Source organism: Neptunomonas qingdaonensis (assembly GCF_900113275.1).
In the GTDB taxonomy this organism is placed as follows: Bacteria; Pseudomonadota; Gammaproteobacteria; order Pseudomonadales; family Balneatricaceae; genus Neptunomonas; species Neptunomonas qingdaonensis.
In genome coordinates this window covers 57,672-115,342 of record NZ_FOOU01000008.1, presented here as the reverse complement: position 1 = coordinate 115,342, position 57,671 = coordinate 57,672, and the positions used below count along the sequence as shown (strand labels likewise).

The 57,671-nt window shown below is 47.2% G+C and carries 47 protein-coding genes and 1 pseudogene (2 of these 48 cut by a window edge); 16 read left to right on the top strand and 32 right to left on the bottom strand.

Annotated features, from left to right (window positions below):
* The 4 genes in view from recD to BM099_RS12645 are tightly spaced (at most 28 nt apart) and all read right to left on the bottom strand, a layout consistent with a single transcriptional unit that may run on beyond the window.
* Positions 1 to 1,853 carry the 5' portion of an exodeoxyribonuclease V subunit alpha gene (recD, locus tag BM099_RS12660; RefSeq protein ID WP_090728489.1) on the bottom strand. The gene continues 64 nt to the left of window position 1, outside the view, so only the first 1,853 of its 1,917 coding nucleotides appear in the window; its start codon is at positions 1,851 to 1,853; the stop codon falls past the left edge of the window.
* Entirely contained in the window at positions 1,850 to 5,413 is a 3,564-nt protein-coding gene (recB, locus tag BM099_RS12655; RefSeq protein ID WP_090728488.1) for an exodeoxyribonuclease V subunit beta, read from the bottom strand. The genes recD and recB overlap by 4 nt, the downstream gene beginning before the upstream one ends.
* On the bottom strand, positions 5,403 to 8,705 hold the full coding sequence (recC, locus tag BM099_RS12650; protein WP_090728487.1) for an exodeoxyribonuclease V subunit gamma: 3,303 nt from the start codon (positions 8,703 to 8,705) through the stop codon (positions 5,403 to 5,405). The genes recB and recC overlap by 11 nt, the downstream gene beginning before the upstream one ends.
* 28 nt (positions 8,706 to 8,733) lie before the next feature.
* Positions 8,734 to 8,967, bottom strand: a complete 234-nt coding sequence (locus BM099_RS12645; protein WP_090728486.1) for a hypothetical protein — start codon at positions 8,965 to 8,967, stop codon at positions 8,734 to 8,736.
* Positions 8,968 to 9,170: 203 nt separating this feature from the next.
* Here BM099_RS12645 and ptsP point away from each other — a divergent pair, with 203 nt between their 5' ends.
* The gene (gene ptsP / locus BM099_RS12640) at positions 9,171 to 11,420 is read left to right on the top strand and encodes a phosphoenolpyruvate--protein phosphotransferase (RefSeq protein WP_090728485.1); all 2,250 of its coding nucleotides are present in this window, start codon (positions 9,171 to 9,173) and stop codon (positions 11,418 to 11,420) included.
* A 156-nt stretch (positions 11,421 to 11,576) separates the two neighbouring features.
* Positions 11,577 to 11,984, top strand: coding sequence for a hypothetical protein (locus tag BM099_RS12635; RefSeq protein WP_090728484.1), 408 nt, complete (start codon positions 11,577 to 11,579; stop codon positions 11,982 to 11,984).
* 64 nt (positions 11,985 to 12,048) lie between these two features.
* Here the strand turns inward: BM099_RS12635 and BM099_RS12630 are convergent, their stop codons facing one another.
* Positions 12,049 to 13,221, bottom strand: coding sequence for an MFS transporter (locus BM099_RS12630; protein WP_090728483.1), 1,173 nt, complete (start codon positions 13,219 to 13,221; stop codon positions 12,049 to 12,051).
* Between the two features lie 302 nt (positions 13,222 to 13,523).
* Here BM099_RS12630 and BM099_RS12625 point away from each other — a divergent pair, with 302 nt between their 5' ends.
* A complete protein-coding gene (locus BM099_RS12625) occupies positions 13,524 to 14,330 on the top strand; it encodes a response regulator (protein ID WP_090728482.1) in 807 nt (268 codons plus the stop codon).
* Positions 14,331 to 14,428: 98 nt separating this feature from the next.
* On the opposite strand, the gene BM099_RS12620 is transcribed toward BM099_RS12625, so the two are convergent.
* The 8 genes from BM099_RS12620 to bamJ form a co-directional block, all read right to left on the bottom strand.
* A complete protein-coding gene (locus tag BM099_RS12620; RefSeq protein WP_090728481.1) occupies positions 14,429 to 16,222 on the bottom strand; it encodes a methyl-accepting chemotaxis protein in 1,794 nt (597 codons plus the stop codon).
* A gap of 190 nt (positions 16,223 to 16,412) precedes the next feature.
* Entirely contained in the window at positions 16,413 to 17,147 is a 735-nt protein-coding gene (locus BM099_RS12615; RefSeq protein ID WP_090728480.1) for a M48 family metallopeptidase, read from the bottom strand.
* A gap of 28 nt (positions 17,148 to 17,175) precedes the next feature.
* A complete protein-coding gene (locus BM099_RS12610; RefSeq protein ID WP_090728479.1) occupies positions 17,176 to 19,254 on the bottom strand; it encodes a transglutaminase TgpA family protein in 2,079 nt (692 codons plus the stop codon).
* Positions 19,238 to 20,209: a DUF58 domain-containing protein gene (locus tag BM099_RS12605; RefSeq protein WP_090728478.1), complete on the bottom strand. Its 972-nt coding sequence runs from the start codon at positions 20,207 to 20,209 to the stop codon at positions 19,238 to 19,240. The genes BM099_RS12610 and BM099_RS12605 overlap by 17 nt, the downstream gene beginning before the upstream one ends.
* A gap of 2 nt (positions 20,210 to 20,211) precedes the next feature.
* Positions 20,212 to 21,126, bottom strand: coding sequence for an AAA family ATPase (locus BM099_RS12600; protein ID WP_090728477.1), 915 nt, complete (start codon positions 21,124 to 21,126; stop codon positions 20,212 to 20,214).
* Between the two features lie 133 nt (positions 21,127 to 21,259).
* Positions 21,260 to 21,742: an FKBP-type peptidyl-prolyl cis-trans isomerase gene (locus tag BM099_RS12595; RefSeq protein WP_090728476.1), complete on the bottom strand. Its 483-nt coding sequence runs from the start codon at positions 21,740 to 21,742 to the stop codon at positions 21,260 to 21,262.
* 568 nt (positions 21,743 to 22,310) lie between these two features.
* Complete coding sequence (locus BM099_RS12590; protein ID WP_090728475.1) at positions 22,311 to 23,600, bottom strand: M18 family aminopeptidase; 1,290 nt, start codon at positions 23,598 to 23,600, stop codon at positions 22,311 to 22,313.
* On the bottom strand, positions 23,593 to 24,120 hold the full coding sequence (gene bamJ / locus BM099_RS12585; protein ID WP_090728545.1) for a BamJ family beta-barrel-assembly machinery protein: 528 nt from the start codon (positions 24,118 to 24,120) through the stop codon (positions 23,593 to 23,595). Before bamJ ends, BM099_RS12590 begins: the two co-directional genes overlap by 8 nt.
* A gap of 230 nt (positions 24,121 to 24,350) precedes the next feature.
* On the opposite strand from bamJ, the gene BM099_RS12580 reads away from it, so the two are divergent.
* The 3 genes from BM099_RS12580 (at position 24,351) to rpsA (ending at position 29,136) form a co-directional block, all read left to right on the top strand.
* Positions 24,351 to 26,471: a carboxy terminal-processing peptidase gene (locus BM099_RS12580; protein WP_232349018.1), complete on the top strand. Its 2,121-nt coding sequence runs from the start codon at positions 24,351 to 24,353 to the stop codon at positions 26,469 to 26,471.
* 17 nt (positions 26,472 to 26,488) lie between these two features.
* The gene (locus BM099_RS12575) at positions 26,489 to 27,274 is read left to right on the top strand and encodes a hypothetical protein (protein ID WP_090728474.1); all 786 of its coding nucleotides are present in this window, start codon (positions 26,489 to 26,491) and stop codon (positions 27,272 to 27,274) included.
* A gap of 179 nt (positions 27,275 to 27,453) precedes the next feature.
* On the top strand, positions 27,454 to 29,136 hold the full coding sequence (gene rpsA / locus BM099_RS12570; RefSeq protein WP_090728473.1) for a 30S ribosomal protein S1: 1,683 nt from the start codon (positions 27,454 to 27,456) through the stop codon (positions 29,134 to 29,136).
* Positions 29,137 to 29,274: 138 nt separating this feature from the next.
* Here rpsA and BM099_RS12565 read toward each other — a convergent pair whose 3' ends face one another.
* From BM099_RS12565 to BM099_RS12505, 13 genes and pseudogenes are all read right to left on the bottom strand, one after another.
* Positions 29,275 to 29,718 carry a YcgN family cysteine cluster protein gene (locus BM099_RS12565; protein ID WP_090728472.1) on the bottom strand — a complete coding sequence of 148 codons (444 nt, stop codon included), beginning with the start codon at positions 29,716 to 29,718 and terminating at the stop codon, positions 29,275 to 29,277.
* A complete protein-coding gene (locus BM099_RS12560; protein ID WP_090728471.1) occupies positions 29,718 to 30,005 on the bottom strand; it encodes a YcgL domain-containing protein in 288 nt (95 codons plus the stop codon). The genes BM099_RS12565 and BM099_RS12560 overlap by 1 nt, the downstream gene beginning before the upstream one ends.
* Positions 30,006 to 30,011: 6 nt before the next feature.
* Positions 30,012 to 31,190, bottom strand: a complete 1,179-nt coding sequence (rnd, locus tag BM099_RS12555; protein ID WP_090728470.1) for a ribonuclease D — start codon at positions 31,188 to 31,190, stop codon at positions 30,012 to 30,014.
* A gap of 9 nt (positions 31,191 to 31,199) precedes the next feature.
* Positions 31,200 to 31,796, bottom strand: a complete 597-nt coding sequence (recR, locus tag BM099_RS12550) for a recombination mediator RecR (protein WP_090728469.1) — start codon at positions 31,794 to 31,796, stop codon at positions 31,200 to 31,202.
* Positions 31,797 to 31,799: 3 nt separating this feature from the next.
* Positions 31,800 to 32,126 carry a YbaB/EbfC family nucleoid-associated protein gene (locus tag BM099_RS12545; RefSeq protein ID WP_090728468.1) on the bottom strand — a complete coding sequence of 109 codons (327 nt, stop codon included), beginning with the start codon at positions 32,124 to 32,126 and terminating at the stop codon, positions 31,800 to 31,802.
* Between the two features lie 14 nt (positions 32,127 to 32,140).
* The gene (gene dnaX, locus BM099_RS12540) at positions 32,141 to 34,216 is read right to left on the bottom strand and encodes a DNA polymerase III subunit gamma/tau (RefSeq protein ID WP_090728467.1); all 2,076 of its coding nucleotides are present in this window, start codon (positions 34,214 to 34,216) and stop codon (positions 32,141 to 32,143) included.
* A 306-nt stretch (positions 34,217 to 34,522) separates the two neighbouring features.
* Positions 34,523 to 34,803, bottom strand: a pseudogene (locus BM099_RS20695) (transposase); the annotation flags it as partial.
* Between the two features lie 155 nt (positions 34,804 to 34,958).
* Positions 34,959 to 37,043 (bottom strand): elongation factor G, encoded by a 2,085-nt coding sequence (gene fusA, locus BM099_RS12530; RefSeq protein WP_090728466.1) that lies wholly within the window; start codon positions 37,041 to 37,043, stop codon positions 34,959 to 34,961.
* A gap of 271 nt (positions 37,044 to 37,314) precedes the next feature.
* Positions 37,315 to 37,728: a c-type cytochrome gene (locus tag BM099_RS12525; protein ID WP_090728465.1), complete on the bottom strand. Its 414-nt coding sequence runs from the start codon at positions 37,726 to 37,728 to the stop codon at positions 37,315 to 37,317.
* Positions 37,729 to 37,785: 57 nt separating this feature from the next.
* Entirely contained in the window at positions 37,786 to 38,361 is a 576-nt protein-coding gene (locus BM099_RS12520; RefSeq protein ID WP_232349017.1) for a c-type cytochrome, read from the bottom strand.
* A gap of 149 nt (positions 38,362 to 38,510) precedes the next feature.
* Positions 38,511 to 38,822, bottom strand: coding sequence for a hypothetical protein (locus BM099_RS20450; RefSeq protein WP_177201172.1), 312 nt, complete (start codon positions 38,820 to 38,822; stop codon positions 38,511 to 38,513).
* A 53-nt stretch (positions 38,823 to 38,875) separates the two neighbouring features.
* Positions 38,876 to 39,685, bottom strand: a complete 810-nt coding sequence (locus BM099_RS12510; protein WP_090728464.1) for a copper resistance protein B — start codon at positions 39,683 to 39,685, stop codon at positions 38,876 to 38,878.
* Complete coding sequence (locus BM099_RS12505; RefSeq protein WP_425319910.1) at positions 39,682 to 41,520, bottom strand: copper resistance system multicopper oxidase; 1,839 nt, start codon at positions 41,518 to 41,520, stop codon at positions 39,682 to 39,684. Before BM099_RS12505 ends, BM099_RS12510 begins: the two co-directional genes overlap by 4 nt.
* Positions 41,521 to 41,673: 153 nt before the next feature.
* Here BM099_RS12505 and BM099_RS12500 point away from each other — a divergent pair, with 153 nt between their 5' ends.
* From BM099_RS12500 to BM099_RS12490, 3 genes are read left to right on the top strand one after another with little or no spacing between them, the layout of a single operon-like run.
* The gene (locus tag BM099_RS12500) at positions 41,674 to 42,366 is read left to right on the top strand and encodes a heavy metal response regulator transcription factor (RefSeq protein WP_090728462.1); all 693 of its coding nucleotides are present in this window, start codon (positions 41,674 to 41,676) and stop codon (positions 42,364 to 42,366) included.
* Positions 42,347 to 42,598, top strand: a complete 252-nt coding sequence (locus tag BM099_RS20690) for a hypothetical protein (protein ID WP_090728461.1) — start codon at positions 42,347 to 42,349, stop codon at positions 42,596 to 42,598. Before BM099_RS12500 ends, BM099_RS20690 begins: the two co-directional genes overlap by 20 nt.
* Positions 42,579 to 43,421: an ATP-binding protein gene (locus tag BM099_RS12490; protein ID WP_090728460.1), complete on the top strand. Its 843-nt coding sequence runs from the start codon at positions 42,579 to 42,581 to the stop codon at positions 43,419 to 43,421. Before BM099_RS20690 ends, BM099_RS12490 begins: the two co-directional genes overlap by 20 nt.
* Before the next feature lie 67 nt (positions 43,422 to 43,488).
* Here BM099_RS12490 and BM099_RS12485 read toward each other — a convergent pair whose 3' ends face one another.
* Positions 43,489 to 44,493: a TRAP transporter substrate-binding protein gene (locus BM099_RS12485; RefSeq protein ID WP_232349016.1), complete on the bottom strand. Its 1,005-nt coding sequence runs from the start codon at positions 44,491 to 44,493 to the stop codon at positions 43,489 to 43,491.
* 308 nt (positions 44,494 to 44,801) lie between these two features.
* On the opposite strand from BM099_RS12485, the gene BM099_RS12480 reads away from it, so the two are divergent.
* From BM099_RS12480 to BM099_RS12450, 7 genes are all read left to right on the top strand, one after another.
* Positions 44,802 to 46,745, top strand: a complete 1,944-nt coding sequence (locus BM099_RS12480; protein WP_090728459.1) for an ATP-binding protein — start codon at positions 44,802 to 44,804, stop codon at positions 46,743 to 46,745.
* Between the two features lie 103 nt (positions 46,746 to 46,848).
* Positions 46,849 to 48,216 (top strand): sigma-54-dependent transcriptional regulator, encoded by a 1,368-nt coding sequence (locus tag BM099_RS12475; protein ID WP_090728458.1) that lies wholly within the window; start codon positions 46,849 to 46,851, stop codon positions 48,214 to 48,216.
* Positions 48,217 to 48,464: 248 nt separating this feature from the next.
* The gene (locus BM099_RS12470) at positions 48,465 to 49,445 is read left to right on the top strand and encodes a TRAP transporter substrate-binding protein (protein WP_090728457.1); all 981 of its coding nucleotides are present in this window, start codon (positions 48,465 to 48,467) and stop codon (positions 49,443 to 49,445) included.
* A 57-nt stretch (positions 49,446 to 49,502) separates the two neighbouring features.
* Positions 49,503 to 50,021 (top strand): TRAP transporter small permease, encoded by a 519-nt coding sequence (locus BM099_RS12465; protein WP_090728456.1) that lies wholly within the window; start codon positions 49,503 to 49,505, stop codon positions 50,019 to 50,021.
* Entirely contained in the window at positions 50,021 to 51,328 is a 1,308-nt protein-coding gene (locus tag BM099_RS12460; protein WP_090728455.1) for a TRAP transporter large permease, read from the top strand. The genes BM099_RS12465 and BM099_RS12460 overlap by 1 nt, the downstream gene beginning before the upstream one ends.
* Positions 51,329 to 51,443: 115 nt before the next feature.
* Positions 51,444 to 51,977 carry a hypothetical protein gene (locus BM099_RS12455; RefSeq protein WP_090728454.1) on the top strand — a complete coding sequence of 178 codons (534 nt, stop codon included), beginning with the start codon at positions 51,444 to 51,446 and terminating at the stop codon, positions 51,975 to 51,977.
* A 24-nt stretch (positions 51,978 to 52,001) separates the two neighbouring features.
* Positions 52,002 to 52,679 (top strand): SDR family oxidoreductase, encoded by a 678-nt coding sequence (locus tag BM099_RS12450; RefSeq protein ID WP_090728453.1) that lies wholly within the window; start codon positions 52,002 to 52,004, stop codon positions 52,677 to 52,679.
* A gap of 109 nt (positions 52,680 to 52,788) precedes the next feature.
* Here BM099_RS12450 and BM099_RS12445 read toward each other — a convergent pair whose 3' ends face one another.
* From BM099_RS12445 to BM099_RS12425, 5 genes are all read right to left on the bottom strand, one after another.
* Positions 52,789 to 54,366: an aldehyde dehydrogenase (NADP(+)) gene (locus BM099_RS12445; protein WP_090728452.1), complete on the bottom strand. Its 1,578-nt coding sequence runs from the start codon at positions 54,364 to 54,366 to the stop codon at positions 52,789 to 52,791.
* Positions 54,367 to 54,471: 105 nt separating this feature from the next.
* Positions 54,472 to 56,013, bottom strand: a complete 1,542-nt coding sequence (locus tag BM099_RS12440; protein WP_090728451.1) for a tripartite tricarboxylate transporter permease — start codon at positions 56,011 to 56,013, stop codon at positions 54,472 to 54,474.
* Positions 56,014 to 56,016: 3 nt separating this feature from the next.
* Positions 56,017 to 56,481 (bottom strand): tripartite tricarboxylate transporter TctB family protein, encoded by a 465-nt coding sequence (locus BM099_RS12435; RefSeq protein WP_177201171.1) that lies wholly within the window; start codon positions 56,479 to 56,481, stop codon positions 56,017 to 56,019.
* 56 nt (positions 56,482 to 56,537) lie between these two features.
* Positions 56,538 to 57,503: a Bug family tripartite tricarboxylate transporter substrate binding protein gene (locus BM099_RS12430; RefSeq protein ID WP_090728449.1), complete on the bottom strand. Its 966-nt coding sequence runs from the start codon at positions 57,501 to 57,503 to the stop codon at positions 56,538 to 56,540.
* 142 nt (positions 57,504 to 57,645) lie between these two features.
* Positions 57,646 to 57,671: the end of a ribonuclease activity regulator RraA gene (locus tag BM099_RS12425; protein WP_198064153.1), read on the bottom strand. 697 nt of this gene lie beyond the right edge of the window; only the last 26 of its 723 coding nucleotides appear in the window; its start codon lies off the right edge, out of view — the gene reads right to left on this strand; its stop codon occupies positions 57,646 to 57,648.

Below are 57,671 nucleotides of genomic sequence, written 5' to 3'. Positions count from 1 at the left end.
GCTACGATTGTTTTAAATGATCCATAAAGCGAGCAGTGTTTTTTAGCACGGGTTATTCCGGTATAGACTAACTCCCGGCTAATCACCTTAGCATCCTCCGCCAACACCAATGTCACCTCGTTAAACTCCGATCCCTGACTTTTATGCACGGTCATCGCAAATACTGTTTCATGCTGTGGTAAACGGCTAGTGGAGTATGAAACCAACTCTCCTCCCTGATCAAACCATACTTTCAACTGCTGTGTTTGTGCATCTATCAATGCGATTCCCACATCACCGTTATACAGGCGTAAAGAACGATCATTGCGCGTAATCATAACAGGCCTGCCGGGATACCAACGGCCATTCATTTTTATCAAATGGCGGCTTTCGGCCTCCTTTTCAAAGGCTTCATTAAGCGCTTCCACACCAAAAATTCCTTTGCGTAACCCACATAAAACACGAAAGTCCGAGAACTGTTTTAAAATATCCGCAGGAGGAGCATGCATACTCACCGTATCCAGATAGCTTCTATACTTAACTAACATATGCTGAATCAATTGAGTATTATCTGAAGCATTCACGGCCAACTGCTGCACGTCACTATAGCCCGACTGCAATACTGTTTTTACTTGCTCGGCACTGCCGTTATTAACAGCGCGCGCCAAGGCACCAATACCGCTGTCCCTTGAAAACCGATAGCTATGCGTGAGAAAAGCGACAGAGTCAGCAAACGGCAGGGAATTAAAGGCTAACGGTTCAACCAGGCCACATGTTTCTTGCAAGAATGCAGTCATTTTCTCACTACGCCTGGCCTGCTTGGGTAATGCACAAAGGTCTCCCATGACGCTACCCGCTTCAACAGAGGCCAACTGCTCTTTATCACCCACGAGAATTAATCGGGCCTGTGGCGGCAATGCCGACAACAAGCTAGCCATCAGAGGTAAATCAATCATCGATGCTTCATCGACCACCAGCAAATCAAGATGTAGCGGATTATCCGCATTATATTTGAAGCCTGACTGGCCCGGGCGGGCACCTAAGAGACGATGCAGTGTGGTACCTTCATCAGGTATCTGCTCTTTAATTTCGTCACTGACATCTAATGAATCACGCGCCGCACTGATTGATTCGGATAAACGTGCTGCCGCTTTACCCGTAGGGGCTGCCAAGCGTATGACTGGATGTTTAGCCGGATACTGATGATGCTGCATCTGCAGGTAGATCGCGAGCATTCGCGTTATCGTCGTTGTTTTGCCGGTCCCGGGCCCTCCACTGATAATAGCTAAAGACTGCATAACAGCCGTCGCCGCTGCAATGCGTTGACCATCCGGTTCTGTCGCACTTGAAGGAAATGCCCTTGTAGGAAAAAGCACATTCAGTTTTTCTTTAAGCAATGGCAATGAAAAATCAGCGGGAGTGGCGCGCGCCAACAAATCAACCGCGACCTGACACTCATATTGCCAATACCGATAAAGATACAAGCGCCCTTTATCCAATATCAGTGGTGTCACAACCCCTCTTTTATCAACAGCCGCAACTGGCGCTTCATCAAGAGCCACAACCGATCCTTTATCAAGAGCCGCTGCCTGCCCGTCTCCAAGGATGAGATGGTCGACTAACTGAGCTACAGATTGCTTTCTTCTGAGGCGCCCCGCCTCTTCACGCAATGACGTTGGCCAATCAGCCCACAGCAGGTCAAGCTGTTGCAGATCGATACAGACATGCCCTTCGCCAAGCTGCTGGCTGGTCAGCGCCGCCAGCAATACCAGAAAATCAGGCATGTTCGGTTGTTGCGTTGTCAACCAGTTTGCAAAGTGCAAATCCAGCGGCCGCAAACAACCTTGCGTATGAAGCTCCTCCAATAGTTTCATATCCCCTCCTGGAATAACGTATCCAAGGCATCGATCAACGCAAAATCAGGCTTGGTATAGAAAATCCCCTGCTGCCCCTGATCTTTATGCATGCCGCGTATAAACAGATAATAGACACCGCCTACATGCGTTTCGTAGTGATAGTCCGGCAAACGGTTTTTCAATAAACGATGCAAGGCTAATGTATACAACACATACTGCAGATCGTAGCGGTGCTCTATCATGGCTTGCTCCATCGCCTCCTGACTATAATCCTGCGGGGTGTACCCCAAATGATTGGACTTATAATCCACCACATAATAGCGGCCTTCATAACGCATCGTCAGATCGATATAACCTTTCAGCATCCCTTGAATTTGATCAAACTGCAGCTCCCCTGCGCGCTGAGCTAACGGGTCGTGCTGACGTAATAGCTGATTGAGATGGGATGCTTCTATCGAGGCAAAGGGCAACACAAACTCCATCTCTACCAAGCGGTTCTGATCACTGATATCCATTAAGCGACAACCTGCCTGTGGCAGTAAAACCTGCAAGGTTTGCTGTACAAACTCAGCTAACACCGGCTGCCACTCAGGTTCAAAACCACTCAGCAACAGATGTTTCTCCAGCACCTCATCCAGCTGTAGCGGCGTGACCGTCGCAAAATCGATCTCTTCAAAAAGCGTATGCAAAAATGTACCGGCCGTCGCCCCCCGATGGAAGGTAAAGATATTAAAAACACCCTCCATGTTATCCTCTGTTGAGTCCTGCTCTGCCAACACTTCAAGATCCAGAATAACTTCAGTGATCGCTTCGCGCGTATGAAAACGACTTAAGGCTGAGTAGCTGGTTACACGCCAATCCCGCTGAATAACCCCGGAAAATATTTTGACATGTGGTTCACAAGGCACGGATCCTGTTTCAGCTTCAGTCTCAGATCCGCAAACAAGGTCAGTAAAGAGATCAGCAGTGCTGTGATCCTGCGCAGTTTCAGGCACCAGCTGAACATGTAACGCGGCATACACGGCAGCAAAATTATTCACCGCTTCAACAAGATCAGGCTCCTGCCTCATCAATAGATAGCCCAATGCACTACTGGCCGTTTTCCCCTGCTTACTGTTACGGTATCGAACATCACACACGCCCAGATAACAGGCATGCACTGCACGGGTTACGGCCACATAAAGCAGGCGAAGGTCTTCCGCTAAACGCTCTTTTTCTACCCGCGCTTTAATCTCATCATCCGGCGCTAAACTGAGTACTGAGCGGCCTTCGTCATCATGAAAAAATGAAGAGCTACTATCCCGGTAACGACAGATAAACGGTAAATAGACTATCTCATACTCCAGCCCCTTGGATTTGTGGATAGTAATAATAGTCACACGGGAACGATCACTTTCTAAGTGGAGCTGTTGCTCATCGGCATTCTGATTAGGGCTGGCCAGATGTTCGGCTAACCAACGCAATGCCCCCATCAACCCTTCCACTTCCTGGCTGGCTTGTTGTAATAACTCACCCAGGTGTAACAAGTCAGTGAGACGGCGCTCGCCATCTTCGCTGGCCAGAATCCGTCCTGACAAGCCACGCGTCGCCAGTAAATTATGTAACATAGGTAACACGCCTAAACGCTGCCAATGTTCGCGATACTGCTGAAACTCAACCACCAGAGCTTCCCATTCCAGCTCACTTTGGCAGAGTGTATCCAGCTCAGACATATCCAGATGAAACACCCCGGTTGCCAAGGCTGTTCGCATCAGGCGCTCATCGGTCGGTTCCGCAATCGCCTGCAGAATATAAAGTAGCTCACGCGCCTCAAGGGTGGTAAAAACACTCTCGCGGCTGGAAAGAAACACCGAATCAATCCGTTGGCCACGTAACGACTGCTGAACCTCCTTAGCTTCTTTACGGTCACGTACCAGTATGGCGATATCAGCGGGCAGGATGCGGCGCTCGCCAATATAATACTCTCCGGAATTTAACAGCGAATCGATATGCCGGGCGCATCCAGCGGCATAACGCTGCAGATAATCGCTGACGCTCAGTGATTCTCCGGCCATCCAGAAGTTGAGCGCTGGTTGAATCTTACCCTGGCAATTGAACGCTGTTTTGTCGGCCTTAGCCGATGCTTTGGCCGGATAAAACGGAATATCCTGATCATAAATAAAAGCAGAAGGAATATAACCGAAAAGCGCATTAGCAGCGCTGACCATGGCTGTTGATGAACGCCAATTGGTATCCAGAGTGTAGTGAGCTGATACCTGTTTACGCGCTTGCATATAAGTAAAAATATCCGCGCCACGAAAAGCATAGATAGACTGCTTCGGATCACCAATCATCAACAAAGCAGACGGAGCCGCCGGATAGATCTGATTAAAAATCGCATACTGTAACGGGTCGGTATCCTGAAACTCATCAATCATCGCAACCGGATATTGTTTACGAATCGCCGCCGCTAGCCGCTCACCGCCCTCTCTTTGCAAAGCAAACGCCAATTGAGATAACAGATCATCAAAAGCCAGTAACTGATGACGCGCTTTTTCTGCCTGTAAGCGCTTTTTCACCTCGCCTAACGCCTGCGAAATGATGACCTCTTTAATCGGGACACGTCGCTCAAAAATCTGGTCAATCTGGCTAAAAACCGGATGACACGGTGGCGAGCCTTTGGGGCAATCTGCTTCGATAACGGACTGTCGAAAATAATTCAGTTTATCCCAGGGAACCTGAGCCGTATCACCTCGGGCATAAAGCGTTACCGCCTCCAACCAGCCGGGCAAATTACGTTTACTGTAACGGCGCTTATTAATCCCGGAGGCCTCAATTAATGGAGCCAGATCTCCAACCGAAGCCAGCCACAGCGGTTTAAATTGCTGTAATGCTTCTTTTTCCGCCCGCCAGCCCTGCTGCAAATCAAACTGGCTATAATCCGGTTCCTGGATCAGCTCGTGGATACTTAAAAAACTACGGATTGCCGGCAATAACAGATCAGGGGTTCTGAACTGCTGTAACATTTCACCCGCCAACTCATAGGGTGCCTGGTAAAATGCATCACGCCAATAATCCAATAGAGCCTGACGAATCAGTGGAGCATCATCCGTAGTCAGTTCCTGGTTAAATAGCGCACCACTTTCAAACGCATGCTGCTTGAGCATACGTTGACAAAAACCATGGATAGTAAAGATCGCCGCCTGATCCATTTCAGCTGCCGCCAGTTCAAGCAAGCGAGCTTTATCCTGATGAGCTGATGTGTGTTCAAGCAAGCGAGCCAGTAATGGATCATCACTTTCCCCCGCCAGAAAGGCTTTTCGCGCTTCCCGGATTCGTTGCCGAATCCTATCTCGCAACTCCTGCGTAGCCGCTTCGGTAAAGGTCACCACCAGAATCTGCTCAACACCCAGCGGCATCAGATTGCTTGCATTCTCAGGGCTGTTTTTAGAGCCATGCTCAGGGCTGTTACCTAAACCCAGCAATAAACGTAGATACAAGGCCGCCAGTGTGTAAGTTTTACCGGTACCGGCACTGGCTTCAATCAAGCACTGGCCATGAATCGGCAGCGTCAGTGGATCAAGCAGCTTAATGGTCATCGTTATCCACTTCCAGATAGTTCATCATTACACTAAACAGCTGTTCGGAATAAGCGAAAACACCCGGCTCAATCATGCGCCATTCAGGATAAACTCTGCGTACGTAGGGGTTGCTGGCATCGCCCCCCCGATCACTGTCAAAGCGACTTTGTGCTTCTTTACGCGCTTTTTCTTCATCTTTACCACGTAGACTTAACCATTTCCACGCGGGCTCGGGTATCCAGTTCAGCGGGAAACGCTGCCCCTCAAGGTAGGTTTTGACGAGCTTGCTTAACTCAGCATGCGCCAATTCAGCAGGCATGGGTGTAAAGCTAAACTGCTCGCTCAAGCCTCGATACGTGGTGCGCTCACTGTAGCCGGCAGCGCAGGTGGCCAGATGTTGCACCCAGGTCATAAAGCGATGCCTTCCTGATACTTTGGAAACATCATATTTCAACACCCCGGTGTCGTAGACATCATTCACCCAGCCTTGTAGTTCCAGCGAATCCGGCAGAGTAAAGCGTAAATTAATCTCGCGCCGACGTGGCTCACCCACCATCAAGGGCTGCATTTTTTCGTACAGCTCAGCAATATCATGGGTTCGCTTAGACAATTCCACATCGCCTGCCTTACCCACGGGCAAAATACCCGACTGGCGTATAAAGTGAGCGGTTGCCTGCAAACCATCGCCACCTAGTGCCGATTGCAATAGTTTCTTGCGTAACTGGTAATCAATTAACGGCGCTAAACTAAAAGGCTCTTCATCAGATAACACCAATTCATCATCACGAAAGAAGATCTGCATGCGCTTCTGGAAGAAATACTGAATCGGGTGTCGATAAAAAGCGATCAAATCATCCAGTTCTACCAGGGGATTCTCGATCGGCTGTAATTTACCCTTAATAAAAGAGGCTGACGTCAGCGTCGATAGATTCGATGAAATCATCCAGCGATTGTTATAACTAAACAGCCGCGGCGATGTTTGATCGAAGTAGCCGGGGCTATAAGCGGTTAACGGGTGTTCCAGTAAAAGGTGCTCTTGTACTGTCTTAGCTGTCACAAACTTACGCGTCGATTCAGGCGTGTCCTGTTCAATCCGATACGCCTGATCACAGTACTCCAATACTTCGCTGACCAGCACCGAGGGAACACGCTTTGCATTATCAGCAATCGATCGTCCGACATAACTGATATACAAGGTATCACGCGCTGAGAGCAACGCTTCTAGAAACAGGTAGCGATCATCATCACGCCGGGACCTGTCGCCTTTGCGCGGATGATCCACCATCAGATCAAACCCCATTGGCGGGATAGAACGAGGATAGTCACTATCATTCATGCCCAGCAGACAGACCACACCAAAGGGAATAGCCCGCATCGGCATGAGTGTGCAAAAGTTGATCTGTCCCGACAAGAAGCGCTGTGAAGAGCGCTGGCTGGATAACTGCTCTTGCAAATAATCCTGCACGATAGCGACATCAATATCTTTCTCAAAAGCCACTTCCTGAAAGGTTTCACGCAATGACTCCAACGCCCGATAGATAAGCTCAAGCGCTTCATGATCACGTTCATCCGGCAGATACATCGCCTCTAACATCTGCTGAATCAATGCTATCCAGCCGGTCAACGGCTGAGCACCGGAAAACTGTGTGCGTAACTGCTGCAACTGCTGCAAAAAAGCGGATAACTGGCCTAATGCCGCCGATGCCAGACCACCGACACCATCATAAGGCGAGATATCATTCCAGACGGCATCTGTCGCGCCAATAGCATAACCGCTAAACAACCTGTCCATCCCAAAGCGCCAGCTATTTTGCTCAAAACCTACACTGCCGCTATCCTCGCGCGACATCTGATCCAGACCCCAATGAATACCCGTTTCGTTGATCCACTGGCGGATATTTTCAAACGCTTCCTGCTCCAGTTCAAAGCGCTTTAAGGTCGCAGGTAGCTCCAGTAACTCAATCACTTGTGAAACACTGAAACGACTTTTACTTAACGATATTAACTGCAAGAAACTGCTTAACAGCGGTATTTCCTGCTCGGCTGATCTGTCAGAAATAGAATAAGGCAGATAATGCGCGGCGGCGGCATTGCCAAATACCGCATCAATATACGGCGCATAATGGGCCACATCCGGCATCATGACAATGATATCTCTCGGCTTTAAACGAGCATTATCGCTGAACATTGCCAATAGCTGGTCCTGCAGGATCTCTACTTCACGTAACGCACTATGTGCTGAGTGCAACTGAATGCTCTGATCGGTATCCGCGAAGGTGATCACTGGGTCGCTTAAGCCGCTATTGCTGTTTTGGTCGTTTCCACGGTTAACCAACTCCAGCATGTCGGACTGCAAGGCACTTAGTAGTGTGTCATAGCGGGCATCATTAAAAAGTGCGACTTCCGGTAGCTCCATCTGCTGGATCAGGTGCAGATAATCCCGTCCCAACTTACCCATTGATGCCAATAAAGGATGGCCGGTTTGATAAGTTTCATCAGCATCTTGCCCCTTAGAAAGCCAGATCCGATTCAGACGCGCCAGATAACCCGGATCGACGATATCGCCCCAATAATGCCGACAGGGATTCGCCAACATCAGATGCACATCTACTTTTTGCCCTAATGCACCCAGTGCTTCGATATAGTTCTGCGGTAATGCGGAAATACCAAATACAAAGATACGCCGGGGAACACCTGCTAAAGCAGTTTGGCTATTTGAAAGAGCTTTAATGAAGGTGTCATACATATTGGCACGATGCCAATGCGGAAGCCCTCTGCTGTGCGTGTCTTCAACGATCGCCCGCCATAATGCCGGCTGCCAACGCTGATCAGCTTCTAAGGCAGGCTGATCATCACCCTGCTCCCAGGCAGCAATCCAGTCGGGCCGATAAACAAGATACTGATCAAACAGATCGGCGACCCGCTCACACAGATGGTAGAGCCGCAGAGGGTCTTCATCTTCCTGAAGATAGTGTCGCAGCACACTAAACAGGTCACTGTCGAGGTACTGTGGAAGAACCCGCATCAACACCCAGGTCATTGAGGCTTTATTATAGGCGGAACGTTCTGGCACATCATCCAGCGCCGCAACAAAGACTTTCCACAAAAAACTGGCGGGTAAAGGAAATTCTATATTAGCAGCGATACCCAAACGTTCTGCAAGCTCCAATTTCAGCCACTGAGCCATACCCGGGCTCTGCACTAAAATCTGCTCTGCAACAAAAGGATCAGATTGCGGGTCCTGCCTGATCATCTCCACCAATACATCGCGCAACGTATCCAGCGCGTTAGAATGATAAACCCTTAGCATGAACCGATCCTTTGATGCCTGATACTAGTTAGTCTGTCTGGGCGGCCTGGACTGGCGGTAAGCTGTCTGTTTCAGACGGGCTTACCGGTTTATCTACAAACACAAACCCGTCCTCGATACTCCAGACATCTTTCCCCTGCTCAACCCTGATAACGCCGCTAAAGCGTTTACCCAAATAGGTGACCGCCTCTTCCAGTGTATCGATGTCGCACAACATCACACCGCCTCGTTCATCTTCCGTAGAAAACAGAAAACTCTTCATGTTATCCCCTGATTTTTAGCATGACGGCGCCTTTCATATAAGCGCTATCACTATTATTTAGCAGGTATTAAGCACGTGACTTCACATGCATAAATTTATTCATGCATCTTACTGGAACTCAATTACAGCAGCCATTGATAAATAATTGTTTTATGTGAGAATATGGCTTTTTAAAGCAGTCAGAACTGACGCAGGACGCCCTTATGCAACACTCACTGGCCACACTCACAACACTTGTTCAAGAGATTTCGGGTGCTGAAAATGCCATGAGTGCGATGCAAACTATTGTGGCACGTCTTAGCCAGCTAATGGATGTGCCGGTCTGCAGTCTGTACCTCAAGTCCCCGACACGCTCCAAGTTAATTCTGGCAGCAACGCAGGGGTTGTCTGAATCGTCTGTAGGCAAGATAAAATTAAATCTCAATGAAGGGCTTGTCGGCGTTATTGCATCAACGAAACACCCATTAAACCTTGCTGATGCTCAGACACATGATAAGTTTGTCTTTTTCCCTCAAGCGCAAGAAGCCCCCTACCGTAAATTTATGGGTGTTCCACTAATCCATTTACGCCAGTTGATTGGGGTAATTGTCGTGCAGGGAACGACAAAGGACCCGTTTTCACAAGAAGCAGAAGCCTTCCTCGTCACCATTGCATCGCAACTGGCAGCCACACTCTATAATATTCAAAGATCAGGCGAGTGGATCCCCACCCGCCGTCCCGCTAAGCTGTATAAACGCTTCAACGGCATCGTTAGCTCATCCGGCATTGGCATTGGTGACCTCACCCATATCAACACACATATTGACCTGCTCCAGGTTCCTGAAAAGTTAAGCGGATCACCCAAGGATGAACAGAACCTTTTTGAAACAGCCTTGCAAAAAGTCAGTGACGATCTGGAGCATGGCGCAAACCGTATAAAAAAAGACCTGCCTGAAGATATCGTTTCTCTCTTTTCAGTCTATCGAATGATGCTACAGAGCCCGGAACTTCGCGATGGTACACTGCAAGAAATCCAGCTCGGCAACAGCGCGATGTGGTCGGTACGCAAAACAGCACTTGAGCTCGCTACTGTTTTCGAGATGGCTGATGACCCCTATATGAAAGCGCGCGGAGAAGATGTTCGAAATATCGCGATTAAGCTAATGATGCAGATGGCCAAACGTGAGCGCTCGGCCTCACCTGACAGCCTTACACCAATTATTTTAGCCGGTGATCTGATCAGTATTGCTGATCTGTCTGAGTACAGCTCAACTCAAATTAAAGGTATTATCTGCAGCTCTGGTTCAGCCTTATCGCATACGTCTATCGTTGCCAATGCACTCGGGTTGCCCGCCGTGATGGGCGTCGCTGATCTCGATATTAAACGCTACGCCGGTCAACTCGTAGTCATCGACGGAAACCGTGGCGAAGTGGTCATTTCTCCTCCCAAAGAGATGATTAAAGAGTACCGCCAACTCGAGAAAAATGATCAGCAATTCAACCAGAAGCTGGCCAAATACAGAGACCTGCCTGCCGTCACCCTGGATGGTTTCCATGTAACGCTGCATACCAATACCGGCCTGCTGGCCGATGTATCCCCCGGTTTACGTAACGGTGCAGAAGGCATAGGTTTATACCGCTCTGAAATTCCTTTTATGGTGCATGACAGTTTCCCCACTGAAGAGGAACAATACTTAACGTATAAAGAAGTTATTGATGCTTATAGCCCTCGCCCTGTTTCCATGAGAACACTGGATATTGGCGGAGACAAACAACTCCCCTATTTCGAATTCAAGGAAGAAAACCCCTACCTGGGCTGGAGAGGCATTCGTTTTACACTGGATAATACGGCGCTTCAGGTTACGCAGATTCGTGCGATGTTACGTGCAGCTCATGGGCGCGACAATTTACAGATTTTGATCCCCATGGTCAGTCGTATCGACGAAGTCAAAGCCATCAAAGACCTGATCCAGCAATCTCTGGTAGAACTTAACAAGGAAGGTAAACAAGTCATCAAACCTAAATTAGGTATTATGATAGAAGTACCTTCTGCCATGCTTCTGTTAGACAAAATCGCACCCTATATTGATTTTGTCTCAATCGGTTCAAACGATCTGACCCAATACCTATTAGCAGTAGATCGTAACAACCCCAAAGTTTCACGTTTATTTGATAACTTAAATCCAGCTGTTTTAGTTGCTCTGCAAATGATTAAAAGCAAATGTACTGAGTTAAACTTATCGGTGTCCTTATGCGGAGAAATGGCAGCAGACCCTGCCTCAGTACTTTTATTAATAGCAATGGGATTTGATCGCCTCAGTCTCAGTGCACATAAAATTCCTAAAATTAAATGGATCATTCGCCAATTGAAAAGAGAAGATCTGTTAAAACTTCTTGCCAAAGCGAATGCGGCTGAAGATGAAGCAGAGGTTCGAAAAGTGCTTTCAAAGAAAATTAAAGAACTTGGCCTATAGGGCAAGATAATCTCTGAAAAATATGACTGCTAGACTATATTTTAAAATTTTCCAGTAAAATAAAAAATAAATTCACGCTAACGCCATCTATTCCTAGAAGGGGTTACTTTTTTTCTTTAAGATGTTTTACAAATCAAACGGCAACCAGGTAGTACCGTGCAGCCAAAAACATCTATACCCACTGATAATATCTATAAATTCTATGCTTTATCGGGACTTCTTTCGAGTATCGTTTTAGTCGTTCTTTTTTTTCAGTTAAACGAAGAATATAACCGCAGAGTTTTCGATCGCTACCTGCAAACATCAGCGCTTCAGGGAATTATAACACCGACTTTGGAGCAAAAAGTGACACTCCATGTGTTAGAGCGCCAGTCTGATTTAGATGCTTCCAACAAACAGTTTTATTCTATCTCGCTTGGCGTATTCATTAGCTGGAGTTTATTAGCCATGATAACCGGATTCTGGCAGTGGCATACCAAAATCCAGCCTATACATACTGAAATTTGCCGTCATCAACTGATAAAGCTAAAGCATGAAATTGTTCGCTTAAAAAGAAACCTGTAACTCCAGCAAACTGTCGGACTTAACACTGATCTACTGCGGCCAAGCCCGACAGCCTGCCAGCAAATCATTTAATTGCTTGCTGCATTTTTTTTGAAAACACAGCAATAACCAGCATAGCCCAGACAACCACCGGTATCATAAGAACGTTCATGGTTTCCCAACCCATGCTGACTTCAAGCCAGCCAGAACTGAGGGCTGATAATGTCACCATACCAAACACCAGAAACTCATTAGTGGCCTGAGTTTTTGCACGTTCCTGATGTGTATATGCCCCGGTCACCATACTGGTCGCACTGATAAACATAAAGTTCCAGCCTAGCCCTAATAAAAACAGAGCGCTCCAGAAATGCCATTCAGACTGACCATTCAGGTTAACAAGGATACAAAGCAGCATAATCAATCCGCCCAACATCATCATACAAACAGCACCAAACCGCTGTATCAAACGCCCGGTAAAAAACGAAGGTAAAAACATACCCAGCAAATGCCATTCAATGACCCAAGCCATCTGAGGAAAAGAAAAACCACACCGCGCCATCGCCAAGGGTGTAGCCGTCATGAGCAAGTTCATGACGGTATAGCTAGCCATTGCAGCAACGACGGCGACAATAAACACAGGCTGCATAACAATTTCAAATAACGGACGCGACGGCCCTTTCTCTGATTCTACATTGGCTGGCTGGGGAATAGAGACGCCGCTCAACAACAAGAGCGCCAGACTATATAACCCCATTAAACCGACAAATGATCCTACAAACTCTTGCGAAGAGATCCAATCACGGCTCTCAACTGCCAGCGCAGGCCCCAGAATGGCTGCCAGCACCCCACCTAACATAACCATCGAAATTGCACGATTTTTTTGTTCAGGCTCACATGCCTCAACAGCAGCAAAACGATATAAGGTGCCAAAACCAATCCCCACACCCAATAATGTAGTACCCACACAAAAAACGAAGAAATTCTGATACAAGAGCGCAACCGCAGAGATAACAGCCCCGATAATACCGAGCGAATTACCCAGATAAAAACCATTGCGCCGGCCAATCCGCTGCATGATGAGAGAGGCTGGAATTGTTGCCAACATTAACCCGATAAACTGCATGGCGATCGGTAATGTGATCAGTGCATCAGACGGCGATAACGATTGTCCAATCAAGCCATTAACCGATATTAAAAGCACATTACCCGTTCCGAGCAAAGCCTGACACAATGATAATAATACGACGCTCCGGTTCATGCGCTTTCCCTGATTAAATATAAGCCGGTGGGGCAGTATGGCAATTGAAGCGCACATCAGCAATTGATGATATACCTAAATTCAACAACCGACTGTTGCTAAAATTGTATATAGAAGCCCTTAGATTATAACCCCAGCAACGAGATCTAAGCTGAACGCATGCATGCTTCTCTGATCCATGCAAACGTCACATAAGCTAACAACACATTTAACCTTATAAAATTTTCCTCCCAGCGCAAAAGCGCTGAACGGCTGCTAAACTCAAATTGGATTAGTTTTCCAGCATAGACAGAGATTTTGATATGAATTTTTCAGAGCTGTTTGTACTCATCATAGAACCATCACGAGTACAAAAAACCATCATCATTAACCAGTTAAAAAGCTTTGGAATAGAGAATATTGACGACTACAGTGATGGCGGTACAGCCTTAAACGCTATCCACCTTCACATACCGGACATCGTACTTTCATCGATGCACTTACCTGATATGACAGGTACTGACGTAGTCAATGAAATGCGTCAAGACCCTAATTTGATGGATGTCACTTTTTTCCTTGTCTCCTCTGAAACTCATTATCGCTATCTGGAACCGATCCGTCAGGCAGGCGCTATTGCAATATTGCCAAAACCCTTCTCGCGCCAGGATTTAGGCATTGCACTGCAAAGCACCTTACATTATCTGCATGACCTGGATACCCCGAACGAAAATAGTGCTGAATTATTTGAAAACGTAAAGATACTCCTGGTTGATGACAGCCAGGTCTCGCGAAAATACTTACACCAGCTTCTCGACAATTTGGGAATTCATGCAGTCACAGAAGCTTCAGATGGTGCTGAAGCCATTGAAATATTAAAGCAGGAATCCTTCGACCTGATTGTTTCAGATTACAACATGCCTAATATTGATGGACGCGAGATGCTCGAGTATATCCGCTCTCACGGAGAGCAGCCCACTATCCCCTTTATAATGGTGACCTGCGAACAAAATAGAACGCAGTTAGCCGCGATAAAAAACGCCGGCGTATCTGCCCTTTGCTGCAAACCGCTCTCTTATGACATTTTCAAAAATGTGATTACACAGCTGGTACTCAATCATGACGTCACGTAACTCATCCGGGATTCATTTTCACTTTTTTAGTACATAAAAAACGCCCGTTTGTCCGGGCGTTTTAGTATGTCATTATCCACATCTCAGAAAGTGGAGTGCTATTCTTCCAGCAACCTTTCAGGGTTAAACCCCATAATCAGTCCTCCCCAGTGCTGTCCGTTAATATACAGCGGAATCGAAAGATCATTTAACACTTCGCCTGTGTCACGGATGAAGGTTTGCAACAGAAAGGGTTGTGTGTGTGTTGCCCTGCGTTTCTCCGCCCGGTTACCCGTAAAAATGCGACGATGACGACTCTTGACATTATCCACCGCAAAGTCGCCCGTTATAGCCGCAGACACCTTAAGATGATGTGCCGGAGCATAACCATTTTTATCGACAGCAATTGCATAAATAAACTCCGGACGTTCACTGATAAAGCTATCAAATAAAGGACGAAGCACAGATTCATAAGCCGAGACATAACTGACATCGTACTTTTCAGGCTGCTGCCCTTCATTGGTACGCTTGTAGTTACTATCAAAAATATTATGTCCATTTTCAGATAAGGAGCTGATGGCCCTTACCGTCTGATCCGCCCATTTCCGGCCCGCCTGAATCATACTTTCAAAGCCACCGTAGCCAATATTGAAGCGTGACAACAACTCCTGCGTTTCTTCCGTTGCCAGCTCTAATTGACCGGAGTAAGTCTGAGACTCATCCATTTCATGTTTGATTTCATGCGCGATACTCGTAATTTCTGTTACGTGCTGATGCGACTGCTTATTGGTGTAGGATAATTCATCTATTGAAGCACTAATGCCCGATAGCTCTTGATTCACCAACTCAAAGTCATCCACCAAACGAGTAAACTGCGTATTGGTATTCTCTATAAAGCCCTCTGTATTCTGGACATACTGCTGTATATCCTGAGCACTGATACGCGTATATTCAACCAGAGTTCCCATTTCGCCAATGTTCTTATCGATCTCCTGAGTAGCCACATTAACTTTCTGCGACAGACTGCGAACCTCATCGGCGACAACAGCAAACCCTCTTCCCGCATCTCCGGCTCTGGCGGCTTCAATCGAAGCATTCAGTGCTAACAAATTGGTTTGTTCTGAAAATTCCTGAACCATTGTCAGAATATGAGTGATATTCAGCGAGTTCTCACTGAGTTTTTTAACGGTATCCTGGAAGCTGTTGACCAACTCACGAATCGAGCGTACCTGTTCTAATACCTTCATTAATTCATTTCCGGAAGTGCGCACCTCCTCCATATTTGAATTGTTATGCTCGTTCAACTTCAATGTGCTGGCCGCTACTTCATCAATCGCCAAGGTAGCTTCCTCGCTCGACTGGAACACTAAGTGTGCTTGCTCCTCCTGGCGGGTAGCTGACGCCGATGCCTGAGATAAAACCTTTTGTAAGCGTGTCGCACTTAACGCAACGCTGACACTACGGCAACGCGACTCAGAAATCATTTTCTTTAAGCTATCGGAGAATTGATTATAACTACGCGCCATCTCAGAGATTTCATCATAAGTATATTCAGGCAGGGTGGCGGAAATATCGCCATCCTTTTCTTTTATCTGCTGTAAAACATGTGTAATGGCATTGATAGGCCGCAAGAACAGCAAGCGCATAAAGAAGACACTGAATACGGCAAGAACCACTGCGATAGCAATGGTAAACACACTCGTTCGCCAAAAGTCATCCAGCATCACGAGTAATTGATCTGAGGCACGGGGCTCTAAATTAAGCGCTAAAATCAGCTGGGAAATCTCACCTGAAAAGTGATGATTCACAAGCATGAGCAGCAGAAAGGGAACCAGTAGAAAAACGACATTCCCCACAATTTTTTTCGTTAATGAATTAAAAAACACCCGCTCAATTGTTTTATACAACGCCATGCCATTCTCGTTTTTATAAAGTTATTCGGCCACATTCAAAATTAACACTTCCAGACAGTGTAGCAGCGCTTACAATAACCACTAAATCGAAACATGCATTTTGATGCCGAACGCCAATAGTTTTACTTTTTAGGCTGTATTTGATCAGGCACAGCCTACTAACTTGCTTAGACGCTCTGACATAAATACCTCACCGCCATTGTAGCCATACACCTCTTTCTTTGAAGTAATGCCGCCACGTGGGAGTATCTGTGCAAAAAAGTGCCACCTTTTGCCAAAAAGCGGCCGAATGATTAAACTCCTGCAGATGACAAAGCTCATGGATAATGACGTAGTCAATCGCCTCTGGGGCCGCCATCATTAAACGCCAGTTCAGACCTATATCGCCTTTCGCAGAACATCGCCCCCACATGCTTTTATAATTACCGATGTCAACCCGATTAGGCTCGAGGCCTACCGTGTTTGATAATTCCAGCGTGCGAGGAATCAGGTAGGCTTTAGCCTGCTCTGCCAGCCAGGACTGCAACAAGCTATCCGCCACCCTTTCAGGCGGTCGACTGATGCGTCGACTCAAATTCATCTCAATTGATTCATGGCAAAGAACAACAGCACTGCGCTCAGCACTATGACGAATATTCAAGGGGATATCCCGCCCCTTTAGCAGAACAGTGCGTGTTTCATAAGGGTTGATCTGATAGTTCTGCTGCCGTGTTAACTGCGCCGCCATATGCTCTTCAATCCATGAGCGGCGTTGCTCAATAAACTGTTGAACCCATTCTTCCGGCGTTCCGACAGGTGTCCGTATGGTTAATTCGCCATGCTTCACTTCAAGTGAGACCGTTTTTCGACGTCGACTTTGAACAACCTTAGGGGCAACCCACACGCCACTGCATTGAATCGAATATTTAGCCAACTCTTTTTTCAATTACCTTTTCAACCCTTGCTTCAACTCTTTACCAGACTCTGGTTTCAATTTGTTTTTCAACGTCAGGCTGTTTAACGCCTTTGCCGATAACACCCTGCTTTCCAAGTCGTTTAATTTTGCTCATAAGCTGTTGACTCAGGCGGTGATACTGCAGGCTAGTGTCTTCTGCCTGCGCAGACGCATCGGCATAGCGTAAGCGTTGATATAAACCACTCCAGGCATCAAGCTCAGCTCGAATCTCAGGCAAGGTTTCTGCTAAACGTACACTATACATTTGCACTGTTTCACCTGAAGCGCGTTTCAGTTCAACGGATACCTTAGCCAATAGATCAGAAATAGCCACGACCTCCTTATCCACCGGATGCATCCAGCGACTCTGTACTTTTAACAGCCACCAGAAAACGATCATCAACATACAACCCACGGGTATAAACAGCAGCAATAGCATTTTCAAAAGACTAATTTGACCAAACCAATCCTGTAACAGATTATTCTGCTGCTGATGATAGCCCAGTATCCAACGATGCCAATTATAATTAAGCGCATCATAACGCAGACTCAGTGTTTTCAGCCATGCTAAGTTTTGCTGCAGACGAAACGCCATCATTGAGCTATCTGCCATAAATTCAGGTGATGACGAAAACAACTGATCAAACGGTTGAATGACTCTTTCGGGTGCAACGGCAGTCGTCGGATCCAGTCTTATCCAGCCTTTTCCATCCAACCAGGCTTCTACCCAGGCATGCGCTTCATATTGTCGTATTAACAGGTACTCTTCATAATCATTCCACTCCCCTCCCAAGTAACCACCCACCACGCGTGAGGGTATACCTGCCAGCCTAAGGGTATAAGCCGTTGCATTCGCAAAGTGCTCACAAAAGCCTTCACGCGTGTCAAATAAAAATTGATCAATGCGATTACCCTGAAGCTTTTGTGGTGATAACGTATAGGTAAAATGCTGGTTAAAATTCTTAAACAGGGCTGCAATTTTCTCTTCAGCGGAAAAACCTTTTTGCTGCCACTGCCTGACCATCTTTCTGGTTTGAGGATTTCCTGCTGCAGGCACAGCCAGATAACGAGGCCGGTTCACTAAAGGATGCCCATCATACGGTTTAATCAGGAGCGAACTGGCGGTATAACTTATCCTTTGAGAAACAGCAGCGCGTGCTTTAAAGGTGCCATCACTATAACGCTGTACAGCGGAAGCGCTCGAAGCCAATGGATAATCTAAAGCAAATAACCATGTAGAAGCAGACGGCTCCGCTATTACCTGATATTCAATCAGGTCATCATCAGACACATCCCCCTGCATATCCTGTTTCGTTACATCAGCAATAGACCAGCCTTGACCGTCAAAATCCGCAAATGTCATGACACGCCAATAACGCTGTTCGGGCGCCGGAGGTTTGTTGTCGGTAAAGCTAACACGAAATGCAACACTAGCTGAGCGAGTTAAGCGGCTGATATCTCCGGGTTGCATCCGATCAGACAGCCCCGTTTTTGCGGTGGATTGCTGGTACTGGACACTCCATAGAGGCCCGATACGGGGAAATATCAAAAACAGAATCAGCATTAAAGGAATGGATTGAAGCAACATGAACAGGCTTTTTTTAACCGGCAAAAACAACCATGCCTGCGTGCTGCCCTGATGCATCATCAATAAAGCGCAAACAATAGTCAGTAATGACACACCACCATAAACAGCACTGGGCATTGACTGATTAAACAAAAAACCAACCGCCGCTATAAAGCAGGCAACAAGCACTAACACCCAGCCATCACGCTGTTTTTTTAGCTCCATCGATTTCAACAGTGCGCCTGCGATCAATAAGGACGACAGGCCATCTAAGCCTTTACTCTGCGAAGAAAAAACAAGCACTCCAAGAATAACAGCGATGACGACCACCCCTTTTCCCCAACGTGGGATCACATAGCGATGCCGCTCTAATGTCAGCCAGACCCAGGAAAGCAGACACCCTCCGGTCACCGCCAACCACAGCGGCACATACATCAGCTGAGGTGCACTGACCGTAATCAGCATAATAAGCAGCCATTTCTTAGCCCCTGGGGTCAACTCCCTTGATGTTTGATTAACCACTTCTGCCATCTTCAGGCCCCCCACCGTAAAGAGCCAGCTGCGTTAATACGTTTTTTTTATGCTCAACCCCGGTTGCAGGCGCTATCTGCTTACCCGGCAACCGCAAACCAAACCGTGAACCACTCTGTGAAAAAACCAGTGCCCAGTAACACAATCGTGATAGCCGCGCCTCCACCGACAATTCAGGCCAGCTATCCCAGTCCAGCCACAGTTCATTTCCCGCATACCCCTGATGCTCTTTAACCTGTAGCCCATGCCCTTTGGCATAGACTTTCCAGGCAATGCTGCTTTTTGTAGCGCCTGGGTAATATGACTTTAATTCCTGAAACTCATCATCCCCCCGGGCACCAACGGCATGCTTATGCTGTTCAGCACCTCTTAACGCCTCTATCTCACCACCGGCAACCGGCTTTGGGTAAACCAACACAGACTGTTCAAAACGCAACCAACTCCAGGCTCGAAATAAACCCAATGGGTACAAGCTACCGATGTACAACAGATCCGCTTGCTGCCAGCCCCGCTGTGAACACAGCGATGGGATCTCGACATTAGCCGGGCGATTAGCGACAAGGTCCAGCGTCATACACTGCGCCTTGTCAAACCCAAGACCCAACTGAAACAGCCCTCGATCTGTATTCAGCTGATAACGAAAATACGCCTCATCTCCAACAAACACAGGCTCTGTTAACAATGCTCTGCTTTCTAATCCAGACAAGTTGGCATAGGTATGTAAAATAGCGGTGATAAACAGGGAGAGTAAAGTAAAGCAGACAGCATAAGCGAGGTTGTTCTGATAATTGACGGCCAATAGCAAAATTAACAGCACCACTAGCAAATACGCACTCCCGGCTAGCGTCGGCAATATATAGATACGCTTTTGCGTTAATCTGATAACCGCTTGTCCGGGATAGCGATTGACCAACCACGCCTGTATCCGGCCACGAAGAGACCTTCTATCCGCCATGCTCAACTCAGCACATCCACCTTAGTCAATATGGCCCGGATGGGATCAGCCTGATAATTTAAGTCTTTTCTGATCAGCAGACGATGCTCTACAACAGAACTGAAAACCTGCTGCACATCATCGGGGGTGAGGAAGTCACGACCCGACATATAAGCCCACGCCTTAGCTGCCTGGATTAATGCCAACGCTCCCCGGGGTGACAGCCCTAAAACAATCTCTTCACTACTGCGGCTAAACTGCGCTAATCGTTGAATATAATCTAATACAGGCTCGGATACGGCTACCTGCTGGCATGCCGTTTGAATATCCTGCAGCATTTTACTATCGATACAAACAGGCAGCTCTTCAATATCGCTTCGGGTATCACCATGCTTCAACAATTTTTTTTCTGTGTCGGCGTCAGGGTAACCCAGAGAAATTTTCATTAAAAATCGATCCAGTTGTGACTCAGGTAACGGGAAAGTACCAAACTGGTTCGTTGGATTTTGCGTGGCAAGCACAAAAAAGGGTGAGGGTAATTGACGCGTAACCCCTTCAGATGACACCTGCCCTTCCTCCATCGCTTCCAGCAGTGCACTCTGCGTTTTCGGTGTCGAGCGGTTAATTTCATCCGCTAATAACAACTGGGTAAAAACAGGTCCGGGATGATAAACAAAACTGCTGGTTTGCTGATTGAATACAGCCCCTCCGAGGATATCTGCCGGTAACATATCACTGGTAAACTGGACTCGCCGGTATTCCAACCCAAACACATGCGCCAGGGTATGCGCCAATGTTGTTTTGCCCATGCCGGGCAAATCTTCAATCAACAGATGCCCACGCGCCAACATACAGGCAACCGCCAGCCTGACGACATCCTCTTTACCTAAAACAACAGAAGATACCGTATCAACTAACTGATCGATCCTGTCTCGCATAAGCACTCCGTTTTGAGTATAAAATAACGGGGCTCATCTCAACAAAAGCCCCTTTTCACTATCAGTGTAGCGACAGAACTGAAAAATGAGACAAAAAAAAGCAGCCGAAGCTGCGTTTTTTAATAAGAACCGCTTAGTGGTGATGACCACCTTCACCGTGTACATGCCCGTGAGAAAGTTCTTCCTCAGAGGCCGCTCGCACTTCGACGACTTCAACCGCAAAGGTCAGAGTCTGGCCTGCCAGCGGGTGATTACCATCTAAAGTAATACCGTCTTCTTCAACATTCATAACAGTGACAGGCTGCTCTCCCCAAGGGGCTTGTGCCATAAACTGCATACCGACGTGAATATCGTCAACACCCTCAAAGTTCTCATGATTAACTTTCTGTACTAATTCATCACGTAAAGGACCATATGCCTGTTCAGGCTCCACCGTCACTTCCAGCTTATCACCCACCTGTTTACCCACCAGCGCATTTTCCAGACCAGGAATAATATTACTTGCACCGCTTAAGTATGCCAGAGGCTCTTGCCCCTCAGATGAATCCAAGACTTCACCCTGGCTATTAGTCAAAGTGTAATGAATAGTAACAGCTGAATTTTCAGCAATCTGCATGAGAAACTCCCAAAATAAAAAATGAATATTACCGGAGGCTTTGAATATGTCGTCAGATCGCCAACAAACCCAAAGAACCCTCACAGAAATCAGGCGTCATCCTACCCCGCATGTAGCAAAACTTCCAGCCTGTTGCTAACACTGTCGAAAATAGTGAATAGATATTCAATAAATAGGAATTTTTCCTATCTTTTTATGACGAAGATGCAAGTATAATAATTTCCATAGAATCAAGAATATGGAGTAACAATTGTTATGGATAACATCTGCCCCGATTGCCAAACGTTATTGACAAGCAAGCATAAAGCATCGCACACACTCTTATCACTGATAAGTACACTGCCCAACAGCCAGCTATACAAGTGCACTGCATGTCACGCGTATTTGCATTGTTATGACCGTCAGTGGGAAGTATTAATTGAAGGTTACTACAGCAAAATATCAAATGTAGTGAATTCATCACAGCCTACACTAGCTGCCGGTTAACCCGCATACACCCATAATCATTTTATAAACGGTTAAGATCGCATCTACTTTAAGACGCGATCTTCCCCTTGGCTTTATAAGCTTAAACTTGCTTACATTCAAAAAAACGTTTGAATACCTGAATGGTATTGATCAAATCATCCGTACCCGCTAATTCCCTGATGGAGTGCATTGCTAATTGCGGCACCCCTATATCAATGGTACGTACGCCTATTTCTGCTGACGTAATTGGCCCGATAGTACTTCCACAGGCCATATCCGAGCGCACAACAAACTCCTGTACCGCAACGTTATCCAGTGCTGCCAACATTCTGAATTGCGAGCTGGTAATGTCAGTCGTCGCATAACGCTGATTTGAATTGAGCTTAATAACCGGCCCTTTGTTAAGAATAGGACCATGATTAGCATCGTGCTTATCAGCAAAATTGGGATGTATAGCGTGTGCGTTGTCTGCCGATATCATCATGGAATTCGCCAGCATACGGTTTCTACTTTCCGCTTCTGGCTGTATACGTTCAAACAAATGATCCAGCATAGGCCCCTGAGCGCCCGCCGCACTCAAGCTTCCGACCTCTTCATGGTCGGTACACACCAACAAAACGCCTTCCTCTGAGTCAGATTGCAGCAAAGCCTCCATGCCCATAAAGCAGCTAAGCAGGTTATCCAAACGAGCCGACGCGAGAAATTCCTGCTCAAGCCCTATCAAAGCAGCAGACTGGGTATCATAGAGAGAAAGCTCATAATCAAGCACTTTAACCACTTCCTCACCTGACACCAGCAACTGATCCCGCAAAAGCGCACGGAAGTCCGGCTTCTCATCCACTTGCCCTAGCACCGGTGGCAAAAAAGTTTGCGCATTAATCGCACGCCCATTATTTGCTTCACGGTCAAGATGAATTGCCAAACTGGGAATCACAGCAACAGGCGTCTCAAAATTCACCAATGCACTACATAGCTCGCCTGCCTCATTGACAAAACTAACACGCCCAGCGATCGATAAATCCCGATCAAACCAAGGGGCTAGCAAGGCTCCACCATAGACCTCGACGCCTAACTGAAAATAACCGTGTTTATGCAGTTCCGGATTAGGCTTTACACGCAGACAAGGGGAATCGGTATGCGCGCCTACCATACGTAAGCCCGACTCAGATAATAAGCGTTTTGCCGGCATTTGCCATGCAACAAGCGCAGAATCATTGCGGGTAATGACATATCGCCCCCCCTCTTTTAATACCCAGGTGTCTTTTTCATTGAGTGCTTCAAAGCCAGCCTCAAGCAAGCGGGCTTTCATCTGTTGTACTGCGTGAAAGGGTGTTGGCGAAGCATTAAGGAATTCAATTAAGCCCTTCAATGTCCTATTTTTGTTATTCATTTTCTGTTCCTTTATCTTCCTGAACTGCAAGCAACTCTACTTTAAAAACCAATGTTGAATTTGCAGGGATTTCATTAGACGGGCTGGTAGCTCCGTACGCCAGTTTCGCGGGTATATACAACATCCATACATCCCCGACTTTCATTTTCAACAAAGCTTCCTGCCAACCTTTAATCACCCTTTTAAGCGGAAAGGTGGAAGGTTTACCGCGTTGATAAGAGCTATCAAAAATGCCGCCATCAACACGTGTCCCTTCATAATTAACAACAACAGAATGCTGATAAGTCGGATGGACACCCGTACCAGTGTTCAGAATCCGATATTGCAAGCCTGAGGGCAATTCAACCACACCATCACGTTTTGCATTTTCTGCTAAAAATGTGATACCTGCCTCGTTAGTTTCATCGTTAAGTGCTTTTTCCATCAATTGTTGACGAAAAGCCTCCTTTTCAGGATCCTCACCGCAACCGCCTAACAACAAACCGCAGATAAGCAGCAGGGGGATAAATAATAATTTCATCTGTAACCTTACGTCAGTGAATTGAATGAAACTCTTTAAATGGAACTCATTAACAGAGGCCTGAAGCGCCTCAACAGAGAACATAAATTTTCCCGGAGCGCATAATTAAAGAGTTGAATTAAAGCATTGATTTTACATTAGACAGGCCGATAGCTACACTCAGAATAAATGATTAAGGGAACAATAGATTACTATTCCTGTCATAACTCTCATCGATATAAGAATATAGAATGGATAATATGTTGAAAGGTTTACGCACCCCCCTTCGCAACTCATTGGGCAACGCCCTTCGCAGTTCGCTTGCTGTATGCTTGCTGGTACCTGCTATTGCAATAGCATCAGTCGATATTACTCCATTACAACCTGAAACGGTCCATCAGCAAACTATCAAGGATATTATCGGTTCCCTTAATGCTGGCCATTATAACAAGATTAATGTTGATGACTCACTTTCCAGCGATATACTCGACAAGTATCTTGAGGAACTTGATCCATCCAAAAGTTACTTTTACAAATCAGACATCGCGGAGTTTGATGCCTACCGCTACGAACTGGATGACGCTATTCTCAACGGCAACCTGGACGCTGCCTTCGCTATTTTTAACCGCCAGCAACAACGCATTATTGAGCGACTCAACTGGACGCTCGATCGCCTGAATAGCGAGCAAACTTTCAACTTTTCTCTGGATGAAACGCTTAATACAGATCGAGAAAAAGATGATTGGATCGGCTCACAAAGCGAAATGGATGATCTATGGCGCAAACGGATCAAAAGCGCCATTTTAAATCTTACTTTGGCTGACAAATCTGAGCAGGAAGCGCGGAAAACCCTGATCAAGCGCTACACAAGCCAGTTGAATCGTCTTTCGCAAAATAAAAGCGAAGATGTATTTCAGCGCTTCGCCAATGTTTTCACTAAACATTTTGACCCGCACACTTCTTACTTTTCACCTCGCAACTCAGAAAACTTCAAAATCAACATGAGCCTTTCACTTGAAGGGATCGGAGCCGTGCTACAAAGTGAGAATGAGTTCACTAAAATCGTCCGCTTAGTCCCCGCAGGTCCTGCTGACAAAACAGGGCAGCTTAAGCCCGCCGATCTGATTGTCGGCGTAGGCCAGGGAGAGACAGGCGAAATTGAAGATGTTGTTGGCTGGCGCCTTGATGATGTTGTTGATCTTATTCGAGGCCCTAAAGACTCGGTCGTTCGGCTTGAAATCATTCCTTCAGACAGTGAGGATAAAGCAGGCCGCAAAACAATTTCAATTAAGCGTAATACCGTAGAACTGGAAGAACAAGCGGCACAAAAACGTATCCTGAATGTTAAGCATAACGATAAAGACTATAAATTGGGCGTCATCGACATCCCGGCCTTTTATATCGACTTTGCCGCCTTACAACGCGGTGATAAAAACTATAAAAGCACAACACGTGATGTAGAAAAACTGATTAGCGAGCTACAAACCGAAAAAATCGACGGTCTGATTATCGATCTGAGAAATAATGGCGGCGGCTCACTGCGTGAAGCCAATGAGCTGGTAGGCCTCTTTATTGATCGCGGCCCGACCGTACAGATCAGAGATCCGAATGGACGTGTAGATATACTTGGAGATTTTAATCCTAAGATTGCCTACAACGGCCCCATGGCGGTCGTCGTAAACCGTTTAAGTGCTTCCGCATCAGAAATTTTTGCCGGCGCTATCCAGGACTACCAACGCGGCATCATTGTCGGCAACCAGACTTTTGGCAAAGGTACGGTACAAACACTGCAATCACTGGATCATGGCCAAATAAAACTCACTCACGCCAAGTTTTACCGTATTTCAGGCGAAAGCACACAACACAAAGGCGTCATTCCTGATATCACCTTTCCGGAGACTTTTGACACCAGCGAAATCGGTGAAAGCGCACTGGATGGAGCCCTCCCCTGGGATCAGGTAAAAGAAGCACGACACGGCATCTTTAAAGGGATCGATTCTTTTAAACCTGAGCTGGAAAAGCGTCATAACCTACGTACCGACAACCAGCCTGATTTCAATTTTTTACGCGCCCAGATCAGCCGCCAAACGGAAGTTAGGGGTGACACTACCTTCCCGCTGAATGAAACCAAATTGCTGGCCAAGCGTGATCTTGCCGATAAATGGCAGGTCGATGCCGAAAACAAGCGCCGTCTCGCCAAAGGACAGGCACCGATTGCTAAAATCACCGACCTTGATGATCTTTTAGAGAAAGATGAGAAGGGCCGACCCATTTCTCCTGAATCAGAAGCTATACTGGAAGAAAGTGCTCATATCCTATTGGATATGGTTGACCTGACAAAGCAACTATTGACCACTTATAACCCAAAATAAATAGCGGCTGACGATACATGTTACCAATGGCTCGTAACAACAAGCTCATCTTATTCGCCATGATAATACCGCTGATTCTCACTGGCCTGGGAATCGGTGGTTATATTCTCTATCAGCGTATTGATTCCCAGCAGGCAAAAAACAGCAAAGAACTGGAACGCTTTGGTTACGAGATGGTCGGCAGTTCCCGCAGTACAGAAACAGCCGACGATTTAGGCGTAAGTCAGCTATCGTCCACCTTTGATCAGGACAAACTAACGCCGACGCAAAAAATCATATACGGCCTTAACCGTGATAAAGATGGCTTACTCGCTGAAAACAAAACCTTACAAACGCAGATACAAGAACTGCAAGCACAGGTCACAGAACTAACTAAGTACAAACAACTCAACGAACATTTCGCCCCCCAACAACTCAAAGATGAACTCCGATCAGTAGAACACCAATTAAAAGCCTACCTGATCCGTAGTGCCGATGCAGAACGGTTCAGCACGATACAAATAGAAATCATGTCGGCCGCAGGCGCTGCCGAATATAAAGCGTTCATCACGCGTAACCGACTCATGCTATCTGAAGACAAAAAACAGAACCTCATCAGCAATTACTTACCCGCTTACGCCTTTTGTGTTGGCGATGGCGTAGAAATTGCCGCTAATTCGCGTAGCGAAGAGCGCAAACTGGCCAACTTTTTCCGCACCGAAGACACCGGCTCTCTGACAGAAGCACTTTTTCAGGATTTATCATCCGTTTTAACACCCTGCCAGCTCTCTATACGCGAAAAACTGGATAACGATAAAGTATAAAACCGAATACCCTCTACCTAGACAGCTTCGCATACTGTATAATACGCGCTCTAATTTCTCTAATGTGTGACGGCTAGCCAGCAATACAATTGCACATTAAATAATCTGACCCTGTAAGCTGGCATTACAGGTTACGTGCCGGATTTTTTCTATCCCCGGCCAATTAATAGGACACTTTCATGAGCGAAAGCTTTGCAGAACTGTTTGAAGAATCCCTTCTAAATGTAGACATGAAACCAGGTACGCTTGTTATCGGTGAAGTTATCGATATCGACAGCGACTGGGTTACTGTTAACGCTGGTCTTAAATCTGAAGCGGTTATTCCTCGCGTACAGTTCTTAAACGACGCTAACGAGCTGGAAATTAAAATCGGCGATAGCGTTAAAGTTTCTCTGGAAGCAGTAGAAGATGGTTTTGGTGAAACAAAACTTTCTCGCGAAAAAGCTAAGCGCGCTGAAGCTTGGGAAGTACTTGAAGCTAAATTTGAAGCTGAAGAAACTGTTACTGGTGTTATCAACGGTAAGGTTAAAGGCGGATTCACTGTTAGCATCAACAACATCCAGGGCTTCCTGCCTGGTTCACTGGTAGATGTTCGCCCTGTTCGCGATGTTGATCATCTTGAAGGCAAAGAACTAGAATTCAAACTGATCAAACTGGACCAGAAGCGCAACAACGTTGTTGTTTCTCGCCGTGCCGTTCTTCAAGAAGCCAATAGCGCTCAGCGTGATGAAATCCTGGCTGCTCTGGAAGAAGGACAGGTTGCTAAAGGTTTCGTTAAGAACCTGACCAACTACGGTGCGTTCATTGATCTGGGTGGTGTTGACGGTCTTCTGCATATCACAGATATGGCTTGGAAGCGTATTTCTCACCCAAGCGAAATGCTCAACCCAGGTGACGAGATCTCTGTTAAGATCATTAAATTCGACAAAGAAACAGGTCGTATTTCTCTAGGTCTGAAACAGCTGTCTGAAGATCCGTGGGAAGCTATCAAAAACCGTTACCCTGCTGGAACTAAGTGCAACGCACGTATCACTAACCTGACAGATTACGGCTGCTTCGCTTCTATCGAAGATGGCGTAGAAGGTCTGGTTCACGTTTCTGAAATGTCTTGGACTAACAAAAACATCCACCCATCTAAAGTTGTTCAGATTGGTGAAGCTGTTGAAGTTATGATTCTGGATGTTGATGAAGAGCGTCGTCGTATTTCTCTGGGTATCAAACAGTGCACAGTTAACCCATGGGTTGCTTTCGCTGAGCAGTACGCTACCAATGATAAAGTATCTGGTCAGATCAAAACGATCACTGACTTCGGTATCTTTGTTGGCCTGGAAAACGACCTTGACGGTCTGGTTCACATGTCCGACATCAGCTGGGAAGGCGATGCTGAAGCAGCGCTGCGTCAGTTCAAGAAAGGCGACGAAGTTGAAGCCGTTATCCTGTCTATTGATGCAGAGAAAGAGCGTATCTCTCTGGGCATCAAGCAACTAGACAGCGATCCATTTGCTGAGTACGCAGCAGCAAATGACAAAAACACCATCGTTAAAGGCACCGTTAAATCGGTAGATGCTAAAGGCGCTGTTGTTGAATTGGCTGAAGGCATCGAAGGTACATTGAAAGTTTCTGAAATCAGCGCAGACCGTGTTGATGATGCAACGACCGTACTGAAAGTGGGTGACGAAGTTGAAGCGAAGATCATCAACATTGATCGTCGTAGCCGCGCAATCGTTCTGTCTGTGAAAGCTAAAGACCAGGCTGACGAAAAAGCTGCTATCGCTGCTGTTCGCACACAAGAAGTTGAAACGGCTGGTCCTACCACTATCGGTGATTTGATCAAGGCGCAAATGGCTAACAAAAACAACTAATCAGTTGTTTTAAAGCTACAAAAAAGGAGCACTCAGTGCTCCTTTTTTTATACCCTATTTCTACTCTTTTACTCTCTCGTTAACCCCTTTTTATATCTACCTCAGCATCAGTTGCTTTATCAGAAAAGCAGATGTCGCTTAATCTTCCAACAATACATAATCGATAAACTGATCTTCACTGATTTCGTTATCTTTTACTTCATAAATATGCAGCACCGAAGCACCGGCATCAATCACCGAATTCTCTTTACCCGAAATCAAAGGATGCCATTCTGGCAGCTCTTTCCCTTCATGAATCAACCGATAAGCGCAGGTCGGCGGTAACCAGTGAAAGCTCTCAACGTCTTCAGGACGCAACTTCACACAGCTTGGAACTAACTGACTGCGTTTTTCATACTGAGTACAGCGGCAGTTATCGAAATCCAGTAAATTGCAAACAACCGTCGTATAGAAAACCTCTTCAGTATCTTCATCTTCAATTTTATGCAAACAGCAGAGCGCGCAACCATCACATAATGACTCCCACTCAGGAGCCGTCATTTCAGTTAACGACTTGGTTCGCCAAAATACTTCCTGTGCCACTAGCGGACACCTGTTTCTGGACGGTTAGGGTACAGATCCAGCATATAGTCTTCTTTTGGCGGCGGCATCTGCAGATAAAAGCCTTTCTCTTTAATCCCTTGCAGCATTTTTTCGACATCAACACGCGCCAGCTTACGTCCCGGCCTGATCGGCATGTCCATTAAATGCGAAGGTTTTCCAAACATTTCAACCAACGCATCAGGTACACGTTTTAACAAATCTTTTTTATCAACATAAAGATACATTTCATCTTTACGCGGGCTTTTATAAATTGAACAAATTATCATGCGCTACTAACCATTTTTATCAAACTGTTTAAGCTGAGCCAATAAAGGCAAGCCAATAATTTCACGACGCCAGCCATTCAGCTCATCCGGCAACTGATACTCTTGCCCATCTAACCCCGAACGAATCAATGCCTCAAGATCTTTCTTACGCAACAAGATCTCTTGCGCTATGCCTAAACGTCCGGCTACGTCTCGTGCGATCGCCTTGAGCTTTTTAAGGCGTTTATTCCAAAAAACAGGCAACGGACGATTAATCGGAATTATCTCTTCATTATCTCCTCGACTATAGGCATTTTCAAGAATGGCAAGAATCGCTTCACCCTCCTCCCGCACTACTTTATGGCGCATTTCATCCGTCCGGGCCAGCTCAACGCTGTTCCGCGGCCAATTGTTGATAATAGAGAGTATCGTCTGATTGCGCAGCACCCAATTGCGTGGCGTATCTCTCAAACGACATTGCTGCTCCCGCCACATGGTGATATCCCGTAGCGCCGCCAGCTTAAAACCGCTCACAGCCGACATCTGACTAAAGCGCCGGTAATACTCACGCCCATCAGGATCGGTATCCAGCGCGGTTTGCAATGCCACCTCTGACTCTTCAACAAACCAGGAAAGCCGATCACGTGACTCCAGCTCTGTTTTTTGCATCAGACAGATAGCCGGTAAATAGGCGACATCCAGCGCAGCATACACCTCTTGCTCAGGGCTCAACGGGCGCTTAAGCCAGTCGGATGTTGTCTCGCCTTTACCTATCTGAATATCCAGCGCATGCTCAAGCAAACGCTGCAACCCCATGGTAAAGCCCCAGCCAATAAAAGCGGCCGCCAGTTGAGTATCGAAGATCGGGCTGGGCAAGACGCCCAGTGTGTGATTAAAAAGCTCTAAATCTTCACTGCCGGCATGAATAATTTTTAACACATCAGGATTTGAAAAAACCTGACTCAGCGGCGAAAGATCATCAATCGACAAGGGATCAATCAAATAACAGTATTGATCATCTGCTATTTGAATCAGCCCCGGTATAGGGTAAAAAGTATCGATGCGCTGAAATTCGGTATCCAACGCAATCATCGGCAATGTCTGCCAACGGGCGCAATATTCAACCAGCAATGCGTTGCTTGTAATATGGATCGGCTGCTGGGCCGACGCCTCTAAAACAGCCCAGTCATAGCTATCATCTTTCATTCATTAGCCTCAAAATAGCCGCCGCCCGGCCAATGCATGCGCCAAGGTGCCACCATCAACATATTCCAGCTCACCACCAACCGGCACACCATGAGCAATACGCGTCACCTTAATTGAAGAACCTTTCAATTGCTCAGCAATATAATGAGCGGTCGCATCCCCTTCCACTGTCGGATTTGTCGCGACGATAACCTCTTTAATTTCCCCCTGATTGACCCGTTCAATTAGCTGACGGATACCAATATCATCAGGCCCGATCCCATCGATAGGAGATAAATGGCCACCCAGCACAAAATAAACACCGGCAAAGCTGTTGGTATGCTCAATAGCCAGCACATCCATAGGCGACTCAAGCACACACAAGGAACTGCGGTCACGGCTTTTCGATGCACACAACTCACAAATGTCTGATTCACTGAGTGTTCTGCACTGCTGACACTCAGAAACCTGCTCTGCAGCCAAACGAAGCGCGGAAGACAACTCCAGCGCCGCATGACGATCTCTCTCAAGCAGGTGAAATGCCATGCGTTGCGCTGTTTTTGGTCCAACGCCGGGCAAACAACGCAACGCACTAACCAACTGCTGTATTAAAGGGCTGAATGACATCGTTTAAAATGGCATATTAAAACCCGGTGGCATACCCATGCCGCCGGTGACTTTAGCCATTTTTTCCTGAGACTGCGTTTCAACTTTACGCACAGCATCATTCACCGCTGCAGCGATCAGATCTTCAAGAACATCTTTATCTTCTTCCAGCAAACTAGGATCAATCACGACACGCTTAACATCGTGACGACCATTCATGATAATTTTTACCAGACCCGCACCAGATTCGCCATTTACTTCCAAGTTAGCGACTTCTGCTTGTGCTTTCTGCAGTTCTTCCTGCATCTTTTGCGCCTGCTTCATCAGGTTGCCCATGCCACCCTTCATCATACTCTTTACCTCACCTATAACGGGTCAATTGGAACAATGGAATCACGATCTATCGTGCCATCAAAATGCGAAACTAACATCTGTACAATGCTGTCACTTTCAAATGCCGAAACAGCCACCACCAAACGTTCTGCTTTTAACCGCGCAAAACATTGGCCTGGGGTTTCCCGCGTTTGAACAGCGTTAATGAATTCTACCTCAATTGAGGTTTTAAAATAATCACAGAGTACATCCTGAATACGCTGCTTCTGCACGTCATCCAGTACGGCCGCCTGCTCTCTTCGATAATGGAACACCATTTTATGCTCAGACACTGACTCAAGCGATAAGTTACTTGCAATATTAGCCGTCATCCCCGTCAGGCCAATCTGGCCTAATAGAATAATCCAATCCTCTTCGCGGCAATCTGCCAGTACGGTAGGTGCCTGTGCCATAGGTGCTTGTGCCGTAGGTGCTTCAGATTCTATGTCAGCTTGTGTTTTTACATCAGCGCCTGAGATGACTTCAGAATGCTGATCAGTCCGGGCGTCGCTCTTCAGCTCTGGTCTCAGCTCAGGCTTAACTTGTGCCCTAACGTCTGCCTGTACCTCTGCCTGTAGTTCTGCACTTACACCTGGCTTCACTTCCGGTTGCGTTGCAGTCTTTTCGACTGCTACTTGCTCAACTGCTACTTGTTCGGTTTGTGCTTTTTCAACCAGCGCCTCAGCGGCTAAGCTTTCAGAAGGCTCGGCCGGTGGGAGTCGTGGCTTTTTTGCCGGGCTTTCCTCTTCGTCGGCATCATCCGCAGGAATATCATTCTCATCATACGGAGGCGGCTCTAAATCTGAAGCTGGTACAGAATCGGGGGCGGCTAGCGGCTCTGGTGCTGGTGCAGGTACTACTGGAGCCGGAGCCGGAGCCGGAGCCGGAGCCGGAGAGAGGGTTTGCTCTGCGGGTTTAGCTTGTCCAGCATCCGATGCCGAAGCAGCAACCTCGTGCTGCAATTGAACCGGCCTTGGCGCACTATCAGCCGGTCGAAATGCCAGCATACGCAACAACACCATTTCCAAACCTTCACGAGCATCCGGCACATAGGGCAGATCTTTACGCCCCATCAGCGCGATCTGGTAGAACAGCTGCACATCTTCCGCGGTCAGTTGGCGCGCCAGCGCAGTCACCTGCTCCTGATCCCCCATACTGTTATCAATCGCATCCGGGATCGCCTGCGCCACCGCAACACGGTGCAACAAGCTGATGAGGTCACCGAGCACGTTCATATAATCCGGTGAGAACAGCGCCAACTCGGCTACTACCGCCAGTAAATTACGCGGATTATGCGCCGTTAACTCATCCAGTAACCGGTAAACCAAGCGCTGATCAATCGCACCCAACATCGATCGAACGTCCGCCTCGAGTACCGTGCCGCTACCAAAAGCAATCGATTGATCGGTCAGACTCAAGGCATCACGCATCGAGCCATCAGCAGAACGCGCTAATAACCATAATGCAGGATCTTCAAAACCAACTTTTTCCTCAGCCAGTACAAACTGAAGATGCTCAACAATGCGCTCGGGAATCAGGTTCTTAAGATTAAATTGCAAACAGCGCGACAAAATAGTCACGGGTAACTTTTGAGGATCTGTCGTCGCCAACAGGAACTTAACATGTGCCGGCGGCTCTTCCAGCGTTTTCAACAAGGCGTTGAAAGAGTGGCTGGAGAGCATGTGTACTTCATCTATCAGGTAAACTTTAAAGCGACCATGTGTCGGTGCGTACTGCACATTCTCGAGTAGCTCTCGGGTATCTTCAACCTTGGTTCGTGACGCCGCATCCACTTCGATCAGATCAATAAAGCGCCCTTCTGCAATCTCCCGGCAGGCACTGCACTGGCCGCACGGTTCAGAAGAAACACCGACTTCACAGTTCAGGGATTTAGCAAATAAACGTGCGATTGATGTTTTACCTACTCCACGCGTACCGGTGAAAAGATAAGCATGATGCAGACGATCCTGATCGAGCGCATTAACCAACGCTTTGAGGACATGCTCCTGCCCAACCATCTCAGCAAAGCGCTTAGGACGCCACTTACGTGCAAGAACCTGATAACTCATAAATAGAAGACGCCATCACCAAAAAACAAACGCTTATGCTACCGGTTACGGGCTGATATGGCTACCAGTTAAAGCGCATGAGCACTGTCATTTGCATGTAAAAACGCGCTCTTAAATGCTGCTACTAAATGACTTTAATCTACAGCAGATGCGACCCCTTCGACCCAAACAGGAAATATTTTCTCAAGGTTCTTTATTTTCCTATCAGTTTTATTTTCGAATAAGTTTTTCAAGGACTTTATGCAGTAACAAGGCCATAGCGCCAAGATCAGAATCAGTAAAAGTAATTAGATTTTTTTGGTATGTGACGCCAGCTTCAGTCAGCCAGTTGCTGACTTCAGAAAAGACCTTTCCGGCCAAGCCATGACGCTCCAGAAGATGACAAAATTTAGAATAGTAGAGTGGCCAGGAATCGGTTATCCAGTGACAGACCTGCAAATAGACGCATGGAAGCAATTTCGTAAAGCGCATCCTCCATGGCGGGATCGCTCATGTAGCGACTCCATACGCCCCAGAAAGATCTCTTTACGGGTTTAGCGACGCTCAGAACAGTATTCTCTGCCTGAGAAAATTTGCTGGTGATCCATCGGACTTAGCCAACTGTGACGCTGCTGATAACGTCTAAACATCTTGGAAGCCCTGAACAAGTGGCCAAACAATTCATCCAAAACAGAAAAGCCAGACAAACAAAAACCCCGGTGATTTGCATCACCGGGGTTTCAAAACAAGACTTAAGAAATAATTACTTGTTAGCTTTACGCTCTTTCTCTTCAGCAATAACCTTCTCAGCAACTGAGTTAGGACATGCAGCGTAGTGTGAGAACTCCATAGAGAACTGACCACGACCAGAGGTCATAGTACGCAGAGATCCGATATAACCGAACATCTCAGACAGAGGCACGTCTGCTTTAATACGAACGCCTGAACCTGCAGCTTCCTGACCTGAGATCATGCCACGACGACGGTTAAGGTCACCGATAACATCACCAACATGATCTTCAGGGGTGAACACGTCAACCTTCATGATCGGCTCCAGCAATTGTGGACCCGCTTTAGGCATGGACTGACGGAAAGCACCTTTCGCAGCGATTTCAAACGCAACCGCAGAGGAGTCAACCGCGTGATAACCACCATCGTAAAGTTCAATTTCAACATCAAGTACAGGGAAGCCCGCCAGTGGACCTGTATTCATCATACCCTTGAAACCCTTCTCGATAGCCGGGAAGAACTCCTTAGGTACGTTACCACCCACAACTGAAGAGACGAACGTAAAGCCGCTGTTCTGCTCGCCAGGCTTAATACGGTAGTCGATCTTACCGAACTGACCAGAACCACCAGACTGCTTCTTATGAGTGTAAGAGTCTTCCAGAGGTATAGTGATAGTTTCACGGTAAGCAACCTGTGGCTGGCCTACGATCAGCTCAACGCCGTAAGTACGCTTCAGGATGTCTACTTTAATATCCAGATGAAGCTCACCCATTCCTTTCAGGATGGTTTCGCCGGAATCTTCGTCAGTCTCAACGATGAAAGTAGGATCTTCTGCAACCATCTTACCGATCGCAATCCCCATCTTCTCAGCTCCACCTTTATCCTTAGGTGTAACTGCAATCGAGATTACTGGTTCAGGGAACACCATGGCTTCAAGCGTACATTCGTGCTTAGGATCACAAAGTGTGTGACCTGTTTGTACATTTTTCATACCTACGATGGCAAGAATGTCACCGGCTTGAGCAGAATCCAGTTCTTTACGCTCATCGGCTTCCATTTCACACATACGACCAACACGCTCAGTTTTACCTGTAAACGAGTTAAGGATGGTGTCGCCTTTCTTCAACTTACCAGAGTAAACACGAATAAAGGTCAGAGCGCCGAAACGGTCCTCCATGATTTTAAATGCCAGTGCACGGAAAGGCTCATCAACGGAAACAGTTGCAACTTTACCTGTTGGCTCGCCGAATTCATCGGTCAGATCTTGTGGGATAACATCTGTTGGGCTTGGCAGATAATCTACAACCGCATCAAGAATAAGCTGGATGCCTTTGTTCTTGAATGCAGAGCCACAGTATGTTGGGAAGAATTTAAGATCACGAGTACCCTCACGGATACAACGCTTGATATCTTCCATAGAAGGTTCTTCACCGTCCATGTAAGCCATCATCAGATCGTCATCCAGCTCTACAGCAGTTTCGATCAACTGCTCACGGTACATTTCAACATCTTCTATCATGTCTGCTGGGATTTCTTTGATCTCGTAGTTCTCAGGAAGACCAGTGTCATCCCAGACGAAAGCTTGGCGAGTCAGCAGGTCAACAACACCTACGAAGTCTTCTTCACGACCAATAGGAAGAACCATGATGAGTGGCTTAGCAGCCAGTACGTTCTCAACCTGATCTACAACGCGGTGGAAGTCAGCGCCCATACGGTCTAGCTTGTTTACGAAGATGATACGGGAAACGCCCGACTCATCGGCATAACGCCAGTTAGTTTCTGACTGAGGCTCAACACCACCAGAACCACAGAACACACCAATACCACCATCCAGTACTTTCAAAGAACGATAAACTTCTACAGTGAAGTCAACGTGCCCTGGAGTATCGATGATGTTCATGCGGTGATCTTTCCAGAAAGTGGTGATCGCCGCTGACTGGATAGTAATTCCCCGCTCAGCTTCCTGCTCCATGAAGTCAGTAGTAGATTCACCATCGTGAACCTCACCTGTCTTATGGATTTTACCTGTCAGCTTCAGGATACGTTCGGTAGTGGTGGTTTTTCCCGCGTCTACGTGGGCAAAAATACCGATGTTACGGTAGTGTGATAAGTCAGACATTTCTTCACTCGAATAGTAGGAGGCATAAAATGGGCATTATAATACAGGATTTCGAACGTAATTGTGGAGGCTTTCCGTAGAAGAAAAGCCCTTTTTTTATATAAAAGGTTACATTCTCGCCAAAAAATCGCTGACTCAACACCTTGCAGGCTTCCAACGTGCTGTTTTTATATCAATTCTATCAGCAGGCCAGGCACCGACCTTTCTCCTGACGGGTAAATTCCAGCAAAACTGACACACTACTCTCTTTAGTAAATGCTCTTAATCCGGATTACATTTTGTGCTTTTTCTGAACAATACCATTTTGCTGCTGTACTTCACGCACAAACTTCACAATGACTGCCATATCTGAAAAACCAACCCCTTCTTGAGCGGGCATATTTCCATAGGGCCAATGATGTTGTTGTACGCCGTTGCGCACAGCGGAATAAAAAGACTGATTAGAATGATGCCCGGGATTATAAAGGGCATGAATCAACGGAGGTCCCTGAAGAGATCCTTCTCCATTATTACCATGGCATGCGGCACACGTATTATTAAAAGCCAACTGCCCCTTTTGCGCCGCAGCCGTCAAAGTCCCCACCTTAACATTCACATGGCCATTAAAATGCTCTGCCAACGCAAAGGAACTATTCAACAGAAAGCCCACTATAAATATCCCGGTTACCCATTGTCTCTTGTACATTATTGTTAACCTTCTTTCGTGCCTGATGAGAGCAACTAAAGTGAGTGACTGGCTATGTTAATGATGTCCGGGATCATTTTCTCCACGTGCGGTCAGTATCTGATATTGAGCCGCCGTCAGTTCAGGCAAACGCTTGAGAAAAGCCACCATGTTCCAGATACGCACATCATCATGCCCCGGGCCCCACGCAGGCATTCCGGAAGCCTTAATACCATGTTTAATAATCCAGAAATTTCGCTGATCGGCTGCTTTTTCATCAGCCGCAGTCAGTGTAATATCTGCTAAATTTGGCGGTACCGGATACAACCCTAAGGTAAAATCACTTTCCTTTTGATCCGGTTTAAGATGACAGCCAGCACACATATCATTGTAGTCGGCACCGCCTTTGAGTAAGCGCTCGACCGAATTCAGATCCGACGGCACCTCAATATCCTTAGAGGCGCTAGCGATTGAATTCTCACGTAATGTCTTTAACGCCCAGGTGGTGATATCAGAGTGAGGATCATCGGCACCCATGGGGTATAAACCCGAATAGATAAACGCCACGCCTCCTAACACGATAACTCCTATCGTTGCTCCCGCCACTGCCATCAGCCGCTTGAAACACCCTCCCTTTTTTTTAAAAGCTGTCATCGGATAATCTCCCGTCAGTAGCTACCCCTGCCGCTCTCTCGGCAAGGGCAACCTCAAGTAACCATTTATAAAAAGCTATGTTAAGAAGCTTTATTAAGTAGCTATTTTTTTATTGATTACTGTTTTCATTTGTTTACTGCTTGTATTTATTACTTAGCGGGAGCCTGCATATGCTCACCCGCCTTATCAGCACCTGTCATCGGTTCGCCATGACTATTGCCATGTCCATGAGGTGCGCTCTCTGCTTCTGCTGAGCCGTGTATGCTACTCATGCACTGCTGCATCATCGCCATGACAACAGGATCATTCATATCCATTTTGCTATGATCCATGCTGTTCATCGCGGCACAGTCTGGATTCTCTGCCTTTTCCATATGCTCTTTCTCGCTATGCGCTTGTACAGAAAACGCCAGCATGAGTGCAGGTACAGCAATCAATACGCCAAGTTGTTTGTTCTTCATGATTAACTCCTGAATATCTTAAAAATATATTATTTTTACGTTTATAAAGCCTGTTATAACCAAAACCTCATACCTACGACATAACGTGTATCACGAATAGATTCATCAGCGGCCCTGGCAATATCCGCCGTTTTGCCCAGCTTACTTGTCCACTCGACACCCACATAAGGTGCGAACTGACGTGTGATTTCGTAGCGTAACCTTAATCCAAGCGAGGCATCCGACAACCCCTCACCTAATCTGTTTTCGACATCATTCTTCCCATATAAACTCAGTTCAGCGCTCGGGTGCAAAACCAACCGCTGGCTAAGCAATAACTCATATTCGGCTGCAAGTGAAATAGCCGTACGGCCACTTTCACCCAGATAAGCAGTCATTTCTAACTCAAACCAGTATGGCGCTAATCCCTGAAATCCAACAGAAATCCACTGCCGGTCAGTGCCTGCATCATAGTGGTCAAGTCGTACGCCCCATTGCGTATCGAAAAAAGTACTGTAAGCGTGGCTCCAGACAACACCTGTCTGGCTTTCTTGCAGACGCCCGTTAGCGACATCACCGTCAAATTTGATAACCAGACGCTCATACGTGGAACCGTACCAGCCTTGTATCTCAAATACACCATTCTCACTGTCAGCATCGTATTCGACACGATTACCCTGAATTGCCCAGAATTTATGCTCGTCAGCTAACTTTAGCAGACGTGGTCCTGCTAAGGCATACGGCCCCTCTTCCAACGTATATCCATTTGAGTAGGCATGAGGGTCGCGAATCTCAGCTTGAGCTAGCAAAGGACTGCTAATCATTGCAAACATAGCTAAGATAGTCAGCGGCTTTAACGCGTCAACATCACTCAAGCGTTTCATGACACCACCACTTCGCGGAACATCCCCGCATCCATATGAAAAAGAAGATGGCAATGCCAGGCCCAGCGCCCAACATCATGCGGTGTTGTTAAAAAACTAACCCGTTGGGCGGATTGCACAGAGATAGTATGACGACGGACTAGCAAATCGCCCTCGGCAGACTCCACATCACTCCACATACCATGTAAGTGCATGGGATGAGTCATCATAGTGTCATTTTGTAAAATAACCCGCAGCCGCTCGCCTTGCCGCATCGAAACCGGTGTGCTCTTACCAAACTCAAGCCCATCAATTGACCAGCTATAACGCTCCATATTGCCGGTCAGATGCAGCTCTATCTCCCGCGTCGGTGCACGATCATCATCCAGTACACCATTAATTGAACGTAAATCAGCCTGTGTTAATACACGCCGGCCATTATTACGCAGCCCGATACCCGGGTCATCCAAATTAGTACGTGGCGTATCAACACGCATATCGACAGACGGACCGTATTCCGTGCTTGCATGGCGAACCGTTTGTGAAGGCTTCGCCAGAGGGTTCGTCTCCATGCTATGTCCCATTGAGCTATGATCCATACCTTCCATGGCACTGTGATCCATGCCCTTCATGGCACTGTGGTCTATACCTTTCATAGAGCTGTGGTCCATTGCGCCCATCATGTCACTCATAGCAAGCCATTCAACGGGATCAAGTTCTGGCACAGGGGCAGCAAGCCCCGGACGAACAGACAAGGTACCGCGAGCATAACCCGATCGGTCCATGCTTTGTGCAAAAATGCTGTATGCATCACCTTCAGGTTCAACAACAACGTCGTACGTTTCACCGGGGCCAAAGCGGAACTCATCGACGCTGACCGGTTTCACGTTCTGACCATCGGCCTGCACAACACTCAGGCTCAAACCCGGGATTCTAACATCGTAAAAAGTATTACTGGAGCCATTGATAAAGCGCAGTCGTACACGCTCACCCTGATTAAATAATCCATTCCAGTTGCCCGCGGGTGTCATACCATTCATAAGATACGTAAAGGTGGCGGCAGATACATCGGCTAAATCAGTAGGACTCATCCGCATCTGATTCCACATCTGGCGTTTTTCAAAAGCACCTTTCATTCCAATGGTTGACGCATCTTGTAAAAAGTCACCCACTACCGGTTGATTGAAGTTATAAAAATCACTTTGCACTTTCAACCTGGAGAACACAGACATAGGATCTTCATCGGTCCAGTCTGATAGTTGTATCACATGATCCTGATCTGCCTGAATCGACTCACCTTCGCGCGGCTCAACAATGAGTGCGCCGTACATTCCGGTCATCTCCTGAAAACCACTATGCGAGTGGTACCAGTATGTACCGCTTTGTTTTAACGTAAAGCGGTACTCAAAGGTCTCTCCCGACGCTATACCGCGAAAACTTATACCTGGTACACCATCCATTTCGTAAGGAAGGATAATTCCATGCCAATGAATGGAGGTAGCAACGGAGAGACGGTTACTCACACGAATAGTCACCTCATTACCTTCACGCAAACGCAGAGTCGGAGCAGGAATAGATCCATTGATAGTGGTTGCCATGCGCCTAACACCGGTAAAATTCACAGGTGTTTCAGCAATAACCAACGTGATTAGCTGGCCGCTCAGTACCGGTGCTGAGCCCAGGCGAGTATCGTTTGTGTTAGCAGAAAGCAGCCTCGGCATTGCCGATAAGACACCACCCGCTGCCAGACCTTTTACAAAAAGCCGTCGTGACAAACGAGTGTGAGGAATTAACGCAGATTCGTCTTGCTTCATATGTACTGATGCTCCAATGCAATCATCTATCTTGGTAGTCATGCGCTTACTCTAGACCGCTCCCGCTGACACCAGCATGACCAAAAGATGACAAAGTTGTAATCTGTGGGTCATCTGGCGGTGAACTTCCGTGCACTAAACTTACCCTAAACTTGAGATAAACTGCCCTTCAGTATTTAAAGCAGGAGATAAGCTGTGCGACTTCTTGTGGTCGAAGACGAAGTAAAAACCGGTGATTATGTGCGCCAAGGGCTGACAGAAGCGGGGTTTATGATCACATTGGCGCGTAATGGTCTGGATGGCTACCATCTGGCAATGACAGAGCAATTCGAGTTAATCGTTCTCGACGTGATGCTGCCTGATGTCGACGGATGGCGAATCCTCAGGTCATTTCGCGAAGCCGGACACCAAACACCGGTATTATTTCTCACTGCCCGGGACAGTGTTGATGATCGCGTCAAAGGGCTGGAGCTAGGCGCTGATGATTACCTCGTTAAACCCTTTGCCTTTGCCGAACTGCTGGCCAGAATTCGCACCTTACTACGCCGGGGATCTGGCTCCAATTTAGCAAGTCAACTGACCATAGCCGACCTGATACTCGATTTACCCCGGCGTCGCGCCACTCGTTCGGGTAAAAAAATAGCACTCAGCCAGAAAGAGTTTTCACTACTCGAATTGCTGGTACGCCGCCAGAGTGAAGTACTTCCACGTACCTTAATTGCATCCCAAGTATGGGATATGAACTTTGACAGCGATACTAATGTGATCGATGTGGCCATTAGAAGATTACGAGCAAAGGTCGATGACAATTTTGAACCCAAACTTATCCACACCGTTCGTGGTATGGGTTACAAACTGGATTGGGAAGATGATGATGCTTGCGGGTAAAGTCCGCCCTATCTCACTCACACTGCGTGTGTTGCTTTTTGTCAGCCTCGCCATAGGATTCAGTCTGTTCCTCACCGCCTCTCTGGTCATATCGTCAGTCAATCAGCACTTTATGCAGCAGGATGCTGCTGAACTGCAGGTGATTACTCAATCGATAGAAAACGTTCTGATGCAGTCAAACCAGACTCTTAAGTCAAGTGCAGTTCAGTCGAATGCAGTTCAATATTTCTGAAAACGGTGCCTCTTTTCGTGTAACGGCTGCAGTAGACATGGGTTTTCATCTGCAGTTTCTCAACGAGTTTCGTCAGAGTTTATGGTTCATCATGCTGGGCACAGGCGTAGCAACGCTCCTCATTACCTGGCTGGGCATTCGACAAGGCCACCTGCCGCTTCGAGGCCAGAGCAACCGCTTGCATGAAATTGAAACCAATCACCTCCATTTGCGTATCGACACCGCCACTGTTCCTATTGAGTTAGTGGAGCTCGCCCAATCTTTCAATCATATGATCGGTCGTCTGGAGGAAGGCTTTGAGCGCCTCTCGCACTTCTCATCCGATATTGCCCACGAATTACGTACACCGTTAACCAACCTGATCACTCAATCGCAAGTGACGCTTAACAAAAGCAGAGAGCCCGAAATTTATAGAGAACTGATCTATTCAAACTTAGAGGAGCTTGAGCGTTTAACAAAAATGGTCGGCGACATGCTGTGGCTCGCTAAATGCGATAATGACCTGATCAAACCGGTGATGCAGCCATTAGATTTAACAGAAAAGGTTGTCGTTCAACTCGAAACACCGACTGACAACATGGCGAGTATTTCAATTGCTAACCCTGGTATGAATATTCCAGCGGAACATCTATCCAAGCTATTTGATCGGTTTTATCGGGTCGATCCTTCCCGCCAACAACAAAGTGAAGGAACAGGACTGGGACTGGCGATCACTAAATCCATTATTGAATCCCATGGAGGTAGCATTTCTGTTCACTCTGATAACGAGGCCGTCACTTTCTCTGCCTTATTGTCACTTCAAAAGAAAGCGACAACTCTGTAACGCCGGAGCAATATGCATCCGCCGCAAGCCACGAGTGAACGAAACGAGGCCGACAAAAAAGCGTGATTTACTTAGCTGGTACCTCAGCTCTTAAATGAAGAATGGTACCTACCGTTCGATTCCAGTTAGCGGCGCATTCAGGCCCGCAACGCTTTGCCCAACGTGGCAAGATCACATCTGCAGCCACCTTGTCGCGCTTGATAAGGTCAGCCTCAGAAGGCTCGACTAAAACCATATTGCCTGTTTCGCCCAGCGAACAAGGCCCAGCAGACAAACAAGCGAGAGCAATGGCATCTTCAGTAGCGGTTTCCTGCCACATATTGTCGGTTAACGTTGAAATTTCTTTCTGCAGGAGTGTCTGTTGAGACTCACTCAACAGGTTCCATTTATTGATATTTATTGCACCAAATGCCAGTCCCCAGCCAACCCGAAGAGTAAATCCATAAGGCGTTAACTTATACAACTTTGCGGTATACGCTGACATGGTCCCGGTGATAACACAGTCAACCCTGTCTTTTTCCAGAGCGTCGGGCACATCGTGATAGGCGACGCTTACCGGAATAGCACCCACCCCTTCGACAAAATCGCCAAGCGTTGTTAAAAATACCCGGATCCGCTTTCCTTTCAGATCTTCAATACTGTTCACTGGATTCTTGCACCAGATCATCTGACTGGGGAATGGATACAGCATCATCAGTTTAGCATTGTATTTTTCTGAAAAGGCACGCTCCAAAGTTGGGAAATATGCAGCGGCAACTTTTCTCTGCACACCAATATGCTGCACCAGAGATGACAAATCCGCCCCTTCAAAAATTTCGCTTTCCTGCATGGCATATGCAGGTAGCCCAAAGGCAAAATCAAATACACCATTCTTAAGCAGGTGCATAATTTCAAAACCGCGCAGGCCCAGCTCATCTTGTGGTTTTATCTCCCCAACTATCTCTCCAGCCGTGACATCTGCAATATGCTGATTCCAGAAGGGACCTTCATGTTTTGGATAATTGCTGAAATATCCCCAAGTCCCTACCGCCTTGATAATGATAGTATCGTTCGCTATCAAAAGGCCGCTCATAGCCGACATCAGCAGAACAAGAAAAAGTGAAGCTGAGTAATTCTTTAACGTTTTAATAACCACCGGCTATCAAAGCCCCTGAGTAGTGAGTTAATTGAATATCCAGAGTAGCTTGTATTATAGCACTTGACTATAACCGCTTAAGCAAGCAGGTTATGGCAACATAGATGCGACAGATAAAGCTGTCGCGTCTGATACAGCCCCCCTTAGCTAATGACTTAATGACTGTGTTCCTCTATGGCTGCTTAATTTCAAATTAATCTCTGAAGTGACTATTATGTCAAATAGGTTTTTCAAGGCATATTTTTATGAAAAGTAGTTATAGGTTGGGAATTCGCGGCCGTTTTTTCCTGGCGTTTGGCGCATTGAGTGCCTTCATCATACTCGCCAGCATTGTCAACTGGGTGTCGTATAACCGCCTTGGCAATGAATTGAACAGTGTGGTGGAGGGTAATATCCGCACGCTGAGTTCGATAGCTGATTTAAAAGAGCTAGGCACTAAAATAACCCTGATATCACCGAGCTTATTGGCGGCGAAAGATGAACAAAGTCGTCTGGAAATTCGCCAAGAGCTAAACCTTTACATAACCAGCATGGCTGATTTACTGTCGAGCATTTCTGCGGTTACTCAAGACAATAAGGCTCAAAGAGTCCTCCTGGGGCAGACTGAAATGTTAAAAACAACACTGGCTGAACTTGATAGCAATGTATCAAAAAAGCAGGATATTCAGCAGAAAAAAATATCTGAAAACCAGCATCTCAGGTGGGTAGCATCGAGTTTTTTGAGCGATATAAATACACTAACAGAGAGTGTGCAGCTCACTCTGTTTAATCGCTTCAACCAGGATTTTCCTGATTCCTGGATGCCCATCGACAACTTCAACAAACAGACGATTAGCGAAATAAATGCTGATTTACAAAGAGTCTATCGTATCAAGGCTGATGTGAATCTTCTGATCAATCTAGTAGACCGGGCACAGCACTTACCCGACCTGAATTCACTTATCGCCACGCAAATTCATTCTGATGAAATCATCCAGCGTATCCAAAATGACCTTGAGGCGGTGGATAATTTGCGTGGTGTACAACCCTTAAAAGAAACCGTGGTGAATATTATTTTTCTGTCGCGGGGACAAAACAATATGTTTACCCTACGTAGTAAGGAACGCGCGATTCTGGAGTCAGGCCAGATGTTACTCACTCAGGTTCAAGAAGAGCTTGGCCAGTTAAACCAACTGATTGCAATACAGACAGAAAAAACCGAAAAAGCGGCCCAAAGCTCGGTTTACAATGCTCGCGAGACCATCAAAACAGGACGGACCTGGATGCTGTTAATGGTCACCGCCAGTCTGTTATTTTCTATTTTGATTGTCTGGCTATATGTTGGCCGCAATATGGTGGCAAGAATTACCAGCCTGGATGCCAGCATGCGCTCAATTGCAAATGGCAACCTGGAAGAGCAAGTACAGGTAAAAGGCAATGATGAAATTGGCGCAATGGCACGTTCTCTGGTCAGCTTTCAGAATCAGCTTTCCACGTTTCAGGAAGAGCTGGTACAAGCCGGTAAACTGGCAGCACTCGGTCAGTTATCAGCGGGCATTGCCCATGAAATTAATCAACCGCTGTCGGCCATCGGGCATTATTCACATAATGGTCTGCGGTTACTTCACGCTGGACGCCTGCAGGAAACTGAGAAAAATTTAAACCAGATATCCAATCTAACCAAACGCGCCACCACGATTATTACGCGCCTTAAATCTTTAGCACGCAAGCAGCAAGACAATCTGGTTGTCGTCGATCTGCAGCGCGTGGTTGATAACGTCCTGATCATGCTTGAAGGTGATGAGGTCAGGAAACTAACCCGCATAGAAGTGCTTTTCCCCATGCAGAATAATCTGGTTTATGCAGACCCTGTGCAACTCGAGCAGGTTGTCCTCAACCTGGTTACCAATGCGCTGGATGCCATTGCGGATCAACCAACAAAACTGATCCGCATTGAATGCCTGCATAACAACGACCGGTTAGAAATTCATGTACGGGACAATGGACCAGGGGTTAGTAAAGAGCTACGCGAGAATATTTTTGAGCCGTTTTTTACGACAAAACGACGCGGCCAGAGTCTGGGGCTCGGCTTGTCTATTTCTTTCAATATAATTAATAATTTTGCTGGCAAGCTGACAGTAGATGACGACTCAGGCAGCGGCGCGTCATTTTGTATCCAGTTACCCGAATACCGGAGAAGCAAACCATGAGCTCAGCCATACATGATGGCCAGATAATCGTCATAGATTATGAATCAGACAGCGGCGCATCATTCTGTATCCTGCTACTAGCCGAATACCGGAGAAATAAGTCATGAGCTCAGCCGTACATGATGGCCAGATAATCGTCATCGATGATGAAGAAATAGTGCGCGAATCAATGATGCAGACGCTCCAGTTGGAAGGCTATGACGCCATCGCTTTTGAAAATCCGCTTGCCGCTATAGCTGAGTGCTCCAAAAGCTGGCGGGGGGTGATTATCTGTGACGTGCGCATGCATGGCATGGATGGTCTTGAAGTCTTGCAGCAAGTACTTGACATAGATCCTGAGATTCCGGTCATCATGTTTAGTGGTCATTCCGACATAGCCATTGCAATTCAGGCAATCAGAATGGGTGCTTACGACTTTCTGGAAAAAACAGATGATCCGCAACACCATCTCAACACGGTGCAGCGAGCCTGGAAAAAGCGCCAGTTGGTACTGGAAAATCGCGCTTTACGGCAGGTGATTCAAGGACAGCACGAAATTGATAATCGCTTGGTTGGCCAGACAGCATCCATGCTGCGCCTTCGACAAACCGTTTTACAGCTAGCCCAGGTCGATGTAGACCTAATCATCAATGGTGCTACAGGTACCGGTAAGGAAGTTGTTGCCCAGTGCCTGCATGATTTCAGTCCCCGAGCGAAAAAAGCCTTTGTCGCGCTTAATTGTGGAGCACTGACTGAATCACTCATAGAAAGCGAGTTATTTGGCCATGAAGCTGGCGCATTTACCGGCGCACAAAAAAAACGAATAGGTAAGATAGAGTACGCCAGCGGTGGCACCTTGTTTCTGGATGAAATAGAAAGCATGCCGGCTTCTCTTCAGGTACGGCTGCTCCGGGTATTGCAGGAGCGGACTCTGCAACGCCTCGGTGGTAATGCGGATATCGATGTCGATATCCGGGTTATTGCTGCTTCTAAAATTGACCTTCGCGATGCCGCTGATCAAGGAACATTTAGAGAAGACCTATACTACCGCCTCAATGTTGCGCGTATTGATATCCCTAGTCTTGATCAACGCAAGGCTGATATACCTGTTTTGTTCAGCTATTTTGCAGAACAAGCTAACCAGCGTTTCGCTCGTGAGAGTCAAGCGGTGCCTGCACCCTTATTGCGGCAGTTAAGCATGCAGTCCTGGCCTGGCAATGTCCGGGAATTACGTAATGCTGCAGAACGTTGGGTGCTGGGGTTACCTTCTGCGCATGAAAGCAGCGTTGATACCGACTTTAATCAGGCAACGAAAGAGGGCAATCTGGACGAACTGCTTGCCAGCTATGAGGAGGGGGTTATTTTAGCCGCGCTAAAGGCTAACAAGGGTCATGTGGAATTGACTGCCCAGGCACTTGATATCCCCCGCAAAAAACTCTACCTGCGCATGAAAAAGTATGGATTGGACCGCAGCGACTTTACAGCCGACTGATTTTACAGCCAAAAGACTTGAGCGATGAGCGATTTGAGAGCGGCGTGAGTTAAAACTGACTCACAATGCCGCTTTTTTTTGTGTCAAAACTGACCCACAAGAGATGGTTAGACTAATACAAAACTTCTCAAACATCTGTTTTTAAACAATATTATTTACATCTCAAAGTATGGTACGGGGCTTGCTTTATACAAGGGTAGCAAATGCCATTGGTATCGCTAACAAACCTTTGATTTGGAGAAATAATAATGAAATTTGTACCCAATCGAGCCGCAATCCTGATTGCATCCTTACTGACGCTCGGAACTGCGGGCAGCGCTTTCGCAGAAACGCAATGGCATATGCCAACGCCGTATGGCGATGCTAATCTTCCGACTCAGATCGCCAACCAGTTTGCCGAAGAGGTCAAAAGCAACACCGCTGGTGAGTTAGTTATCGTTGTCCATTCCGGTGCTTCGCTGATCAAGCATCCTGAAATCCCACGCGCAGTCAAAACCGGTCAGGTTCAGCTGGGAGAGGTCTTTATCGGTATTATGGGTAATACCCACCCGGTCTTCAAACACGATAACATCCCCTTCTTGGCAACAACCTACGATAGCGCCGAGAAACTCTGGAGTGCAGCCAAACCAGAAGTCGAAAAGCAGCTTAAAAAAGAAGGTATGATGCTGTTGTACACCGTTGCATGGCCTGCCCAGAGTCTTTACACCAAAGTACCTGTTAACACACTGGCAGATATCTCAGGGTTAAAGATGCGAGCCTACAGCCCATCAACTTCCCGCTTGGCTGATTTGATGAATACCTCACCAACAACAGTGCAAGTGCCAGAGATCCCACAAGCGTTCAGTACCGGTATTATCGATGCGATGGTCACTTCGCCTTCCACGGGCGTAAACGGTCAGGCATGGGATTATCTGAGTCATTACACAGATATCCGTGCCTGGATCCCAAAGAATGTGGTTGTCGTCAACAACCGCTCATTCAAGCGCCTGGATAAAAAGACCCAACAGGTCATTCTTGATGCTGCCGCGAATGCCGAAGCCAAAGGTTGGGCTGGTGTTAGAACTAAAGCACAGGAAGATACGCAGACCTTAGCCGATAAAGGCATTATCGTGTCTGAACCATCCGAAGAGCTGATTGCTGAGCTGAATAAAATCGGCGCTACCATGATCGAAGAGTGGAAAGCTGAAGCCCCTGAAGTTGAAGCTATTCTTAAAACCTTCAATCAGTAATCAACGACGCCAACAGGCCCTGCGAAATCAGCAGGGCCATCATACAGGGTTGTTATTATGCGCTCTCTACTCAACAAGCTCTATCTGGCATCCGGATACTTATCTGGCTTCTGTATTGTCCTGATCACACTCATTATTAGCGCGCAAATTGTCGGCAGGATATTGGGTTTTATTGTGCCCTCTGCAGAAGATTTTTCAGGTTACGCGCTGGCCGCTGCCACATTTTTCGGGCTTGCTTATACCTTCCGTGAAGGCGGGCATATAAGAGTCACGCTGGTGATTCAACACTGGAGAGAAGGCTCTCGTTACATTCAAGAGTTATTGGTCCTTATTCTTGCGCTGTTACTCGTCAGTTTTATGTCTTTCTACTCCATCCATATGGTTTGGGAATCATACATTTTTGAAGAGGTTTCTTCCGGGTATGTTTCGGTGCCAATCTGGATGCCGCAGGTACCTGTGGCACTGGGTATTCTTATATTAAATATAGCTATTCTGGATGACGTTATCGCCATGTTAAGACGTAAAACGCCCTCCTATAAAGCTCATGAAAACGAGCTTAACCTGGAGGAAATCTAATGGATATGACCATAATCGCCATCTCCCTGGCGGTGTTCATGCTGCTGATGCTGGCGCTGGGAGTATGGGTTTCTTTAGCGCTGTTTGGCGTAGGTGTATTAGGCCTGCTTCTGTCAGGTAACGATCAGATCGGTTTACTATTTGCCACCTCGACCTGGGGATCAAGTACCTCGTGGTCACTAACGGCATTGCCACTGTTTATCTGGATGGGCGAAATACTCTTTCGTACCCGTCTGTCAGAAGATCTGTTTAAAGGACTATCCCCCTGGTTAAGCGGGCTACCCGGCAAGCTATTGCATGTTAACGTGCTCAGTTGTGGTATTTTTGCTGCGGTATCCGGCTCTTCTGCAGCCACGGCTGCCACCATCGGCAGAATGACATTGCCAGAGCTCAAAGCTCAGGGATACAGTGACAAAATGGCAGTAGGTACTCTTGCCGGATCAGGCACCTTGGGGCTGCTGATTCCACCTTCGATTATCCTGATTGTTTACGGCGTGGCCGCAGAGGTATCGATTGGTCGCCTGTTTATCGCGGGTGCTCTGCCAGGTTTGTTATTGGTTACTTTGTTCATGGGCTACACCGTCATATGGGCGTTGCTGAACAAAGACGAGCTGCCACAACACGATAAATCGCATGTTTCCTTTGCGGCAAAGATCAAAGCCTTACGCTTATTGTTGCCAATTTTGGGTTTGATTGGTTTTGTACTGGGCTCCATCTATGGTGGTTTTACCACCCCAACCGAAGCCGCTGCGCTGGGTGTCGTTGGCGCACTGTTTCTGGCGGGTGTGACTGGATCGTTAAATAGGAGCAGTTTTGGGGAAAGTTTGACCGGCGCGGTCAAAAGCTCATGTATGATTGGCTTGATTCTGGCTGGAGCACATTTTCTGACCCTGGCGATGGGCTTTCTGGGTATTCCCAAAGCGTTGGCTGAATGGATCGGTCATATGTCCCTCTCTCCTGGGGTGCTGTTGATCTACCTGACCATTTTATTTGTCGCGCTGGGATGCTTCCTTGATGGTATATCAGTGGTAGTACTCACTGTGGCCGTGGTATTGCCGATGGTGCAACAGGCCGGTATCGACCTGCTTTGGTTTGGTATCTACATCGTATTAGTGGTTGAGATGTCACAAATCACACCACCGGTCGGGTTTAACCTGTTCGTTATTCAGGCGCTAACCGGCAAAGACATTCTGTATGTAGCCCGCGCTGCACTACCGTTTTTCTTGCTGATCCTGTTTGCTGTGGTATTGATCTATCTGTTTCCTCAGATCGTGACTTATCTTCCAACATCAATGAGCGGACCCTAACCCATTCCCATTACCCATAAGATAGAGCCGCAGCGATAACATAAGGAGGGCCGCAACGCTGAAAAGCGCCAGGCCCTCCCGTCCAACCAAAGTAAAACCATCCGAAACTATATCTATGAATAACAATAAGATATTGATTAGCCAATATATAAAAGCCAAAGACAACAACAAACCGCATTTGATGAAACGTGTGTTTTCTCAGCACGCCACACTCGAGATGAGTGTGCAAACAGACAACATATCATTTCCCGCCAAGGTGACGGGGTTGGATAACATCACACAGACACTGGTCTGCGAATTCAACACCACCTATGAAAATATTTATACCCTTTGTCTCACTGACACGGTGCAGCAAAACCAAAATCAGCTCAACTGCCGCTGGATAGTGTGCATGACTGAAAAAACCTCCGGATCTTTACGGCTGGGCTATGGAGACTATCAATGGGGTTTTGAGAAGAACGTCCCTTGCCTCGCCAATCATCTGGTCATTACTATCGAGCATATGGTTATTTTACCTCAGGCGCTGCAGCCTGACGTATTATCCTGGTTTGATAAGCTTCCATACCCATGGGCTCTCTCATCAGAGCTTCAAGCAACAATGCCGGATGTTAAACTACTCAGCGATAGCCTAGTGGCACTTTACCAATAATTCACTGAAAGGGAGCCTGATCAAATGCCCACTATATTAATTACCGGTGCTAACCGGGGTATCGGTCTTGCTTTGGCACGATCCTATCGACGGGACGGATGGCGCGTTTTTGCGGCCAGCCGTAGCCCGGACGAGTCATTAGCAGAAGGAGCAGAAGCCGTGACTCTGGACCTAAGCAATCCAGCATCCATCAAAGCGTTAACATCAACACTAGCCGGCATCCCGATCGATATTGTCTGGAATAACGCCGGGGTTTATCTGGATAAAAGCCAAACCCTCGAGCAGGTCGACAACCGCGACTGGCTACGTTCGTTTGAAATCAACTGCATCGCACCTATCCGTATCGCAGAAGCCCTGGTAGAAAACGTGAGGTTATCGGAACGCAAAGTGATGGCCTTCACCACCAGCAAGATGGCCTCACTCGCTGTCAATGGAGCAGGAGCCTACGCTTATCGTTCATCAAAAACGGCACTGAATATGGCGGTACGCTGCTTTGCAAAAGACCAGGAAGCCATGGAAATCAGTTGCCTGCTGTTGCATCCCGGGCATGTAAGAACAGATATGGGAGGTCCCGAGGGCGATATCGACATAGCCACCAGCGTGGCAGGTATGCGAAAGGTAGTAGATCAGATTAGTCCTGCCTATCCAGCGGATATGAACAAAGGCTACTTTGATTACGACGGCAGCAGGATTGCGTGGTAAACGGGAGAACAGCATTTCCCCTGCTCTTAAGGGAAGAATCCATGCTTAGTTCCAAAATATGAATGTACAAAAAGCGAGACCACAGCAGATGGTCTCGCTTATCAGACCTTTAGACGACTCTCTTGCCATCCATTAACTGAGACACTTTCAACGGATTTCCATCGCGCAGTACTTCAGGCAACAAGGCTTGAGGCATATTTTGGTAGCACACAGGACGCAAAAAGCGATAAATTGCGGCACTTCCGACTGAGGTCGTCCGCGAGTCTGAGGTGGCAGGAAACGGTCCGCCATGAACCATGGCATGGCACACTTCAACCCCGGTTGGCCAGCCATTCACTAACACCCGACCCGCCCTTTCTTCCAAGGCTGGCAGTAGTAGCTTAGCCTGCTCAATATCGCCCTCTTCCATCTGAATAGTCGCCGTTAACTGCCCTTCCAGCTTTTCTGCAACGGACTTTACTTGCGCCATATCGTCGCATTCGATCAATAAAGAGCAAGCGCCGAACACCTCGTCCTGCAGTCGATCATCATTAAGGAACACCTCTGCAGAAGTGGTAAACAGGGTCGCTTGGCATTGGTTGGGAGCGTCACTCGCGTCGCCGTTACCGAGCGAGCGAACACCCACGTTATCAGACAGTGCTTTGACGCCTTGCTCGTATGCGCTATGAATTCCCGGTGTCAGCATGGTCTGAGTCGCGATACCGGAAATCACTTTACTGGTCGCTGCTACAAAGGTGTCAAGCGCTGAACTGCGGATGGCAATGACCAAACCAGGGCTGGTACAGAACTGGCCGGCTCCCATCGACAATGAGCCGATAAAACCTTCAGCCAATGCCTGAGTCCGTGACTGGAGAGCTTCAGGTAATAAAAATACCGGGTTGATGCTGCTCATTTCCGCATAAACAGGAATCGGCTGAAGACGCGTTTGGGCTGTCGCCATTAACGCCATACCACCACTCCGTGAACCGGTAAAACCGACGGCCTTTACCCGAGGATCAGAGACCAATGCTTGTCCAACCTCGAAGCCGGAACCAAATAACAGTGAAAACACCCCCTCCGGCATCTGACACTCCTTGATTGCTGCCTGCACCGCTCGCCCTACCAGTTCAGAAGTACCAGGGTGGGCAGAATGCGCTTTAACAATCACCGGACAACCGGCAGCTAACGCTGAGGCGGTGTCTCCACCCGCAACGCTGAAGGCTAGCGGGAAGTTACTGGCACCAAACACTACAACCGGACCAAGGGCGATATGCTGCTGACGCAGATCAACTCTGGGTAATGGTTGACGCTCTGGCAAAGCAGGATCAATACGGACATCTAACCATTCACCCGCGCGGACGACGGATGCGAACAGCCTTAACTGCCCACAAGTTCGGCCGCGCTCGCCTTCTAACCGGGCGCGAGGAAGGCCCGATTCAAGCATTCCGCGCTGGATCAGCTCATCGCCGATCGCCTCTATCTGGTCTGCGATAGTTTCCAAAAATGTCGCGCGCTGTTGCAGCGATGAAGTGCGAAAAGCGACACTTGCCGACTCGGCTAACTCGCATGCTCGATTAACTTCTGCAAAACCGCCACTGGCATAAGCAGGCTCAAGCTGTTCACCGCTGGCAGGATTGACGGCATGAATGGGAGCCCCTGCTGCGAAAAAGGCATCTAGACCAATGAGTTGTTGACCTTTGGGTTGCATACTTTTGCTCCTACTTTGTAAATAATAGAGTAAGGGTTGTGTGTTAACGGACTTAAAGATGAGCCCCGGCACGGCCAGCCTAAGTGGCCGGGCTGGGTGACGCCATTAAGTGCTCTCAGCAACGCTTTCAACAGCGTTCACTGGATTCTTAATTGGTTTTTTGATCGCGAGGAAATAAACGAAAACCAACGTGAGAACGACAAAGAACAAACTATCCAGATTAGTAAAGAACGTCATTGGATTGCCATTAGAGAGAGCCAGCGCACGGCGCAAAAACTCTTCTAGGTTCGGGCCGAGAATAAACCCAAGCAACAGTGTTATCACCGGGAAGTCATTCTTTCTCATGTAGTACGCCACTACCCCCATTACCAACGCCATGATCATTTGGAAGGTTGAGTAAGTAGCAACATAGCTGCCTACCACCGCGAGCAGAGCGATAGCACCATAGAGGACATCCTTACGGATCGCGACAATCTTAATGAAATAAGGACCGAGTAAGAACAGCGTTAATGGAATCAATACGACCGCACTAAATAATAAAGAGGCTAGCATCGGCGCAATCAAATCAGCTTGCCCAGACATCAACTGAGGGCCAGGTTGAATCCCGTTGATAACGAGCACGCCGAGCATGATCGCAGTGATCGGGTCACCCGGAATACCAAACGTTAGCATCGGCACTAAAGCGCCACCACAAACCGCATTATTGGCGGTTTCGGACGCAGCGATCCCTTTAGGATTACCTTTACCGAAGCTTTCAGGGTTTGATGAGGTGCGAACTGTTTCAACGTAAGCAAGGAAGCTGCCCATAGATCCACCAGCCCCTGGAAGCGTACCGACAGAATAACCAATCAACGCCGACTTGACGTAACAAACGATACCAATTTCGCGAATAGACGCTAATGGCGGAATGAAATCCCGACGTCTGATTTTAACACTACTCATGGCTTCTGTGGTTTGACGAGCCTCTTTTGCAGCATTAGCCTGAGTCAATATTTCACTAATGGCAAAGGTACCGATAATCACCGGCATCAGATCGATACCTGCGGTAAGATCGCTTAATCCGAATGTGAAACGAGTGACCGGTTCCATCGCATCCAGACCTATCGTTGCCAACATTAAACCGATGCATGCTGCCATGGCCGCTTTGATCATTTTTCCGCGTTGAGCGATAACGATAACGATAATCGCAAAAGCCAACAGTGAAAATTTACCGGTGGTTTGCACCAGCAGTGATGCTTTGGCAATAAATGGTGCGATGGCGATCAGTAAAATGGCACCTAACGCGCCGCCCACCATAGAACCGAAAGCCGCATGACCCAGCGCTAATGCGCCTTTGCCTTGCTTCTGAAGTGGATAGCCATCCAGAGCTGTCATCATTGATGACGGCGCCCCGGGAATGTTTATCGTTGTGGCCGTGATGCTGCCACCACACATTCCCGCCATATAGATACTCGAGCAGGCCATTAATGCGGTGGTGACATCCAGACTGTATGTCAGAGGCAATAGCAACGCTAACGCCAAGGTTGCGGTCAGCCCCGGGATGGCGGAAAAAATAGTACCGATGAGAAAACCTGCTACCACGTAGGCCAGTACCATAGGATTAAGCAGAGTTGAAAAACTACCAGCTACCAGTGTAATAAATTCCATAATTTAACCCCACAAGGCTGGAAGCCTAACGCCGAAAAGTTGTTCGAATACGATATATCCAAGAGTGACTATCACTATTGAAATCGCGGCCTTTTGAGCGTATTTCCCCTTAGAGGAAAAGACCAATATGATTGCAAAAACAAACAAGGCTGAAGAGATAAAATATCCAACAGTTGAAAAGGCAATAATATAAATAAAGATAGAAACAATAATGATAGGAACGGAAAACTGCTTCTCACCAGCACTGTCTGTCTCTGTTAAGCCGCTTCTTTTTACTGCGCTAAACTCGTTATAAAATAATACTCCACTAAACAGTACGGCAAACGAACCTAGAATCAGCGGAAAGAAAGAGGGCTGAATACTCCCTTCTACTATAGGGCTTCCCAGATTGATGGCAGTGATGAGATATCCAATGGAAACAGCAAGAATTAACAATTGAAAGATAAGTTTTTTACATAATAAAATCATTTCGAGTCCCTCGGGCATCCCCCTGGCAACACGGCAGGAGGATGCACGCTACATCGTTATAGGCCTAGTCCGTCCATGACTTTGAATGTTTCTGATTGCAGCTCATCAATCCAGTTCTGCACATCATTGGCACCTAGCCAGCTTGGCGTTACCCCGGTGCTCGCAACCCAGGTTTGGAACTCTTCGCTCTCGAAGGCATGCTTAAAAGACGCTTCCAACTTAACTATCGCCTCTTTAGGCGTATTCTTAGGCGCAGCCAACAAGACGAAGCTTCCCGTTTCCAGTTCGTAGCCCAGAGTGCTAATAGGTGGAACACCAGGGAACGACGGGTTTTGCTCTGAGGACAGCTCTACCAGACCTTTTGCGTCTCCTGACTCGATAATTCCACTGAAATCACCCAAGCTTGAAATAGCTGCATCCAACTCACCGGACAACAGCGCTTCGGCCTCGGCGCTGGATGACCCAGGGTAAGTGATGACGTTAAACTTAACTCCCGCTTGTTGTTCAAGACGACGGATCGCGAGAAAAGGACCAGACCCTTTAGGTGCAACACCCACACGCACGCTATTAGGTTTTGCTTTGGCAGCTTCAATCAGTTGGTTAAAGTCAGTAAAACCAGAATGCTTAGACACGACAACAGCGTCGGCTTCACGTGTAATTCGGGCAATCGGAGCCATTTTTTCCAGCGAGTAACCGGGAACCATGTTGCCACGCGGAAGAGTGATGACACTGTCGTAGGTTAGTACACCGACGGTGTGGCCATCAGGGCGAGCCCGCGTCATCTGCATCAGACCTGTTGCGGTTACCGCACCAGGGATGTTTTCTACGTAAATAGAGACCGGCATCTGCTGCTCGGCAAGATTACTGATTTTTCGTGATATGGCATCGGCACCACCCCCGGCAGGCCAAGGAACGATAAGGCGAATATCGCGTGAAGGATAATCAGCTGCCGCAACAGTTGAGGTGAGCAAACAAGCACCAATGGCGCAGATGAATTTATTTTTAAATCCTGTGAACATCATAGTGAAATCTCTCTTTATCTTATTTTTATTATTAATAGATAGTCATTACTGGCGACGATCTATTAAATGTTTCAGGTATAAACGATTGGAGATTATCGTTTACCTCAGTCGTCAAATTATTTCTATAAAAGTCAAATTACTTCTATGCCTTTAGGTTGTTGTACTCCT

Bases quoted from the DNA above. Each gene is read 5' to 3' on its own strand.
- recB (WP_090728488.1), bottom strand. From the start codon at position 5,413: ATGACCATTAAGCTGCTTGATCCACTGACGCTGCCGATTCATGGCCAG.
- recC (WP_090728487.1), bottom strand. From the start codon at position 8,705: ATGCTAAGGGTTTATCATTCTAACGCGCTGGATACGTTGCGCGATGTA.
- BM099_RS12645 (WP_090728486.1), bottom strand. From the start codon at position 8,967: ATGAAGAGTTTTCTGTTTTCTACGGAAGATGAACGAGGCGGTGTGATG.
- ptsP (WP_090728485.1), top strand. From the start codon at position 9,171: ATGCAACACTCACTGGCCACACTCACAACACTTGTTCAAGAGATTTCG.
- BM099_RS12630 (WP_090728483.1), bottom strand. From the start codon at position 13,221: ATGAACCGGAGCGTCGTATTATTATCATTGTGTCAGGCTTTGCTCGGA.
- BM099_RS12625 (WP_090728482.1), top strand. From the start codon at position 13,524: ATGAATTTTTCAGAGCTGTTTGTACTCATCATAGAACCATCACGAGTA.
- BM099_RS12620 (WP_090728481.1), bottom strand. From the start codon at position 16,222: ATGGCGTTGTATAAAACAATTGAGCGGGTGTTTTTTAATTCATTAACG.
- BM099_RS12610 (WP_090728479.1), bottom strand. From the start codon at position 19,254: ATGGCAGAAGTGGTTAATCAAACATCAAGGGAGTTGACCCCAGGGGCT.
- BM099_RS12605 (WP_090728478.1), bottom strand. From the start codon at position 20,209: ATGGCGGATAGAAGGTCTCTTCGTGGCCGGATACAGGCGTGGTTGGTC.
- BM099_RS12600 (WP_090728477.1), bottom strand. From the start codon at position 21,126: ATGCGAGACAGGATCGATCAGTTAGTTGATACGGTATCTTCTGTTGTT.
- BM099_RS12595 (WP_090728476.1), bottom strand. From the start codon at position 21,742: ATGCAGATTGCTGAAAATTCAGCTGTTACTATTCATTACACTTTGACT.
- BM099_RS12590 (WP_090728475.1), bottom strand. From the start codon at position 23,600: ATGAATAACAAAAATAGGACATTGAAGGGCTTAATTGAATTCCTTAAT.
- bamJ (WP_090728545.1), bottom strand. From the start codon at position 24,120: ATGAAATTATTATTTATCCCCCTGCTGCTTATCTGCGGTTTGTTGTTA.
- BM099_RS12580 (WP_232349018.1), top strand. From the start codon at position 24,351: ATGGATAATATGTTGAAAGGTTTACGCACCCCCCTTCGCAACTCATTG.
- BM099_RS12575 (WP_090728474.1), top strand. From the start codon at position 26,489: ATGTTACCAATGGCTCGTAACAACAAGCTCATCTTATTCGCCATGATA.
- rpsA (WP_090728473.1), top strand. From the start codon at position 27,454: ATGAGCGAAAGCTTTGCAGAACTGTTTGAAGAATCCCTTCTAAATGTA.
- BM099_RS12560 (WP_090728471.1), bottom strand. From the start codon at position 30,005: ATGATAATTTGTTCAATTTATAAAAGCCCGCGTAAAGATGAAATGTAT.
- rnd (WP_090728470.1), bottom strand. From the start codon at position 31,190: ATGAAAGATGATAGCTATGACTGGGCTGTTTTAGAGGCGTCGGCCCAG.
- recR (WP_090728469.1), bottom strand. From the start codon at position 31,796: ATGTCATTCAGCCCTTTAATACAGCAGTTGGTTAGTGCGTTGCGTTGT.
- BM099_RS12545 (WP_090728468.1), bottom strand. From the start codon at position 32,126: ATGATGAAGGGTGGCATGGGCAACCTGATGAAGCAGGCGCAAAAGATG.
- dnaX (WP_090728467.1), bottom strand. From the start codon at position 34,216: ATGAGTTATCAGGTTCTTGCACGTAAGTGGCGTCCTAAGCGCTTTGCT.
- fusA (WP_090728466.1), bottom strand. From the start codon at position 37,043: ATGTCTGACTTATCACACTACCGTAACATCGGTATTTTTGCCCACGTA.
- BM099_RS12525 (WP_090728465.1), bottom strand. From the start codon at position 37,728: ATGTACAAGAGACAATGGGTAACCGGGATATTTATAGTGGGCTTTCTG.
- BM099_RS12520 (WP_232349017.1), bottom strand. From the start codon at position 38,361: ATGACAGCTTTTAAAAAAAAGGGAGGGTGTTTCAAGCGGCTGATGGCA.
- BM099_RS20450 (WP_177201172.1), bottom strand. From the start codon at position 38,822: ATGAAGAACAAACAACTTGGCGTATTGATTGCTGTACCTGCACTCATG.
- BM099_RS12510 (WP_090728464.1), bottom strand. From the start codon at position 39,685: ATGAAACGCTTGAGTGATGTTGACGCGTTAAAGCCGCTGACTATCTTA.
- BM099_RS12505 (WP_425319910.1), bottom strand. From the start codon at position 41,520: ATGACTACCAAGATAGATGATTGCATTGGAGCATCAGTACATATGAAG.
- BM099_RS20690 (WP_090728461.1), top strand. From the start codon at position 42,347: ATGATGATGCTTGCGGGTAAAGTCCGCCCTATCTCACTCACACTGCGT.
- BM099_RS12490 (WP_090728460.1), top strand. From the start codon at position 42,579: ATGCAGTTCAATATTTCTGAAAACGGTGCCTCTTTTCGTGTAACGGCT.
- BM099_RS12485 (WP_232349016.1), bottom strand. From the start codon at position 44,493: ATGAGCGGCCTTTTGATAGCGAACGATACTATCATTATCAAGGCGGTA.
- BM099_RS12480 (WP_090728459.1), top strand. From the start codon at position 44,802: ATGAAAAGTAGTTATAGGTTGGGAATTCGCGGCCGTTTTTTCCTGGCG.
- BM099_RS12475 (WP_090728458.1), top strand. From the start codon at position 46,849: ATGAGCTCAGCCGTACATGATGGCCAGATAATCGTCATCGATGATGAA.
- BM099_RS12470 (WP_090728457.1), top strand. From the start codon at position 48,465: ATGAAATTTGTACCCAATCGAGCCGCAATCCTGATTGCATCCTTACTG.
- BM099_RS12465 (WP_090728456.1), top strand. From the start codon at position 49,503: ATGCGCTCTCTACTCAACAAGCTCTATCTGGCATCCGGATACTTATCT.
- BM099_RS12460 (WP_090728455.1), top strand. From the start codon at position 50,021: ATGGATATGACCATAATCGCCATCTCCCTGGCGGTGTTCATGCTGCTG.
- BM099_RS12455 (WP_090728454.1), top strand. From the start codon at position 51,444: ATGAATAACAATAAGATATTGATTAGCCAATATATAAAAGCCAAAGAC.
- BM099_RS12450 (WP_090728453.1), top strand. From the start codon at position 52,002: ATGCCCACTATATTAATTACCGGTGCTAACCGGGGTATCGGTCTTGCT.
- BM099_RS12445 (WP_090728452.1), bottom strand. From the start codon at position 54,366: ATGCAACCCAAAGGTCAACAACTCATTGGTCTAGATGCCTTTTTCGCA.
- BM099_RS12440 (WP_090728451.1), bottom strand. From the start codon at position 56,013: ATGGAATTTATTACACTGGTAGCTGGTAGTTTTTCAACTCTGCTTAAT.
- BM099_RS12435 (WP_177201171.1), bottom strand. From the start codon at position 56,481: ATGATTTTATTATGTAAAAAACTTATCTTTCAATTGTTAATTCTTGCT.
- BM099_RS12430 (WP_090728449.1), bottom strand. From the start codon at position 57,503: ATGATGTTCACAGGATTTAAAAATAAATTCATCTGCGCCATTGGTGCT.